At 70.9% G+C, this 49364-nt stretch carries 39 protein-coding genes; 21 read left to right on the plus strand and 18 right to left on the minus strand.

What is annotated here, in order from left to right; genetic code table 11:
- Together A3AG_RS0103430 and A3AG_RS0103435 are read left to right on the plus strand one after the other, a co-directional pair.
- Positions 1-1833, plus strand: a 1833-nt coding sequence (locus A3AG_RS0103430; RefSeq protein ID WP_018004062.1) for a DNA translocase FtsK, incomplete at its 5' end; no start/stop codon positions are given.
- 32 nt (positions 1834-1865) lie between these two features.
- Positions 1866-2207: a cupin domain-containing protein gene (locus tag A3AG_RS0103435; RefSeq protein WP_018004063.1), complete on the plus strand. Its 342-nt coding sequence runs from the start codon at positions 1866-1868 to the stop codon at positions 2205-2207.
- A gap of 12 nt (positions 2208-2219) precedes the next feature.
- Here A3AG_RS0103435 and A3AG_RS0103440 read toward each other — a convergent pair whose 3' ends face one another.
- Genes A3AG_RS0103440 through A3AG_RS0103455 form a run of 4 tightly spaced genes read right to left on the minus strand, consistent with a single transcriptional unit; the run spans position 2220 to position 5884 of the window.
- The gene (locus A3AG_RS0103440) at positions 2220-2816 is read right to left on the minus strand and encodes a peroxidase-related enzyme (protein ID WP_018004064.1); all 597 of its coding nucleotides are present in this window, start codon (positions 2814-2816) and stop codon (positions 2220-2222) included.
- A complete protein-coding gene (locus A3AG_RS0103445) occupies positions 2813-3343 on the minus strand; it encodes a CMD domain protein (protein ID WP_026163897.1) in 531 nt (176 codons plus the stop codon). The genes A3AG_RS0103440 and A3AG_RS0103445 overlap by 4 nt, the downstream gene beginning before the upstream one ends.
- A 35-nt stretch (positions 3344-3378) precedes the next feature.
- On the minus strand, positions 3379-4854 hold the full coding sequence (locus tag A3AG_RS0103450) for an FAD-dependent oxidoreductase (protein ID WP_018004066.1): 1476 nt from the start codon (positions 4852-4854) through the stop codon (positions 3379-3381).
- A complete protein-coding gene (locus A3AG_RS0103455) occupies positions 4847-5884 on the minus strand; it encodes a LysR family transcriptional regulator (RefSeq protein WP_018004067.1) in 1038 nt (345 codons plus the stop codon). Before A3AG_RS0103455 ends, A3AG_RS0103450 begins: the two co-directional genes overlap by 8 nt.
- A 222-nt stretch (positions 5885-6106) precedes the next feature.
- Here A3AG_RS0103455 and A3AG_RS0103460 point away from each other — a divergent pair, with 222 nt between their 5' ends.
- Positions 6107-7594 carry a glycine betaine ABC transporter substrate-binding protein gene (locus A3AG_RS0103460; protein ID WP_018004068.1) on the plus strand — a complete coding sequence of 496 codons (1488 nt, stop codon included), beginning with the start codon at positions 6107-6109 and terminating at the stop codon, positions 7592-7594.
- Here the strand turns inward: A3AG_RS0103460 and A3AG_RS0103465 are convergent.
- On the minus strand, positions 7591-9006 hold the full coding sequence (locus A3AG_RS0103465) for an aminotransferase-like domain-containing protein (protein WP_018004069.1): 1416 nt from the start codon (positions 9004-9006) through the stop codon (positions 7591-7593). The two genes, A3AG_RS0103460 and A3AG_RS0103465, sit on opposite strands and share 4 nt — an antisense overlap.
- Positions 9007-9189: 183 nt before the next feature.
- Between A3AG_RS0103465 and A3AG_RS0103470 the strand changes: the two genes are divergently transcribed.
- From A3AG_RS0103470 to A3AG_RS0103480, 3 genes are read left to right on the plus strand one after another with little or no spacing between them, the layout of a single operon-like run.
- Positions 9190-9375: a DUF2970 domain-containing protein gene (locus A3AG_RS0103470; RefSeq protein WP_018004070.1), complete on the plus strand. Its 186-nt coding sequence runs from the start codon at positions 9190-9192 to the stop codon at positions 9373-9375.
- A 13-nt stretch (positions 9376-9388) separates the two neighbouring features.
- Positions 9389-10750: a cytochrome c gene (locus A3AG_RS0103475; protein ID WP_026163899.1), complete on the plus strand. Its 1362-nt coding sequence runs from the start codon at positions 9389-9391 to the stop codon at positions 10748-10750.
- Between the two features lie 7 nt (positions 10751-10757).
- Positions 10758-12608, plus strand: coding sequence for an NAD(P)-binding protein (locus A3AG_RS0103480; RefSeq protein ID WP_018004072.1), 1851 nt, complete (start codon positions 10758-10760; stop codon positions 12606-12608).
- Between the two features lie 7 nt (positions 12609-12615).
- Here A3AG_RS0103480 and A3AG_RS0103485 read toward each other — a convergent pair whose 3' ends face one another.
- Both A3AG_RS0103485 and A3AG_RS0103490 read right to left on the minus strand, forming a co-directional pair.
- A complete protein-coding gene (locus A3AG_RS0103485; protein ID WP_026163900.1) occupies positions 12616-13518 on the minus strand; it encodes an acyltransferase in 903 nt (300 codons plus the stop codon).
- Between the two features lie 191 nt (positions 13519-13709).
- A complete protein-coding gene (locus A3AG_RS0103490; protein ID WP_018004074.1) occupies positions 13710-14666 on the minus strand; it encodes a SphA family protein in 957 nt (318 codons plus the stop codon).
- A gap of 236 nt (positions 14667-14902) precedes the next feature.
- Between A3AG_RS0103490 and A3AG_RS0103495 the strand changes: the two genes are divergently transcribed.
- The 13 genes from A3AG_RS0103495 to A3AG_RS0103555 all read left to right on the plus strand — a co-directional run bounded on the left by A3AG_RS0103495 (position 14903) and on the right by A3AG_RS0103555 (position 32512).
- The gene (locus tag A3AG_RS0103495; protein ID WP_018004075.1) at positions 14903-16051 is read left to right on the plus strand and encodes a BamA/TamA family outer membrane protein; all 1149 of its coding nucleotides are present in this window, start codon (positions 14903-14905) and stop codon (positions 16049-16051) included.
- A gap of 136 nt (positions 16052-16187) precedes the next feature.
- Entirely contained in the window at positions 16188-17420 is a 1233-nt protein-coding gene (locus tag A3AG_RS0103500; protein ID WP_026163902.1) for a formylglycine-generating enzyme family protein, read from the plus strand.
- 58 nt (positions 17421-17478) lie between these two features.
- Positions 17479-18561, plus strand: a complete 1083-nt coding sequence (locus A3AG_RS0103505) for an HAD family hydrolase (protein ID WP_018004077.1) — start codon at positions 17479-17481, stop codon at positions 18559-18561.
- Between the two features lie 54 nt (positions 18562-18615).
- Entirely contained in the window at positions 18616-20373 is a 1758-nt protein-coding gene (locus tag A3AG_RS0103510; protein WP_026163903.1) for an arylsulfatase, read from the plus strand.
- 69 nt (positions 20374-20442) lie between these two features.
- Positions 20443-23085 carry a fused MFS/spermidine synthase gene (locus A3AG_RS0103515; protein ID WP_018004079.1) on the plus strand — a complete coding sequence of 881 codons (2643 nt, stop codon included), beginning with the start codon at positions 20443-20445 and terminating at the stop codon, positions 23083-23085.
- Entirely contained in the window at positions 23082-24059 is a 978-nt protein-coding gene (locus tag A3AG_RS0103520; RefSeq protein WP_018004080.1) for an AAA family ATPase, read from the plus strand. The genes A3AG_RS0103515 and A3AG_RS0103520 overlap by 4 nt, the downstream gene beginning before the upstream one ends.
- Positions 24060-24078: 19 nt before the next feature.
- Positions 24079-25101 carry a DUF58 domain-containing protein gene (locus A3AG_RS0103525; RefSeq protein ID WP_018004081.1) on the plus strand — a complete coding sequence of 341 codons (1023 nt, stop codon included), beginning with the start codon at positions 24079-24081 and terminating at the stop codon, positions 25099-25101.
- Positions 25098-25613: a DUF4381 domain-containing protein gene (locus A3AG_RS0103530; RefSeq protein ID WP_018004082.1), complete on the plus strand. Its 516-nt coding sequence runs from the start codon at positions 25098-25100 to the stop codon at positions 25611-25613. Before A3AG_RS0103525 ends, A3AG_RS0103530 begins: the two co-directional genes overlap by 4 nt.
- On the plus strand, positions 25600-26676 hold the full coding sequence (locus tag A3AG_RS31300) for a VWA domain-containing protein (protein ID WP_018004083.1): 1077 nt from the start codon (positions 25600-25602) through the stop codon (positions 26674-26676). Before A3AG_RS0103530 ends, A3AG_RS31300 begins: the two co-directional genes overlap by 14 nt.
- On the plus strand, positions 26676-28337 hold the full coding sequence (locus tag A3AG_RS0103540) for a VWA domain-containing protein (RefSeq protein WP_018004084.1): 1662 nt from the start codon (positions 26676-26678) through the stop codon (positions 28335-28337). The genes A3AG_RS31300 and A3AG_RS0103540 overlap by 1 nt, the downstream gene beginning before the upstream one ends.
- Entirely contained in the window at positions 28334-29770 is a 1437-nt protein-coding gene (locus tag A3AG_RS0103545; RefSeq protein WP_018004085.1) for a BatD family protein, read from the plus strand. The genes A3AG_RS0103540 and A3AG_RS0103545 overlap by 4 nt, the downstream gene beginning before the upstream one ends.
- Before the next feature lie 53 nt (positions 29771-29823).
- Positions 29824-31521 carry an aspartate-alanine antiporter gene (gene aspT, locus A3AG_RS0103550; RefSeq protein WP_018004086.1) on the plus strand — a complete coding sequence of 566 codons (1698 nt, stop codon included), beginning with the start codon at positions 29824-29826 and terminating at the stop codon, positions 31519-31521.
- Between the two features lie 112 nt (positions 31522-31633).
- The gene (locus A3AG_RS0103555; RefSeq protein WP_018004087.1) at positions 31634-32512 is read left to right on the plus strand and encodes a class II glutamine amidotransferase; all 879 of its coding nucleotides are present in this window, start codon (positions 31634-31636) and stop codon (positions 32510-32512) included.
- A gap of 81 nt (positions 32513-32593) precedes the next feature.
- Here A3AG_RS0103555 and A3AG_RS0103560 read toward each other — a convergent pair whose 3' ends face one another.
- The 11 genes from A3AG_RS0103560 to A3AG_RS0103610 all read right to left on the minus strand — a co-directional run bounded on the left by A3AG_RS0103560 (position 32594) and on the right by A3AG_RS0103610 (position 46766).
- Entirely contained in the window at positions 32594-35005 is a 2412-nt protein-coding gene (locus tag A3AG_RS0103560; protein WP_026163905.1) for a spermidine synthase, read from the minus strand.
- A gap of 48 nt (positions 35006-35053) precedes the next feature.
- Complete coding sequence (locus tag A3AG_RS0103565) at positions 35054-35806, minus strand: protein-L-isoaspartate(D-aspartate) O-methyltransferase (RefSeq protein ID WP_026163906.1); 753 nt, start codon at positions 35804-35806, stop codon at positions 35054-35056.
- A 100-nt stretch (positions 35807-35906) separates the two neighbouring features.
- The gene (locus A3AG_RS0103570) at positions 35907-38687 is read right to left on the minus strand and encodes an Hsp70 family protein (protein ID WP_026163907.1); all 2781 of its coding nucleotides are present in this window, start codon (positions 38685-38687) and stop codon (positions 35907-35909) included.
- A 28-nt stretch (positions 38688-38715) separates the two neighbouring features.
- Positions 38716-40563: an Hsp70 family protein gene (locus A3AG_RS0103575; protein ID WP_018004091.1), complete on the minus strand. Its 1848-nt coding sequence runs from the start codon at positions 40561-40563 to the stop codon at positions 38716-38718.
- The gene (locus A3AG_RS0103580) at positions 40560-41138 is read right to left on the minus strand and encodes a DUF2760 domain-containing protein (protein WP_018004092.1); all 579 of its coding nucleotides are present in this window, start codon (positions 41136-41138) and stop codon (positions 40560-40562) included. The genes A3AG_RS0103575 and A3AG_RS0103580 overlap by 4 nt, the downstream gene beginning before the upstream one ends.
- A 37-nt stretch (positions 41139-41175) precedes the next feature.
- Positions 41176-43140 carry an RNA polymerase sigma factor RpoD gene (gene rpoD / locus A3AG_RS0103585; RefSeq protein WP_018004093.1) on the minus strand — a complete coding sequence of 655 codons (1965 nt, stop codon included), beginning with the start codon at positions 43138-43140 and terminating at the stop codon, positions 41176-41178.
- A 324-nt stretch (positions 43141-43464) separates the two neighbouring features.
- Positions 43465-43923, minus strand: coding sequence for an Lrp/AsnC family transcriptional regulator (locus A3AG_RS0103590; RefSeq protein ID WP_018004094.1), 459 nt, complete (start codon positions 43921-43923; stop codon positions 43465-43467).
- 56 nt (positions 43924-43979) lie between these two features.
- Complete coding sequence (locus A3AG_RS0103595; protein WP_018004095.1) at positions 43980-44543, minus strand: cysteine dioxygenase family protein; 564 nt, start codon at positions 44541-44543, stop codon at positions 43980-43982.
- Between the two features lie 193 nt (positions 44544-44736).
- Positions 44737-45501 carry a cell envelope integrity protein TolA gene (gene tolA, locus A3AG_RS0103600; protein WP_018004096.1) on the minus strand — a complete coding sequence of 255 codons (765 nt, stop codon included), beginning with the start codon at positions 45499-45501 and terminating at the stop codon, positions 44737-44739.
- Between the two features lie 127 nt (positions 45502-45628).
- Positions 45629-45997: a VOC family protein gene (locus A3AG_RS0103605; RefSeq protein WP_018004097.1), complete on the minus strand. Its 369-nt coding sequence runs from the start codon at positions 45995-45997 to the stop codon at positions 45629-45631.
- A gap of 73 nt (positions 45998-46070) precedes the next feature.
- Positions 46071-46766: a TetR/AcrR family transcriptional regulator gene (locus tag A3AG_RS0103610; protein ID WP_018004098.1), complete on the minus strand. Its 696-nt coding sequence runs from the start codon at positions 46764-46766 to the stop codon at positions 46071-46073.
- A gap of 347 nt (positions 46767-47113) precedes the next feature.
- Here A3AG_RS0103610 and A3AG_RS0103615 point away from each other — a divergent pair, with 347 nt between their 5' ends.
- Both A3AG_RS0103615 and A3AG_RS0103620 read left to right on the plus strand, forming a co-directional pair.
- Positions 47114-48838 carry an AMP-binding protein gene (locus A3AG_RS0103615; RefSeq protein WP_018004099.1) on the plus strand — a complete coding sequence of 575 codons (1725 nt, stop codon included), beginning with the start codon at positions 47114-47116 and terminating at the stop codon, positions 48836-48838.
- 55 nt (positions 48839-48893) lie between these two features.
- Positions 48894-49364, plus strand: a 471-nt coding sequence (locus A3AG_RS0103620; protein ID WP_026163909.1) for a carboxyl transferase domain-containing protein, incomplete at its 3' end; no start/stop codon positions are given.

Here is a 49364-nt window from a genome sequence, read left to right on the forward strand (position 1 = left end):
GCCGAAGCAGCCGAAGCAGCCGAAGCAGCCGAAGCAGCCGAAGCAGCCGAAGCAGCCGAAGCAGCCGAAGCAGCCGAAGCAGCCGAAGCAGCCGATGCAAACGATGCAACCGACGCAGCCGACGCAGCCGATGCCGTGGCCGATGCCGATGCCGTCGAACCTGCCGCATCCGCTGAAACCGACGCGCCCGTCGCAGCCGCGCCGGCCAGCCCGCCGCCCGCGCCGCCCGCCAAGCCCCGCATCGTCCTGCCCGCCGTGGTCGGCCGCACCGTGCCGCTGGCAGCCGCGACGCCGCCTGCCGCCGCCCCGGTGCCCGCACCGGTGGCGCCGCCGCAGCCGCGCCCCGTGGTCGACTACCGCCTGCCGCCGGCGGACTTGCTGGAGAGCGAAGTCGACAGCGCCGAGCAGGTCTCCGAAGAACGCCTGCGCGAAACCGGCGATCTGATCGCCCAGCGGCTGGCCGAGTTCAAGGTGCCGGTCGCCGTGGTCGGCGCCGGCGCCGGCCCGGTGATCACCCGCTTCGAGGTCGAGCCCGCCATGGGCGTGCGCGGCGCGCAGGTGGTGGGGCTGATGAAGGACCTGGCGCGCGCGCTGGGCGTGACTTCGATCCGCGTGGTCGAGACCATCCCCGGCAAGACCTGCATGGGGCTGGAGCTGCCCAACGCGCGCCGCCAGATGATCCGGCTGTCCGAGATTGTCCAGGCGGCCTCGTTCCAGGCGCATCATTCACGGCTGGTACTGGCGATGGGCAAGGACATCACCGGCAACCCCGTGGTGACTGACCTGGCGCGCGCGCCGCACCTGCTGGTGGCCGGCACCACCGGCTCGGGCAAGTCGGTGGCGGTCAACGCCATGATCCTGTCGATGCTGTACAAGGCCACGCCGGAAGACGTGCGCCTGATCATGATCGACCCCAAGATGCTCGAGCTGTCGGTCTACGAGGGCATTCCCCACCTGCTGGCGCCGGTGGTCACCGACATGAAGCAGGCCGCGCACGCGCTCAACTGGTGCGTCGGCGAAATGGAAAAGCGCTACAAGCTGATGTCGGCGCTGGGAGTGCGCAACCTGGCCGGCTACAACCAGAAGATCCGCGCCGCCGAGGCCGCGGGGCAGAAGGTGCCCAACCCGTTCTCGCTGACGCCGGACGCGCCCGAGCCGCTGTCGCGCCTGCCCATGATCGTGGTGGTGATCGACGAGCTCGCCGACCTGATGATGGTCGCCGGCAAGAAGATCGAGGAACTGATCGCGCGCCTGGCGCAGAAGGCGCGCGCCGCCGGCATCCACCTGATCCTGGCCACGCAGCGCCCCTCGGTCGACGTGATCACGGGCCTGATCAAGGCCAATATCCCCACGCGCGTTGCGTTCCAGGTCTCGTCCAAGATCGATTCGCGCACCATCCTCGACCAGATGGGCGCCGAGAGCCTGCTGGGCCAGGGCGACATGCTGTTCCTGCCACCGGGCACCGGCTATCCGCAACGCGTGCATGGCGCCTTTGTCGCCGACGATGAAGTGCACCGCGTGGTCGAGCACTGGAAGCAGTTCGGCGAGCCGGATTACGATGATGCCATTCTCGCCGGCGACCCGGCCGAAGCCGGCGGCGCCGACCTGTTCGGCGACGGCGGCGGCGACGGCGAGGCCGACCCGCTCTACGACGAGGCCGCCAGCTTCGTGCTGACCAGCCGCCGCGCCTCGATCTCGGCGGTGCAGCGGCAGCTGCGCATCGGCTACAACCGCGCGGCGCGGCTGATCGAGCAGATGGAAGTCGCCGGACTGGTCTCGCCGATGGGCCGCAACGGCGCGCGCGACGTGCTCGCGCCCGGGCCGGGCGACTGAGCGTGCCGCCACCACGGCCCGAAGGAGGCAGCATGCAGCCTGAACACGGAAACCTGCTCGCCGGTGTCCCGGCCGGCGCGGCGCAGGAAATCTTCGAGCCGCTGTTGCAACGCCCGGGCCTGCGCATCGAGCGCATCGTCTCCAACGGCCAGGCCAGCCCCGTGGGCTTCTGGTACGACAGCGCGGAGGCGGAGTGGGTGCTGCTGCTCAGCGGCAGTGCCGCGCTCGAGATCGAGGGGCAGCCCGGCGAGCATCGCATGGCGCCGGGCGACTGGCTGCACCTGCCGGCCCATTGCCGGCACCGCGTCGCCTGGACCGATGCCGGCCAGCCTACCGTCTGGCTGGCCGTGCATCACGCCGCGACAGGCGCTTGATGCCGCCTGAAGTTACGCGCCGGCTTGCTCCGGAAACACCGGCTCCCCAAGATTCAGCATCAGCCGGTTCGCCCACGCGAAGATCGCGATCGAGTGGATCAGGTCCAGGATCTCCGCGTCCGTCACGCCGGCCTCGCGCAGCGGCTTGAGCTGTTCGGCGGTGACGTCGGCCGGCCGCTCGGTCAGTTCGATCGAAAACTTCGCGATCGCCCGCTCCCGCGCCGTGGTGCCCGCCGTGCGCGGATCCTCGAATACTTGCCGGATCACATCGTTGCGCTTGGCCAGCTGTTCGAAGCGCTGGGCGTGGACCGAGGCGCAGTAGACGCAGCCGTTGATGCGCGACACCACCGTGGTCGACAGCTCGCGCTCGGCGCGCGGCATGCCGCCGGGCGCGTACATGATGGCGTTGAAGGCGGTCGAGCGCTGGCGCAGGATCTCGGGCTGGTGGACCAGGAAGCGGTAGTAGTCCTGCACCTTGGCCTTGGGGTGGCTTTCCTCGAGCACGGCGACCTGCTCGGGCGTGGCCTGGTCGAGCTCGACCACGTCGAGCCATGCCTTCCAGTCGAGCACTTCGTTGGTGAAGCCGTGGGATTTGATGATTTCGCTCATGCCTGGGCTCCGTTGTCGTTCAAGGCTTTCAGCGCGTCCAGGCCGGCGACCAGCCGCACCTGGTACGACAGGAAGGCGACCAGCTGCGCCAGCGTGACCACCGCCGGGGTGCTCAGGCCGGCGGCGGGCAGCGCCAGCAGCGCGGCTCGGTCGCCCTCGACCGGTTTTTCGATCAGCTTGCGGGTGAATTCCAGCATGGCGCGCAGGCGCGGCTCGGCCACGTCCGCGGGCGTGCCTTCGGCCGCGGCGCGCAGCTGGCCGGCATCGGCGCCAAGCTGCTCGAGCCGGCTCCGGTAGTGCGCGGCCAGCGCCGGCGACGGCGTCAGCCGGGCGGCGTACAGCGCCACCAGCAGCCGTTCCGCCAGCGACAGGCCCGGCAGTTCGGGGTCGAACAGGGCGTCGTAGCTGCCCTGGGTGGCGGCCACGACCTTGTCGCGCTGGTGCCGCAGGGCGTGGGTGGCGCTGCCCGGCGCAAGGCCGGTGAGCTGGTCGATCAGATCGACCGGGGTAGTCGGGGGCTGGGTCATCGGACGTTCTTGTCTGGGTTGGGTCGGGAGTGGATTCAGGCCTTGGCGGTGCGCAGCGCCGGCGGCGGCGCCGGCACCCATTCGTCGCCGAAGACCTCGGGCTCGGCATAGGCCTGCAGCGCGGCGTAGTGCAGCTCGATGTCTTCCTGGTACAGCCGCGCGGCAATGCCCTGGCCAAGCCGGCGTGCGCCGTCGCTGATCGCCGGGATGTCGCCGGAGACGGTGCCGTGCGACAGCGCCGCCGGATAGCAGAAGCAGTGGATGCGCGTCAGTCCCGGGCACGCGCCGGGCGTCTTTTCCTGGAATTCGAAGGCTTCGCCCAGATCGGGCGAATCGGACAGCTCGCGGTCTTCCTGGCCCGCGGGCGGCGCATGGCGGTCGCGCCAGAAGCGGATATGCGGGGCGAAGGCGGAGAACTCCGGGCGCGTTTCCAGCGCGATGCGGAAGCCCGTGGAGAAGATCAGGAAATCCAGTTCGAACTCGCCCCGCGGAGTGCGCACGAGCAGCACGTCGCCGCGCGCGTCGATCGCCTCCAGCGCGGCGCCGAGGTTGAAGTAGGCATTGGCATGGCGCGACACGCGCAGCGTGCTGCCGCGCGGCGGCGGCACCTGCTGGCTGTTGATGTAATGGCGCAGGCGCCATTTCCAGGCGTCGGGCAGGCCGTAGTGGCCGAAGGTCAGGCCCGGGTTGCCGGCGCCCTTGCTCTTGTTGACGCGCGGGATGTCGGCGCGGCGGATCAGCATCTCGACGCTGGCGGCGCCCGCTTCCAGCGCGGTCGCGGCGCTGTCCATGGCCGAGGCGCCGGCGCCGACCACGCCCACGCGCTTGCCGCGCAGCGCGGCGTAGTCCATCTGGTCCGACGAATGCGCCCACAGGTGGCGCGGCAGCGCGGCCGCGACCGGCGGCACGTAGGCGCCGCCGAGGCCGTCGCGGCCGGTGGCCAGCACCACGCGGCGCGCCAGCACCGTGAGCGGGCCGGCGGGGGCCTGCATCGACAGCGCCACCAGCCCGTCGGGGCGCGGCACGATCCGCTCGACATGGTGTTCGTTGCGGATATCCAGCGCCAGCACCTGGCGGAACCAGCGCAGGTAATCCATCCACTGCAGGCGCGGGATCTTGTCCAGTGCCTGCCACGCGGCCTCGCCGAACTGCGCCTCGAACCAGGCGCGGAAGGTCAGTGCCGGCAGGCCCAGCGCGGGGCCGGTCAGCTGCTTGGGCGAGCGCAGCGTCTCCATGCGCGCGGTGGTCGCCCACGGGCCTTCATAGCCCGCCGGGGCACGGTCGAAGGCGCGCACGCGCACGCCCAGGTGGGTCAGCGTGGCGCTCGCCGCGAGGCCGGCCATGCCGCCGCCGATCACGGCGACGTCGAGCACCTCCTGCCCGTCGACGCTGCGCGGCATGGTCCAGGCCCTGGCGGGCAGCTCGAGCCAGGACAGGTCCTGGCGCAGCCGGGCTTCGAGGGCGGCCAGGCCCGGCGGCGGGGAAGCGGTCGCAACGGTGGGATCAGTCATGGCTTGTCAGTCCGGAATCTTGGGTGGGGAGGTCGGCGGCATCGCCGGCATCGTCAGCGTTGCCGGCGTCGCCCGCATCACCGTAGAGCGATTGCAGCAGCGCGCCGTGCTCCGCCGGCTCGCGCCGCACCAGGTCGGGCAGCAGCGTGGCGGCCGCATCGGCCACCGCCTGCACCAGCCCCTGCACGGCGGCGCTGGCCGGGCGCGCCTGCGGCGTGATCACCCCGAAAAAGAAAGGAATATCGGCGTCGATGGGGCGCACCGCGATATCGGTCAGCGGCAGCCCGCGCGCGGTCACCGGCTCCAGCAGGGCGATGCCGAGCCCCGCGCGCACCAGCGTCAGCGCGCTGATCGAGGTGTTGGTGTCGATCACGCCGGCCGCCGGCACGCCGGCGCCGGCGAGCGCGCGATCGACGCGGCGGCGCAGCCGGTAGGGGTTGTGCATGGCGATCAGGCGGCGGCCGCGGCAGTCCTGCAAGGTGAGGGCGGGCAGCGCCGCGAGCGGGTCGTCGGCGCGCAGCGCCGCCACGCAGGCGGACTGGCCGATCCAGTGCACGGTCACGCCGCGGTGCTCCAGCGGCAGGCTGTTCAGGCCGATGTCGGCGGCGCCGGTCAGCACCGCGTGCACCACCTGTTCCGGCGACTGGCTCTGCACCGCCACGCGCTCGGGCGCACACAGGCCGCGCGCGAACGCCAGCGCCAGCGCCGGCGGCAGCAGGCCCGCGGCCAGCGCCGGGGTGGCGGCGATGCGCAGCGGCCGGCCATCGCCGCGCGCCAGTGCCGCGGCGCGCGTGCGGATCCGCTGCATGCCCGCCAGGGTCTGCTCGACTTCGTCGTAGAGCAGGAAGCCCTGCTCGGTCGGGCTGACGCGCGGGCCGCTGCGGGTGAACAGGGCAAAGCCGAGTTCCGCCTCCAGTTCCTGGATCAGCCGCGTGATCGCCGGCTGCGAGCGGCCGAGCAACCGCCCGGCGGCGGTGACGCTACCGGTGGTGACGACTGCGGCGAAGGCTTCCAGCTGCCGGATTTCCATGACGCTCGGGAGAGGGTGCGAGATGCGAACGGGTTGTATGCCAAAACTGGATTCTGACGCCTTCAACATGCAGATTGCAAATACTATTTCGGGATAAGTTCATGCGCCGCCTATGATGTAGCGATGCCGGGCGCACACCGGCGCCACATCGGGACGGACGTGTTGGCCGGTATTAATGGAAGTCACGCAAGAGAGAAACCGTGGCACCGGCTTAGGATCGCCATGGCCTGGGTGCTGGCTGCCGCACTGGCGGCGAGCCTGCCGGCTCGCGCGGCCGAGCCGCTGCGCGTCGGTTCCAAGCGCTTCACCGAGTCGTACATCCTCGGCGAACTGCTGAGCCAGGCCGCCGGGCCGCCCGGCACCGCGCAGCACCAGCCCGGCCTGGGCAATACCGCGATCGTGTTCGCGGCGCTGAAGGCCGGCAGCATCGATCTCTATGCCGACTACACCGGCACGCTGGCCGCCGAGATCCTCAAGCTGCCGCCGGGCGCCGGGCTCGAGCAGATCCGGCACGCGCTGGCGCCGATGGGACTGGGGGCGGCGATTCCGCTGGGATTCGAGAACACCTATGCGCTGGCGGTGTCCGACGCCCGTGCCGGCGCGTTGACGCAGCTGAGCGACCTCGCCGCGCAGCCAGGGCTACGCCTCGGGCTGTCGCATGAATTCCTGGGCCGCGCCGACGGCTGGCCCGGGCTGGCACGCCGCTACGGCTTGCCGCAGCGCCCGCTCGGGCTCGACCACGGCGTTGCCTACGAGGCCCTGGCGGCAGGGCAGGTCGATGCCATCGACATCTATTCCACCGATGCCAAGATCCGCAAGTACCGGCTGCGCGTGCTGGCGGACGACCGGCATTACTTCCCGCGCTACGACGCCGTGGTGGTCTACCGGCTTGACCTGCCGCAGCGCTTCCCGCAGGCCTGGCAGGCGCTGCAACGGCTGGCCGGGCGCGTCAGCGCCGACGACATGATTGCCATGAACGCGGCGGCGGAGCTCGATGGCCAGCCCTTTGCCGCGATCGCGCGGGCCTTCCTGGACGGCGGCGGAGCGCCGGCCACGCATGTCGCTGAGGCCCGGCGCGGCCGGCTGCTGGCGGCGCTGTTCGGCCCCGACACCGCGCGCCTGGCGCGGCGCCATGTCGGGCTGGTGGCGGGCGCGGTCGGTGCCGCCACGCTGGTGGGCGTGCCGCTGGGGATGCTGGCGGCGCGGCGGCGCCGCACCGGCCAGGCGGTGCTGGGCGCGGTCAGCGTGCTGCAGACGGTGCCGTCGCTGGCCTTGCTGGCGATGCTGATCCCGCTGCTGGGGCGCATCGGCGTATGGCCGGCCATGGTGGCGCTGTTTCTCTATGCGCTGCTGCCGATCGTGCGCAATACCGCCACCGGGCTGGAGCAGGTGCCGCAGGGCATGCGCGACGCGGCGCGAGCACTGGGCCTGCGCGGCGCGCAGGTGCTGCGCTACGTGGAGCTGCCGCTGGCCTTGCCGGTGCTGCTGGCCGGCGTCAAGACCGCGGCCATCATCAGCGTGGGCACGGCCACCATCGCGGCGTTCGTTGGCGCGGGCGGTTTCGGCGAGCGCATCGCCACCGGGCTGGCGCTGAACGACACCACGCTGCTGCTCGCCGGCGCGATCCCGGCCGCGGTGCTGGCGCTGCTGGTGCAGGCCGGGTTCGAGGCGCTGGAGTGGGCGCTGCGCCGCCGGCGCGACCGGCGCTAGCCGGACTGCTGCGCGATGAGGCGCCCGAGCGTGGCCACCGCGGCCTCGGCCTCGTCGTTCCACAGGTGGCCGTAGTTGAGCCGGATGCAGTTGCGATACCCCTGCCGCGCCGAGAAGATCGGCCCCGGCGCGATGCCGATGCCGGCTTCCAGTGCGGCATGGTGCAGGGCCAGCGCATCGAACCCCGCCGCGAATTCCACCCACAGGAAATACCCGCCCTCCGGCCGCGACACCCGCACCTCGGCCGGGAAATGCTGGCCGATCGCCTCGATCATGCGGCCCTGTTGCATCTCCAGCACGTGGCGCAGCTTGCGCAGGTGCTTGTCGTAGCCGCCATGCTGCAGGTATTCGGCCAGCGCCACCTGCGCGGGCACGCCGGCCGACAGCGTGGTCATCAGCTTGAGCCGCTGGATCGCCTCGCCAAAGCGGCCCGGCGCGACCCAGCCGATGCGGAATCCCGGCGCCAGGGTCTTGGAGAACGAGCTGCAATGCATCACCAGCCCCTGCGTATCGAAGGCCTTGGCCGGCAGCGGGCAGCGGTTGCCGAAGTAGAGCTCGCCATAGACGTCGTCCTCGATCAGCGGCACCTGGTGGCGCGCCAGCAAGGCCACCAGCGCTTTTTTCTTGTCCTCCGACATGCTGGCGCCGAGCGGATTCTGGAACTGCGTCATGAACCAGCACGCCCTGACCGGGTGGCGCGACAGCGCGGTGTCGAGCGCGCCCAGGTCGATGCCTTCGGCGGGGTCGACCGGGATCTCGACGGCCTTGAGGCGCAGCCGCTCCAGCGCCTGCAGCGAAGCATAGAAGCCCGGCGATTCGATCGCGACCACGTCGCCCGGCTGCGTCACCGCCATCAGGCACAGGTTCAGCGCCTCGAGCGCGCCGTTGGTGACGACCAGGTCCCCGGCCGGCTGCGGCGCGCCCGCGCCCAGGTAGCGCAGCGCGATCTGCCGGCGCAGCGCGGCATTGCCGGGCGGCAGGTCGTTGACCGAGTACCACGGGTCGAGCGCGCGGCCGGCGCGCGCCAGCGCCTTGCCCAGCCGCTCCCACGGGAACAGCTCGGGCGAAGGAAAGGCCGACCCGAACTGCACCAGCTCGCGGTCGCGCGCGCCTTCGAGCACGGCGAACACCAGCTTGGAGATGTCCACCGGCGTCGACACCTGCCGCGACGGGCGCGCCTGCGGCTGCGGCAGCTCGCGCCGCGCCGGCCCCGCCACGTAGTAGCCGGAGCGCTCGCGCGCCCGCACCAGCCCGCGCTCTTCCAGCCGGTAATAGGCCTGGAACGCGGTCGACGGGCTGACGCCGTACTGGGCCACGGTCTTGCGGATCGACGGCAGGCGCGTGCCCGGCGGCAGGCTGCCGTTGCGGATATCGGCGGCCAGGGTTTCGGCGAGGGCTTCGTACCGTTTCATGGTGGAATGGGCGGGACGGTGGGGTAGGGGTGCAGGTGGCGGCGGAGGTGACAGGATTATCCCCCGGGCGCATTCAACTGATACGTAATTTTTCCAGTTATCTGATGCTGGTATGGCTGGCGGCGACGGACCATAATCGGCCTCTCGTCCCGCTACCCGTTGCCAGTCGAGCCAGGAGATGCCATGAACCCGTTGAGGCTGTTGCGCACCGTGCTGTGGGGCTTCTTCGGCCTGCGCCAGGGCCGCGAGCACCAGCGCGACCTGGACAACCTGCGCCCGGTGCCGCTGATCGTGACCGGCGTGGCCGTCGCCGCCGGCCTGGTGGCGTGCCTGGTGCTGGCGGCCAACTGGGCCGTGTCGGCGGCATGACCTGACTCAATCCATGCGCTTTCCTTGTCACGGGCCCGGCCCCGCTTTGTCACGCGCTGTGCCCCGCGCTGTGCCCCGGGTGTTGCGCCGGGTGTTGCGCCGGCTGGCCGGCGTGGTACTGGCGCTGCTGCTGCCCGCGGGCCTGGCGCAGGCCGCCGGCGACGCGCAGCAGGTCGAGCGCGGCCGCTACCTGGCCCGCATCGCCAACTGCGCCGCCTGCCATACCAGCGCGGGCGGCAAGCCCTTTGCCGGCGGGCTGCCGATCCGCACCGCGGTCGGCACGCTGTATTCGACCAATATCACGCCGGATGCCGGCAGCGGCATCGGCGCCTACACCCTGGCCGAGTTCGACCGCGCCTTGCGCCACGGCGTGGCGCGCGACGGCAAGCGCCTGTATCCGGCGATGCCGTACCCGTCGTACGCGCGCCTGCGCAGCGACGACGTGGCGGCGTTGTACGCCTACCTGCGCGCCGAGGTGGCGCCGGTGGCGCAGCGCAATCCCGCGCCGCAGATGCGCTGGCCATTCGGCATGCGTGGCCTGCTGGCGCTGTGGAACGTGCTGTTTCTCGATGACGACCCGGTGCGCACCGACCCGGCGCGCGACGCGGCGTGGAACCGCGGCGCGTACCTGGTGCAGGCGGTGGCGCACTGCGGCGCCTGCCATACGCCGCGCGGCACGCTGTTCGCCGAGAAGGGCCTGGACCAGCGCAGCCGGCAGTTCCTGTCCGGCGCCAGCGTGGAAGGCTGGTCCGCCACCAACCTGACCGGCGACCAGCTCACCGGGCTGGGCGCCTGGTCGCGCGCGGACATCGCCGAGTTCCTGCGCACCGGGCGCAATGCGCACGCGACCTCGTTCGGCCCGATGTCGACCGTGGTCTCCACCGCCACCCAGTACATGAGCCCGGCCGATCTCGACGCGGTCGCCGCCTACCTCAAGTCCCTGCCCGGCGCGCGCGGCGAAAACAAGCCGTTCCGGCACGATCCCGCCACCGCGCAGCAGCTGCGGCAGGGCCGCTTCGACCTGCCCGGCGCGCGCCAGTACGCAGTGTTCTGCATGCCTTGCCATGGCGCCGACGGCAAGGGCTTCGCCCGCGTGTTCCCGCCGCTGGCCGGCAATCCCACGGTGGCCGATCCCGATCCGGCGTCGCTGGTCAACCTGCTGCTCGACGGCGCCGTGACCGCCCGGGTGGCGACCGCGCCGTCGGACTACCACATGCCCGGCTATGGCTGGACCCTGGACGACCAGGAACTGGCCAACGTGCTGACCTTTATCCGCGGCAGCTGGGGCAACCGCGCCGCGCCGGTGGCGGAGGCCGACGTGGCCGCGCGGCGCCGGGCCCTGGGCACGCCGCGCACAGCCGAGGCCCAACCATGAGCCGCCGATGACGATCACCCGACGAGACTTCCTCAATGGCACCGCGCTGGCCATTGCCGCGGGCCTGGCGCCGGCGCAGCTGCTGCACGCGCAGCCGCGCGCGGGCGCGCCGTCCGCTGCCTATCCGCCGGCGCTGACCGGCCTGCGCGGCAACCATGCCGGCACCTACACGCTGGCGCACAGCCTGGCACGCGAGGGCGCGAAGTATCCCGCGGTGCTGGCGCGCGAAGCCTTCGACCTGGTGGTGGTGGGCGGCGGCCTCAGCGGCCTGGCGGCGGCATGGTTCTACCGGCGCCGCTTCGGTGCCAACCGCCGCATCCTGATCCTCGACAACCACGACGATTTCGGTGGCCACGCCAAGCGCAACGAGTTCACGGTGCGCGGCAAGCGGCTGGTGACCTATGGCGGCAGCGCCGAGATGCCGGCAAGCGCGGCCGGCGACGGCGCGGTGCGCGAGCTGCTGGCCGGGCTCGGGCTCGATGCCGCGCAGCCGCCCGCGGCCGTGGCCGCGGACCCGTATGCCGCGCTCGGCATGGGCCGCGCGGTGTTCTTCGATGCCGAGCACTTCGGGCGCGACCAGTGGGTGGCGGGCGACCCCTTCGGCGAAGCGATCGATGCGCGCAGCGGCGCGCGCGCGGGCGGCCCCGATGCGGCGGCCTTGTCGCGCTTCCTCGACAGCGCGCCATTGCCCGCGGCGGACCGCGCCGCGCTGGCGCGGCTGGCCGCAGGCACCACCGATTACCTGCCGGCGCTGGCGGGCGCCGAACGCAGCGCGGCGCTGCGCACCCTGCGCTACGCCGCCTTCCTGCGCGACCAGGCCGGCATCGGCCTGGCCGGGCAGCGCTTCCTGCGCAGCCGCAGCCTCGATGCCTATGCGCTCGATGCCGACGGCATCTCGGTGGCCGACGCCATCGCCATCGGCCTGCCCGCCGGCGCCAACATGCCGGCGCCGGCGGGCAATGCGCGGCTGGGCAAGTCGCCCGCTTCGCGGCTGTGGTTCGCCGATGGCAATGCCTCGCTGGCGCGGCTGCTGGTGCAGAGCCTGATCCCGGGCGTGGCGCGCGTGGCCGCGCCGGCGCAGGTGGTGTCGGCCGCGTTCGACTACAGCCGTCTGGACCGCGAAGGCGACCCGGTGCGCCTGCGCCTGAACAGCACCGCGATCGCGGTCGAGCCCGACGGCCCGATCACGCGCGTCACCTATGGCTTCCGCGGCAATCTGCATCGGGTCGAGGCGCGCCACGTGGTGCTGGCCGGCTACAACATGATGATCCCGTACCTGCTGCCGTCGCTGCCGGCGCAGCAGAAGGCGGTCCTCCACAACGAGGCCAAGGCGCCGCTGGTCTATACCAAGGTGGCGCTCGACCACTGGCAGGCGTTTGCCGCGCTGCGCACGCGCCGCATCCATGCGCCGGCGCTGCCCTATACCGATCTCTGGCTGGAGCCGCCCGCGGGCCGGGAACCGTCAGACCCGGCGGTGCTGCACATGCTCTATGTGCCGACCGTGCCCGACAGCGGCATGCCCGCGCGCGAGCGCTTCCGCGCCGGCCGCGCCTTGCTGCTGGGCACGCCGTTCGACGCGATGGAACGCGACATCCGCGCGCAGCTCGACCGCATGCTCGGGCACCAGGGCTTTGCTTCGAAGGAGGTGATCCGCGGCATCACCATCAACCGCTGGGCGCACGGCTACAGCTACATGCCCGACAGCCTGGCCGGCGAAAACGTCGCGCCGGACGCGGCGTGGCCCGGGCTGGCCGGCGTCGGCAATATCAGCATCGCCAACAGCGACAACGCCGGCAGCCCTTCGCTGACGGCGGCGGTGGCGCAGGGCAGGCGCGCCATCGAGCGGCTGCCCGGCTAGCGGCGGCTCAGCCCTGGCGCGGCGGCGTCAGCGCCTCGATTTCAGCATCCTTGGCCTGCCACTGGCGTGCCAGCCAGTGGTGGAATTCGGTGCGGAAGGCCTTGTCGCTGCCGTAGTCGGCATCGCAGAAAGACGGCGGCACCGGCAGCTGGCGCATGCGCACCAGCACCGGGCCGGCACGCCCGCAGGCCAGGTCCCAGAAGCCCGGCGCGCCTTCCGGGTAGACGATGGTGACATCGATGAGCGAACGGAACTTGTTGCCCATCGCGTTCAGCGCCACCGCCAGGCCGCCGGCCTTGGGCTTGAGCAGGTGGCGGTAGGGCGAATCCTGCGCGGCGTGCTTGGCCGCGGTAAAGCGCGTGCCTTCGGCAAACACCATCACGCTGGTGGGCACCAGCGAGAACTTGGCGCAGGCGCGCCGGGCGGTCTCCTGGTCCTGGCGCCGCAAGGCCGGGTTGCGGCGCAGCTCGGTCTTGCCGTGCCGCTTCATGAACGGGAAGTCCAGCGCCCACCAGGCCAGGCCGATCACCGGCACATATATCAGCTGCTGCTTCAGGAAGAACTTCAGCAGCGGGATGCGCCGGTTCAGCGACCGCTGCAGCACGAAGATATCGGCCCACGACTGGTGGTTGCAATTGACCAGGTACCAGTCGGCATAGCGCAGCCCCTCGTTGCCGCGGATGTCCCAGGGCTCGCGCTGGATCCACGCGAACCAGCCGGTGTTGCCCGAGATCCAGGCGGTGGCGATGCCGTTGAGCAGCGGGTCGAGGCGGCGCCTGGCCGCGGCGAACGGCAGCGCCAGCTTCAGCAGCGCCAGCGGAAACAGCAGCGCGCACCAGAACAGCGTGCTGGCGACCAGCAGGGTCCAGCTGACGATGCCGGTGACAAAGGCGAAGCGGCCGCGCGGCACCGGAGCCCGGCGGCGTGGCACGGCAGGGGCTGCGGAAATGGGCTGGCTGGCGTCGGGGGAAGCGGAGGAAGCTGAGGAAGAAGAGGGCAACGTCGTCATGGGCGCCAGTTTGCAGGCAGGAAAGAAATTGGAGCTTGCGCTTGATCAACGCGGACGGTGGCTCACGGGTATTTTAAGGGCGCGCGAGGCCGTCAAAACACCAGTGTCGCCGTGCCCATGAAGGTGTTGGTACTCTTCAGCCGGTTCTTGCTTGCCACCGACGGAACCCAGCGCAGGCCCAGCGACAGCAGGCTCCGGGCGCCGACCTTGGTGTCGTAGGTGACGATCGGCCCCACCGCCCAGTCGTGTCCGCGGAAGCCGTTCAGGCGGTCCGCCAGCGGGCCGCTGTCGTCGCCCAGCTGTTGCGTGGTGCCGGCGATCAGGCCCACGCCGGCGCCGTTGGCAAAGCGCTTGAGCAGCATCGTGTCGAGCGTGAACAGCGGCGCGTTCTGGTAGTCGGTGGCGTGGTTGCGGGTGTAGAACTGGATCCCGGCAACCGCATCGAACTCGAGCCCGTGTTCGGGGAACAGCCTGGTGTAGGCCACCTGCGGAATGAAGGTCCAGTTGTTGAGGCTGGGATTGGCCAGGGCGTTGGCATCGTACTTGCCGGTCGGCGCCCACACGTTCAGGCTCAGCGCCACGTGTTCGGTCTTGGAAAAATGGTAGCCGGCGATGACCGGCGCAAACGCGATGTCGAACAGGTTCGAGGCGGTGTCCTGGGTGCTGAGGCCGCGGCCGCCGACAGCAAGGTTGGCCGTGACCCTGGTCCACACATAGGGCAGCGTAAAGCTGGAGGCGAAGTTCCAGGCGCCGGTGTCGGTGTCCCACACTTTCATTACCGTGGCCAGGGTGAAGGCGATCTTGCCGTCGATGCCGGCCGAGGCCTTGCCCGCGATCGGCACGGTGCGGCTGCCGCCGATCGAGCCGTCGAGGTAGATCTCGCCGACGTTGACGATCAGCGCCGGCTCGGGCGACACGATCCCCGCGTTGGGGACCACGCTGGTGCCGGTGACGGGACGCCCGAGCGCGCCTTCGGTGGCGTGGGCACCGGCGCAGGCCAGCAGCAGCGGTGCAGTCAGGGCAAGCCGTTGTGCGAGGGTCGTGGTCATGGGCATCGGCATGTAGGGCAGACCGGGCAGGGCACGCGGCCTGCGCCCGCCGCAATGAGACATCGCGATGAAAGCGGGCGCGGCCGCCGGTTTTTTCGACATTGCATACTAGCAGCAATCCCCCGCGTCACGGTTGGCGTGAAAACACGCAAAAACTTTCATCACGGCATCGCAAAGTTTTACTTCCCAGCGCCGAAGCCGGTCAGCGATGATGCTTGCCGATGATTCGTCCCGCCATGACAAAACGCATTGCCGCGCTGATGGGCGCACTGGTCGTGTGCTGGTGCGGCGCCGCACGGGCGCAGGCCGAGGCGGCCGGCGCCAAGAAGCCGTTGTCGTTCTTCGATCCGCAAGACGGCGCGCTGGACATGAGCGACTTCCTGCTCAACCACAGCGGCGCGCTGCCGGTGCCCACCATCATCACCGAGCCCGCGGTCGGCTACGGCGCGGGCCTCGGGCTGATGTTCTTCTCGCAATCGATGGCCGATGCCGCCGCCAGCGCCAGGGCCAGCGGCAAGGGCCCGGCGCCGCCCAACATCACCGGCGTCGGCGGCGCCTATACCGAGAATGGCACCTGGGGCGCCGGCGCCGCGCATTTCCACACCTGGGACGGCGACCGCTACCGCTATCTCGGCGCGCTGGCCAAGGTCGATGCCAACCTCGACTACTACGGCTTGCGCAACCAGCCGCGCGCTTACGAGCTGCGCGGGGTGTTCCTGGTGCAGCAACTGCTGGTGCGCATCGCCGACACCCGCTGGTACGCGGGCCCGCGCTATGTGTACTTCGATTCGACCGCGACCTTCAAGGCGGGCGATGCCGGCGAGCTTGGCAGCTTCGACCAGACCCAGCGTATCGGCAAGGCCGGGCTGGTGATCGACTACGACTCGCGCGACAACATCTTCTACCCCAGCCGCGGCAGCTATGCCGAACTCGAGGCGCAGTTCGCGCGCGGCGGCTTCGGCAGTACCCAGTCGTTCAACATGTATAACGCGCGCGGCTTTACCTGGCTGCCCCTGGCGCGCACCGTGATCCTGGGCCTGCGCGCCGATACGCGCTTTTCCAGCGGCGACGTGCCCTTCTATGCGCAGCCCTACATCGACCTGCGCGGCGTGCAGAAGGGGCGCTACCAGGACCGCAACGCGCTCGCGGCGGAAATGGAGTTGCGCTGGGACATGACCCCGCGCTGGTCGCTGCTGGGCTTCACCGGGGTCGGCAAGGCCTATGGGCGCTGGCACGATTTTTCCGATGCTACGACTGTCTACAGCGTCGGCGCGGGCTTTCGCTACATGATCGCGCGCAAGCTGGGGGTGTCGATCGGCCTGGATGTCGCGCACAGCAAGGGCCAGAACGCGTTCTATATCCAGGTCGGCAGCGCCTGGCGCTGAAGCGACAGCGGAATGCGAAAAAAACTTAATTCACTGCTGCCTGAAATCATAAAAAGCTGACTTCTGATTGCCGAATCCATCTGAGATCATTGTTTTCGCTGAATCGGCGCGATGTTTTGCATACAGAGACAATGGCATGAGCGGACCACGTGATAGCGGCAATCCCGGCGCAGGCCCGGCGGCCCTGGTGGCCGGACGGCGCGGCGGCAGGCGGGCCTGGCTGCTGGCGGGCCTGCTCGGCGCAGGGCTCGCGGCCGGCCTGGGCGGCAGCTACTGGTATCTGAAGGGACGGACCGCGGCCGCGCCCGCGATGGTTATCGGCGACGGCAAGAACGGTCCCGCCGGCATGGTGCGCGTGCCCGGCGGCGAATTCCTGATGGGCAGCGACAGCAAGATGGCGCAGCCCAATGAAAAGCCGGCGCACAAGGTGCGCGTGCATGCGTTCTGGATGGACCAGCACCACGTCACCAACGCGCAATTCCGCAGGTTCGTCGAAGCCACCGGCTATGTCACCACCGCCGAGCGTGCGCCCGACTGGGAGACGCTGCGCATGCAGCTGCCGCCCGGCACGCCGCGCCCGCCCGACAGCGCCATGGTCGCGGGCGGCATGGTCTTCGTCGGCACGCCGCGGCCGGTGCCGCTGCAGGATTATTCGCGCTGGTGGCGCTATGTGCCCGGCGCCGACTGGCGCCATCCGACCGGCCCCGGCAGCTCGATCGAGGGCAAGGACAACCACCCGGTGGTGCAGGTTTCGTACGAGGACGCGCAGGCCTATGCCAGGTGGGCCGGCAAGCGGCTGCCGACCGAGGCGGAATGGGAGTTCGCCGCGCGCGGCGGACTGGAGCAGGCGACCTATGCCTGGGGCGAGCAGTTTGCCCCCGACGGCAGGCAGATGGCCAATGTCTGGCAAGGGCAGCAGAACCAGCCGTTTCCGGTGGTCAGCCCCAAGGCCGGCGGCGCGCTGGGCACCAGCCCGGTCGGCACCTTTCCGCCCAACGGCTACGGCCTTGCCGACATGACCGGCAATGCCTGGCAATGGGTCGCGGACTGGTACCGCGCCGACCAGTTCCGGCGCGAAGCCGGCAAGGCGCAGCCGATCGAGAACCCGGTGGGCCCGCTGGCATCGTGGGACCCGTCCGAACCGGGAGTGCCGGTCAACGCGCCCAAGCGCGTCACGCGCGGCGGCTCGTTCCTGTGCAACGAGGATTTCTGCCTGAGCTACCGCCCCAGCGCACGGCGCGGCACCGATCCTTTCAACAGCATGTCGCACCTCGGCTTCCGCCTGGTGATGGACGAAGACCGCTGGGCGCAAATGCAGCGGCGGCCGCCGGTGGCGATGGCCGGCCACGCCGGCCCCGCAGCGCGCTGACGACGCGCGCGGTCGAGGTTTCCTTCCCGCAGCGCAACCCGCGACAGGAGCGAGCAACATGACCATGGCAGCGCCTACCGCAATCCTTGCCAGCCACACGCGCAACGCCATCGCCGCGCTGGCGCTGGCCGGCCTGGCGCTGGCCGGCTGCGCGACCACCGCCACCACGCCGGCTTTGCAGGATGCGGTCGGGCAGTCGGTTCAGTCGGTGCAGGGCGCGGCAACGGCGCTGCCGTCGTGGCGCGACGGTACGGCCCGGCAGGCGCTGCTGAAATTCGTCGCCGACGTGACGCGCCCGGGCTCGCCCGGCTTCGTGCCGCCCGAGGATCGCGTGGCTGTGTTCGACAACGACGGCACGCTGTGGAGCGAGCAGCCGCTGTACTTCCAGTTCTTCTTCCTGCTCGACCAGGTCCGCGCCGCGGCGCCGCGGCACCCGGAGTGGCGTGGCAACCCGGCCTTCAAGGCACTGATGGCCAACGACATGCAGGCGCTGATGCGCAACGAGAAGCCGCTGTTGGCGCTGATCGCCAGCGCCAACAGCGGCATGACCGTCGACGAGTACGACCGCACCATCCGCGCCTGGCTGGCAAAGTCCCGGCACCCCAAACTCAACCGGCCGTACACCGAGCTGGTGTACCAGCCGCAGCTGGAGCTGCTGTCCTATCTGCGCGCCAACGGCTTCAAGACCTATATCGTCTCGGGCGGCACCATCGATTTCATGCGGCCGTGGAGCCAGGCCATCTACGGCATCCCGCCCGAACAGGTGATCGGCTCCTCGCAAGCGGTGCGCTACCAGGTGCGCGACGGCAAGCCGGTGCTGGTGCGCGACCCCAAGCTGGACTTCATCGATGACGGGCCGGGCAAGCCGGCCGGCATCTACCGCCATATCGGCCGCCGGCCCATCCTCGCCGTGGGCAATTCCGACGGCGACCTGCAGATGCTGGAGTACACCACGGGCGGCGACGGCCCGCGCCTGGCCGTGCTGGTGCATCACGACGATGCCGAGCGCGAGTTCGCCTATGACCGCCAGTCCCAGGTGGGCAAGCTCGACAAGGCCCTGGACGCGGCCCGCGCCAGGGGCTGGACGGTGGTCAGCATGAAGCGGGACTGGCAGCAGGTCTATCCGGCCGGCAAGCCATGACCGCACGTATCAGCGGCAAACCGACCGTAACGGGTCAATGAACGGAGGCGGGACATGCACAGAGTTGACGAACGCATAGTCAGAGGGCGGAGTTCCAGGCTGGCGCTGCTGGCCGTGGCCGCCGTGGTGGTGGCGGTGAGCGGCTGCGACAAGAAGGAAGCCCCGCCCAAGGCGCAGCAGCCGGCGGCGCAGGCGCCTGCCGCGGCGCCGCCAACGGGCACGGCCGCTCCGGTACCGGCCCCGGAGAATCCCCCGGTGGCGACCAGCGCCCCGGTTCCCGCGGCTTCGGCGCCGGCGCTGGCGGCGCCGGCCGCGTCCGGCAAGAAGCCGAACATCCTGGTGATCTTTGGCGACGACATCGGCCAGACCAACATCAGCGCCTACAGCCATGGCGTGGTGGGCTACCGCACTCCGAATATCGACCGCATCGCCCAGGAGGGCATGCTGTTCACCGACTACTACGGCGAGAACAGCTGCACCGCCGGCCGCTCCACCTTCATCACCGGTGAAGTCGGGCTGCGCACGGGCCTGCTGAAGGTCGGCATCCCGGGCGCGCCGGTCGGGCTGCAGGCGCAGAACGTGACCATTGCCCAGGCGCTCAAGCCGCTGGGCTATGCCACCGGCCAGTTCGGCAAGAACCACCTGGGCGACCGCAACGAGTACCTGCCCACCGCGCACGGCTTCGACGAGTTTTTCGGCAACCTCTATCACCTGAACGCGGAAGAGGAGCCCGAGCGTCCGTACTACCCGAAGAACGACGAGGCCTGGGTCAAGGCCAACGCGCCGCGCGGCGTGATCCACTCGTTCGCCGACGGCAAGGTCCAGGATACCGGCCCGCTGAACCGCAAGCGCATGGAGACCATCGACGACGAGACCACGGCGGCGGCGATCGGCTTCATGGACAAGCAGGTGAAGGCCGACAAGCCGTTCTTCGTGTGGATGAACACCACGCGCATGCACGTGTTCACCCACGTGCGCGAGTCGATGCGGGGGCAGAGCGGCATGCCGGGCAACGAGTACGCCGACGGCATGATCGAGCACGACGGCCACGTCGGCAAGCTGCTCAAGGCGCTCGACGACCTGAAGGTGGCCGACAACACCATCGTGATCTACAGCACCGACAACGGCCCCAACCAGTTCAGCTGGCCCGATGCCGCGACCACGCCGTTCCGCAGCGAAAAGGACACCAACTGGGAAGGCGCGTTCCGGGTGCCGGCGATCATCCGCTGGCCAGGCCGCATCAAGCCCAGCACGGTGTCCACCACGATGATCTCCGGCCTCGACTGGTTCCCGACGCTGCTGGCCGCGGCCGGCGATACCGATATCAAGGAGCGCCTGCTCAAGGGCACCAGTATCGGCGGCAAATCGTTCAAGGTGCATCTGGACGGCTACAACTTCCTGCCCTACCTGACCGGGCAGACCAACACCGGGCCGCGCCAGGACTTCTTCTACTTCAACGATGACGGCCAGCTGGTGGCGATGCGCCACAACGACTGGAAGTTCGTGTTCTGCGAGCAGCGCCAGCCGGGCGGCTTCCAGGTCTGGGCCAACCCGTTCACCTGCCTGCGCGTGCCCAAGGCGTTCAACCTGCGCATGGACCCCTATGAGCGGGCTGATACGGTTTCGGACCAGTACTATGACTGGACCGCGAAGAACGCCTACATGATCAGTTATGCGTCCTCGCGCGTGGCACCGTTCCTGCAGTCGTTCAAGGACTACCCGCCCAGCCAGCGGCCGGCGAGCTTCACCATCGACCAGATGACCGAGGCGGTGATGTCGTCGATTGACCGGGGCGCGGCCGGCGGCAAGTAGCCTCCAGCGTGACCGGCCAGCCGGCTTCCACTGCAAAGGCCGGCTGGCCCATTCCACAGGGATCGCACCATGGTAGAAGCGCGCGCCGGCGCAGGTTCCGGCAAGGATAAGGTGCGGCATGCGACGGCCACCAGCGGGCAGGGCGCCCGGGCCGTCGCGCAGGCGGGGCAGGACAAGCTGGCGTGGCATGACGCCGCGCTGGTGCCTGCCCTGCTGCTTTTTGCCTCGGGCACCGCGGGGTTGATTTTCCAGGTGCTGTGGATACGGCAGCTCGCGCTGGTGGTGGGCGTCGAGGTGCATGCCGTCACCACCGCCGTGAGCGCGTTCTTCGGCGGCCTGGCGCTGGGCGGCTGGATCTTCGGCCGCCGCGCCGACCGCCATGGCAATCCGCTGCGGCTGTATGCCTGGCTGGAAGTCGCGGTGCTGGTGCTGGGCATCGGCGCGACGCTGGCCCTGGCGCGGGCTGCCGCGCCGTTCGCCTGGCTCGAGGGCCGGGTCGGCCTGCTGGCTTGGGCGTTGCCGTTCGTGCTGGTGATCCTGCCGGCAGCCGCGATGGGCGGCACGCTGCCGGTGCTGATGCGCGTGCTGGGGGCGCGCCCGGGCCGCGTCGGCACGCACGGCGGACGGCTCTACGCCGCCAATACCGCCGGCGCGATCGCCGGCACGCTGCTGGCCGGCTTTGTGCTGGTGCCCGGGCTTGGCGTCCTCGGCAGCGCCATCGCGGCGGGCGTGCTCAACGGCGTCGCGGCACTGGCAGCGTGGCGGCTGGCGCGGCGGGCAGCGAGTCCGTCCGCTACCGCCAGCGCCCACGCGGCGCAAGCTGCCGCCGGCGATGTCGCCAACGGCCGGCTCGCGCTGGTGCTGTATGCCGCCGCCGGCGGCATCGCGCTCGGCTACGAGGTGGTCTGGTCGCAGGCCATCGTGCAGTTCCTCAGCACGCGCACCTTCGCCTTCACCGTGGTGCTGGCCACCTACCTGGCCGGGCTGGCCATCGGCAGCGCGCTGGCCGCGCGCCATGCCGACCGCGTGCGCGACCCGTGGGGCGCCTTCGGCCTGCTGGTGGCGGCGGCCGGGCTGGTGGCATTGCTGGAATTCGTGCTGCTGGGCGAATGGCTGCTGCGCGCACAGGGCAGCCTGTCGGCGTGGGTGCAGGGCCTGACCGCCAGCCCGCTGCTGGCGGCCTGCGCGCGCTTTGCGCTGGCGGCGCTGACGGTGGTGTTCGTGCCGACGCTGCTGCTGGGCGCGGCGTTCCCGTTCGTGCTGCGCGTCAGTGTCGACAGCCGGCGCATCGGCGCGGGCGTGGGCAGCGTGATCGCGCTCAACACGCTCGGCGGCATTGCCGGCACGGCGCTGGCCGGCTTCGTGCTGGTGCCGTACCTGGGACTGGTGCGTACGCTGTCGTTGCTGGCGGTCGGCGCGGCGGTGATCGGCGTGGTCGCGGTGGCGCTGGGCAGCGGGGTGCGGCCGGCGGCGCGCTGGGCGGTGCCGATGCTGGGCGTGCTGGCGGTGATCGCCGCCGCGCTGGCGCCGCCGGACCGCCTCGCCACGCTGCTGGCGCGGGCGCGCGGCGGCGAACTGGTGTTCTACGAGGAAGGGCGCGGCGCCACCGTGGCGGTGGTCGAGCAGGCCTCGGCCACTAACCGCTTCCGCCGCCTCTATATCCAGGGCGTGTCCAATTCCGGCGATGCCATGACCTCGCAGCGCTATATGCGGCTGCAGGCGCTGCTGCCGTTGATCGTGCACAACGGCACGCCGAAGTCGGCGCTGGTGATCGGGCTGGGCACCGGCATCACGGCGGGCGCGACGCTGGCGTGGCCGGGGCTGGAGCGGCGCGTGGTGGCGGAGCTGCTGCCGCCGGTGGCGCGCGCGGTGCCCAGCTTCAAGGGGAATTTCGGCGTCGCCACCGACCCGCGCGTGGAGATCCGCCTGCGCGACGGACGCCGTGAACTGCTGCAGAGCCCGCAGCGCTACGACCTGGTCACGCTGGAGCCGCCGCCGCCATCGGCCGCCGGCGTGGCCAACCTGTATTCGACCGACTTCTACCGGCTCGCGGCAACGCGGCTGCAGCCCGGCGGGCTGGTGGCGCAATGGCTGCCGCTGCCGACGCAGAACGACGCCGATACGCGCATGCTGGTGCGCAGCTTCCTCGACGTGTTCCCGCACGCCACGCTGTGGACCACCGAGCTGCACGAGATGCTGCTGGTGGGTTCGATGTCGCCGCTGGCGCTGGATGTGGCGCAGGTCCGCACGCGCTTTGCGCAGCCCGAGGTCGCCGCGGCGCTGCAGGCGGTGGGGGTGCGCTCGGCGGCGGCGCTGCTGGCTACCTGGGTCACCGACCGCGCCGGGCTGGACTGGTATGCGGCCGATGCGCCGGCCGTGACCGACGACCGCCCGCGCATCGAATACGCCGGCTGGGTGCGTCCCGACGCCTTCCCGGAATCGCTGTCCCGGCTGCTGTCGCTGCAAAGCGAACCGCCGCTGGCGGGCGCCGACGATGCCTTCTGGCGCGAGCTGCGCCACGAGCGCGACATCCTGCATACCTTCTACCGCGCCGGCCTCGACGCCTACCGGGGCAACCGCGAGGCCTGGGCCAGCCATATCACGCAGGCCATGCGCGCCGATCCCGACAATCCCTACTATGCGTGGTTCGTCGGCGGCCAGGCCCGCCGCGTCCCGGCCGCACCAGGGAACGCCCCAAGGAACGCCCCATGAGCAGCACACGCGACGAGGTCCTGGCCCTGCAGCAGCGCATGGGCGAATCGATCGTGGGCCAGCAGCGCATGATCGAGCGCCTGCTGCTGGGCCTGCTGGCGGACGGCCACCTGCTGGTCGAAGGTCTGCCGGGGCTGGCCAAGACCCGCGCCATCAAGATGCTGGCACGCAACCTCGATGCGCGGCTGTCGCGCATCCAGTTCACCCCGGACCTGCTGCCGGCCGACATCACCGGGTCGGAGATCTACTTCACCGAAGCCGGCAAGGGCGAGTTCCGCTTCCAGGCCGGCCCGGTGTTCGCCAACCTGGTGCTGGCCGACGAGGTCAACCGCTCGCCGGCCAAGGTCCAGGCGGCGCTGCTGGAGGCGATGGAAGAGCGCCAGGTCACCGTCGGCGGCACCACCCACAAGCTCGAGCCGCTGTTCCTGGTGATGGCCACGCAGAACCCGATCGAGCAGGAGGGCACCTACCCGCTGCCCGAGGCGCAGATGGACCGCTTCCTGATGCATGTCAGCGTGGGATATCCCGAAGCGCAGGCCGAGGCCGACATCGTCAGGCTGGCGCGCGCGGAAGAGGCCGGCGGCGCGGCGGCTGGCACCAGCGCGCCGGTGCGGCTCGCGCCCGAGGCCATCTTCGCCGCGCGCGGGGCCATCCATGACGTCCATGTCAGCGAGGCGGTGGAGCGCTACATCGTCGCGCTGGTGCAGGCCACGCGCGCGCCCAGGCTTGTCGACGACGACCTCGACAAATGGATCCAGGTGGGCGTGAGCCCGCGCGGCTCGATCGGGCTCGACAAGGTGGCGCGCGCGCATGCATGGCTGCACGGGCGCGACTTCGTCACGCCCGAGGATGTGCAGGCCGTGGTCGGCGATGTGTTCCGCCACCGGCTGATCCTGTCGTACGAGGCGCATGCCGCCGGCGTCGGCGCCGACGCCGTGATCGAGCGCCTGGTGCAGCAGGTGGCGGTGGCCTGAACCAGCGCGAGGGCTTCCCATGCGACTGCCATTCCGCGCCATCGCCCGCGCCGCCCCGGCGGCGGCGCACGCGCCGTCTTCGCAGGCGGTGGCCGGTGTCAGCGTGGATGCCGCGGCGCTGGCCCGGCTGGAGGTGGCCGCGCGCGATTTCCATTTCCTGCCGCGCCAGCCGGTGCACAGCGTGCTGGCCGGGCGCCATGCCTCGCGCGTGCGCGGGCGCGGGCTGACCTTCGAGGAATTGCGCCTGTACCTGCCCGGCGACGATCTCCGCAGCATGGACTGGCGCGTGACCGCGCGCACCGGCCAGCCCCATGTGCGCGTCTACACCGAGGAGAAGGACCGTCCGGTGCTGCTGGTGGTGGACCAGCGCATCAACATGTTCTTCGGCAGCCGGCGCGCGATGAAATCGGTCAGCGCGGCCGAGGCGGCGGCGCTGGCCGCATGGCGCGTGCTCGCCGAAGGCGACCGCGTCGGCGGCGTGGTGCTGGGCGACGAGCGCATCGAAGCGTTTGCACCGCGCCGCAGCCGCGACGCCGTGCAGCAGCTGCTGGGCGGCATCGCGCGCTTCAACCAGGCCCTGCGCGCCGACGCGCCGGCGCGCCGCGCCGCGGGGCAGCTGAACGCGGCGCTGGAGCGCACGGCGCGCATGGCGCGCCACGATTGCCTCGTCATCGTCATCAGCGATTTCGACGGCCATGACACCCGCACCCGCGACCTGATGCTGGCGCTGGCGACGCACAACGACGTGCTGACCATCCTGGTCCACGACCCCTTCCTCGGCGCGCTGCCGGGCTCGGGGCAGCTGGTGGTCAGCGACGGCGAGCTGCAGGTCGAGCTGGGCTTCGGCCACGCCGCCACGCGGCGCGGCATCGCCGAGTTTGCCGATGCCCGCGCCAGGTCGCTGCTGGACTGGCACCATGCCATGGGCGTGCCGCTGCTGCCGCTGTCCGCCGCCGAGGAGACCGCGCCGCAATTGCGGCGGCTGCTGGGCCGGCCGCTGCAGCAGGCACCGGTGCGGCAACGCGCGGGGGCGGCGCGATGAGCCTCACGCACAGCGCCGCCCCGGCGACCCTGGCCACGCTGGCCGACCTCGCCGTGCCGCCGCCGCCGTCGTGGATGCCGCAGACCATCGGCTGGCCGCTCGCCGCCGGCGCGCTGCTGCTGGCGCTGGCCTGGGCCGGCTGGCGCGGCTGGCGGCGCTACCGTGCCAACCGCTACCGGCGCGAGGCGCTGGCGGCGCTGGCGGCGCTGCCGCAGGATCCGGACCCCGCGCACCGCGCCGCGGCCTTGCGCGCGATGGCGGCGCTGCTCAAGCGCACCGCGCTGGCGGCGTGGCCGCGCGCGCAGGTGGCCAGCCTGGCCGGCGGCGGCTGGGCCGACTTCCTGCAGGCGCATGCGGGGCGGGCCCAGGATGTCGCGCCGCAGCTGGCCGCGCTGGTGCACGACGCCGAGTACCGCGGCGACGCCGCGCTGGCGCAATGGCCCGACACCCAGGTGCGCGCCGTGGCCGCGGCATGCCGGCGCTGGATCGCGGAGCACCATGTACCAGTTTGAATATCCCTGGCTGTTCGCGCTGCTGCCGCTGCCCTTGCTGCTGTGGTGGTGGCTGCCGCCGTATCGCGAGGAAAGCCCGTCGGTGCGGCTGCCGTTCTTTGGCGAGGTGGCCAGTGCCGCCGGGCTGACGCCGGCCGCCGGCGCCGTGGTGCCGCGCCGCAACCGGCTGCAATGGGTGCTGGCGCCGCTGGCATGGGTGCTGGTGGTGACCGCGCTGGCGCGGCCGCAGTACCTCGAGGCGCCGGTGCAGAAGGTGCAGCCGGCGCGTGACCTGCTGCTGGCGCTGGACCTGTCGCAGTCGATGGACACGCGCGACTTCCGCGCGCCGTCCGGCGCGCTGATCCCGCGCGTGCAGGCGGTGCGGCAGGTGGTCAGCGACTTCGTGGCGCGGCGTCCGGGCGACCGCATCGGCCTGGTCGTGTTCGGTGACGCGCCGTACCCGCTGGCACCGTTCACGCTGGACCACCAGCTGGTGCAGGCGCTGCTGGCCTACCTGCTGCCCGGCATGGCCGGACCGAGCACGGCGCTGGGCGATGCCATCGGCCTCGGCATCAAGCTGTTCGGGCACAGCGCAGCGCCGGAGCGCGTGATGATCGTGCTGACCGACGGCAACGACACCGCCAGCCGGATGCCGCCCGAGCGCGCCGGCGGCATCGCGCGCGAGCGCAAGGTGGTGGTGCATACCATCGGCATCGGCGACCCCAATGCCGCGGGCGAGGAGAAGGTCGACCTCGGGGTGCTTCAGCGGCTGGCGGCGCAGACCGGCGGGCGCTATTTCTTCGGCGCCGACCAGGCCGGCCTGGCGGGCATCTACGCGACCCTCGACCGGATCACGCCGCATGACCAGAAGACGCTGTCGTGGCGGCCGCGGCGTGAGCTGTTCATGTGGCCGCTGGGCGCGGCGCTGGCGCTGGTGCTGGCGTACCAGCTGCTGATGTTCGGCTATTCGGCGTGGGTTGCGCGGCCCCGGCCGTCCCGAGCCGGCGTGGCGGAAGCGACGGAAGCGACGGAGGCGGTGAACCCGCCGGGCGCGATGGCCGATGCCGCCGGGAGCGGGCGCTGATGCCGGCCTGGCTCGACCCGCTCGCCCACTTCCATTTTTTGCGCCCGTGGTGGCTGCTGGGGCTGCTGCCGGCCGCGCTGCTGGTGTGGGCGGTGCGGCGCCGCGGCGACGTGCGGCGGCGCTGGCGCGAGACCATCGCGCCGCACCTGCTCGACGCGCTGATGCTCGGCGAACGCCGCCGCCTGGCGCTGCGCCCGGTGCACCTGACCGCGCTGCTGCTGGCGCTGGGCGCGGTGGCGCTGGCGGGCCCGAGCTGGCGCCAGGAGCGCCCGCCGTTCCTCGACGACAAGGCACCGCTGGCGATCGCCGTGGACCTGTCGCCGAGCATGGACGCGGTCGATGTCACGCCGACGCGGCTGGAGCGCGCCAAGCTCAAGATCAAGGCGCTCCTGGCGCGCCGCGACGGCGGCCGCACCGCCATCTATGCCTATGCCGGCTCGACCCACCTGGTGCTGCCGCTGACCGACGACGCCAGCCTGCTGCAGACCTTTGCCGATGCGCTGCAGACACGCATCATGCCGGTGCCCGGGCGCGACATGGCGCAGGCGCTGCGCGTGATCGACGCCGACCTGAAGCGCGAGCCGGTGCCCGGCACCGTCCTGTTCCTGACCGACGGCGTCGACCCTGCCGCCGCGGCGGCGTTCCGCGCCCAGGCCGGCAGCGGCCGCAGCCAGCCGGTGGTGCTGGCGCTGGGCACCGCGCAAGGCGGGCCGCTGCGCGACGCCGCCGGCGGCTTGGTCGAGCAGGACGGCGCGCGCGTGTTTGCGCGGCTCGATGTGACAGCGCTGGAGCGCTTCGGCGATGACAGCGGCGTGCCGGTGGCGACTTTCACGCCGGACAGCGACGACGACGTGGCCTGGGTGCAGCGCCACGTGCAGTCGCACCTCGAACAGATGCAGGCCGGCGACCGTACCCGCTGGAAGGACGAGGGCTGGTGGCTGGTGCCGCCGCTCGCGCTGCTGGCGATGCTGTGGTTCCGCAAGGGCTGGACCGTGCGCTGGAGCGCCGGCCTGCTGCTGGCGCTGGCGCTTGCCGCGCCGCCCGAGGCGCGCGCGCAGTCATCCGCGCCAGCCACGCAATCGAGCGCGGTACGCCCATGGCGCTTTGCCGACCTGTGGCTGACGCACGACCAGCAAGGCCGGCGCGCCTTCGAGCAGGGGGATTTTGCGCGTGCCGCGACGCTGTTCGACGACCCGATGTGGCGCGGCATCGCCCAGTATCGCGCCGGCCAGTACGCGCAGGCGGTGCAGAGCTTTGCGCGGGTCGATTCCGCGCAGGCCGACTACAACCAGGGCAATGCGCTGGCGCGGCAGGGCCAGTACCGGCAGGCCGCCGCGCGCTACCGCCAGGCGCTGAAGCGACAGCCGCAGTGGCCAGAGGCAGCCGCCAACCTGGCGCTGATGGAAAAGCTGCTGGCGCAGCAGTTGCCGAAGGAAAAGCCGGATCCCGATGACGGCGAGGAGCCGCCCGACCTGCCGCCGGACCAGTTCAAGTATGACGCCGCGAAGCCGTCGGCACCGGGCGGCAAGTCGCTGCAGGTGGTGCTGACGCAGGACGCCGAGATGTGGATGCGCGCGATCCAGACCACGCCAACCGACCTGCTGCAGCGCAAGTTCGCGCTGCAGCACGGGCAGGTGGTGCCTGCACAGGGGGCGCGATGAGGCGCCGCGCCATCCCGCCTCGCCCGTGGCTGCGCCGCGCCGCGCCGCTGGTGCTGCCGCTGGTGCTGATGCTGGCGGCGTGGCTGTGGCCCGGGCTGGCGCGGGCTGCTGGCGCACCCGCCGGGCCCATCGTGCGTGTCGACGTGGGCGCGCGCCAGCCGGTGCTGGTGGGCCAGCAGGTCGGCATCGACATCACCATCCTCGCGCCCAACTATTTCCTGTCGGCACCGGAGTTCCCGCCGCTCGCGGTGCCGGGCGCGGTGGTCACCTTGCCCGATGCGCGCGCGGTGAATTCCACCGAGACCATCGACGGCGTGGCCTATGCGGGCATTCGCAAGACCTATGCCTTCACCGCCGAGCAGGAGGGCGAGTTCCGGCTGCCGGCCGCGACCCTCCGCGTGACCTACGCCGGCGACGACGGCGCGCCGCGCGAGGGCAGCGTCACCTTGCCCGTCACCACCATCCGGGCCGGCACGGGAGGCACGAGCGCCGCGGCGGCGGGCGCCGCCTCCGGCCGGCGGCTGCTGCCGGTGGCGCGGCTGAGCGTGACGCAGACGCTGGACCATGAGCCGGATCGCGGCGTGGTCCGTCTGCATGCGGGCGATGCGCTGGTGCGCACCGTCACCACCTTTGCGCCGCAGACCCAGGCGATGATGATCGTGCCGCCGCATGCCGGGTCGCCGCGCGGGGTGCGCATGTTCCGCGCGGATGCGCGGCTGTCCGACCGGGCCCGGGACCAGCCCCAGGACCAGGCTCAAGAGACGCCGGGACCGGGCGGCACGCGCGTGGATACGCTGACCTATGTCTTCGAGCGGCCCGGCACGTATACGCTGCCCGCGGTCACGGTGGACTGGGTCGATCCCGCCACGGGGCGGCCGGCCAGTTCCGAAGCACCGGCGGTGAAGGTCGAGGTGGCCGCCGCGCGCGCCGCCGGGGCGCTGGCGCCGGGCGGGCCGTCGGCCGGCGCGCTGCCGGGCGAGCGCGGCCTGCCGTGGCGCGCGCTGCTGTGGGGCGCAGGGGCGCTGCTCGTCGCCGCCATGCTGGCGCTGCTGTGGCGGCGGCTGCGGCCGCGCCTGGCGCGCCTGCGACAACGCCGCGCCGAGCGCCGTCGCGCCCGCGCCGAGAGCGCCGACGCACGGCTGGCGGCGACGCTGCGGGCCTGCCGCGCGGGCGACGCGGCCGCCGCCAGCCAGGCGCTGGGCGCCTGGACCCGCGTCGCCCACGCCACCACGCCCGCGGCCTGGGCCGAAGCCGCCGGCGATGCCGCGCTGGCCGACGCCGTCACCGGCCTGCAGCGCCACCTCTACGGGGCGGCGCCGGTGCCGTCCGCCTGGGACGGCAACCCGCTCGCGCAGGCGCTGGGCCGCCACGCCAGGCCCGCGCCGCGGCGCCCGCGCCAGGCCGCGCCGGCGCTGCCACCGCTCAATCCCTGATCCCGCGGTTTCTACGAAGCTCCGCCAACCTCCACCCACCCAACCCGCGCCCCATGACCTGTACCGTTGAGCTCTTTGCCGCCAACCCGTTGCTGGTGCTGTTCATCACCGTCGGACTCGGCTACTTCGTCGGCAAGGCGCGGGTCGGACCGATCCGGCTGGGGGGCGTGTGCGGCACGCTGATCGTCGCGCTGTTCATGGGACAGACCGGCTGCCAGATGCATGGCGAGCTGAAGGACCTGGCCTTTGCCCTGTTCATCTTCGCCATGGGCTATTCGGGCGGGCCACAGTTCTTTGCCAACCTGAACCGCTCGAGCCTGCGCTATATGGTGCTGCCGCTGGTGGAGGCGGTGGTGGTGCTGGCGATCGCGCTCGCCGCGGCGGCCTGGCTGGGCTTCGATCCGGGCACCGCCGCGGGGCTGGCCGCCGGCGCGGCGACCGAGTCGGCGGTGGTGGGCACCGCCGCCGAAGCGCTCAAGCACCTGGGCCTGGATGCCGCCACCGTGGGCCGCTACGAGGCCAATATCGCCACCGCGTATACGCTGACCTACCTGGTCGGGCTGATCAGCATCGTGTTCTTCACCAGCCAGATCGCGCCGGCGCTGCTCGGCATCGACCTGCGCCAGGCCGCGCGCGCGGTCGCGGCGCGCATGGAGGCGGCCTCCGACGAGGACGTGGCCACCCAGCCGGCGCTGCCGCGGCTGATCGGGCGCGCCTACTCGGTGCACCAGGCCGCCGGCATGACGGTGAGCCAGCTGCAGCACCAGGTCGGCGGCCGGGCCTCGGTGGTCAAGGTGCTGCGCGGCGGGGCCAGCATCGAGCTGGGCGAAGACGACGCCGTGCAGGCCGGCGATATCCTGGCCATGGTCGGCATCCGCAGCAACCTGCTGCAGGCGGCCACGCTGATCGGCCCCGAAGTGCTGCTGCCCGAGGCGCACACCGAGGCCATCCAGCTGGTGGAAAAACGGGTGGTGGTGAACAAGCGCCGTGTCAACGGCAAGACCCTGGGCGAGCTGGCGCGCCTGGCCGGCGCGCGGCGGCTGCGCGAGGTCTGGGTGCTGGAAGTGCGGCGCTCGGGCCTGTCGCTGCCGATCACGCGCTCGACGCCGCTGCAGCTGGGCGACGTGATTACCATGGTCGGGCTCGAGCCGTCGCTGTCCGAGGCCATCGCGGGCATCGGCGTGGAGGCCAGGGCCTCCGAAGTCACCGACCTGGTGTTCCTGTGCGTGGGCATCCTGGCCGGCCTGCTGGTCGGCACGCTGAGCGTGAGCCCGGGCGGCATGCATCTCTCGCTGGGCAGCGGCGGCGGGGCGCTGCTGAGCGGGCTGGTGTTCGGCTGGGCGCAGTCGCGCAAGCCGTCGCTCGGCACCTTTCCCGCGTCCGCGGTGCAGATCCTGAAGGACCTGGGGCTGGCGGTGTTCGTCGCCTGCGTCGGGCTGTCGGCCGGGCCGGATGCGATCGCGCTGATCCGCGAGCACGGCGCGGTGCTGCCGCTGATCGGGCTGGCGGTGTCGCTGGTCCCGGCGTGCCTGTCGCTGTGGATCGGGCACAAGCTGCTGCGCATCGAGGGCCCGCTGCTGGTCGGCGCGATTGCCGGGCAGCATGTCAGCACCCCGGCGATCAGCGCCATCCTGGCCGCCAGCCAGAGTTCGGTGCCGCTGCTGGGCTACACCATCACCTATGCCATCGCCAACGTGCTGCTGCCGGTGCTGGGTCCGATCATCATCTCGCTGGCCTACCGCTTCACCTGAGCACCGGGTGCCTGACGGATCATTTCTTTGCCGTTCGCGCCGCGCCGTCCTACAACTGGAGTGTGGGGCGGAGGGCACCGCGCCGCACCCGCACAGGACAAGGAGGAGCACTATGTGCCGCTGGCTGGCTTATTCGGGCAAATCCGTTGCATTGGAAACGGTGCTGTTCCAGCCGGAACACTCGCTGATCGACCAGAGCCTGAATTCCCGGCTCGGCCATACCACCACCAACGGCGACGGCTTCGGCGTGGGCTGGTACGGGCGCCATGCCGAGGTGCCGTTCCGCTATCGCTGCCTGCACCCGGCGTGGAGCGACACCAACCTGCGCGAGACCGCCCGCGCGGTGCGCGCGCCGATGTTCGTCGCGCACGTGCGCGCCGCCACCGGCACGCCGACGCAGGAAACCAACTGCCATCCGTTCCGCTTCGGCCGCTGGCTGTTCGTCCACAACGGCCTGATCCGCGACTATCCGCTGGTGCGGCGCGACCTGATGATGGCGGTGGCGCCGCATCTGTTCCGCTGGATCGAGGGCTCGACCGATTCCGAGGTGATGTTCTTCCTGGCGCTGACCTTCGGCCTGGAGCGCGACCCGGTCGGCGCGCTGGAGCAGATGGCCGGGCTGATCGAGGACGTCGGCCGGCGCCACGACGTGCAGTTTCCCCTCAACATGACGGTGTGCGTGACCGACGGCCGGCAGATCGTGGCGGTGCGCTATTCGAGCGAGACCAACTCGCGTTCGCTGTTCCACAGCACCTCGTTCCGGCAGCTGCGCGAACTCTATCCGGACGACCCGCGCATCGCCGCCGCCGGCGACGATGCCTTCCTGGTGCTGTCGGAGCCGCTGATCGACGTGCAGGGCGTGTGGGAGGAAATTCCCGAAGGCACCATCCTGGTGGCGCGCGGCGGCGAGATCGACCGCCACCGCTTCGTGCCGCGGCTGCCGAGCGAGCCGGCATTGCACGCGGCCCAGGGCGACGCGGCCGCGGGCTGACGCCGCGCGTTCATCGGCACCGCGCGGCACGCGCTCATCGGCACCGCGCGGCACCGCGCACTCATCGGCACCACGCAAGCCTCAGGGGCACGCCAGCGCGGCGGCGGCATACAGCAGCAGCGCCACCAGCACCACCAGGGTAAAGCCGGCGTGGATCGCCAGCAGCGTGGCCAGCACCGCCGCCACCACCGAGGCGCAGGCGTTGATGCCCCAGGCCCATGGCACCAGCTTGTCGTCGCGCGCGGCGAGCGCGGACAGCGCCAGCGGGAACGGCATCCCCATCAGGAAGGCCAGCGGCGCGATCAGCGCCACCGCAATGGCGACCCGGGCGGGATCCGGCCAGGCAATCAGCAGCGGGAACACCTGGGGCAGCGCTGCCAGGTAGAGCAGCGATACGGCACACACACCGGCGATCGCCAGCGCCACCTGGCGCCGGCCGCGCCCGGGGCCGGCGCGCGCGGGCAGGCGCGGGGCAAAGCGGCTGCCCAGCCCGGCAAAGCACAGGAACGCGCACAGCACCACCGCCACGGCATAGAGCGGGTGGCTCAGGAACAGGATGAATTTCTGGATAAAGGCGATCTCGACGAACATGAAGCCAAGGCCGACCGCGACGAAGTAGAAGCCGGTGCGCGCCGCCGGCACCAGCGGCACCGCCGCGCGCCGCCGCAGCACGCGCAGCGGCACGCCGATCAGCAGCAGCGCCGCGGCCGTGGCCTGCAGCAGCGTCGCCACCAGCACCGGATAGCCCCAGTCCAGCAAGGGCAGCCCGCCCTGCGCCTTCAGCGCGATCAGCTCCGGCAGCGTGCGCCACTTGAAGAAGTGGAAGAAGTAGGGCCGGTCGTCGGTGGCGGGCCGCACGTCGAACTTGTAGCGCGCCAGGAAAAGCTCGCGCTCGGGGCCGAGCAGCGCCTGCGCGGCGGCGAAGAAGTCCGGCTGGTCGAGCACGTTGTAGCGGTTGGCCGCGCCGGGCCGGATGCCGGGATGGTATTCGACGTCGAACGAGCGCGCGCGGCTGAACTCGAGCAGCGCGCCGATTTCCGCGGGCTGGAAGTCGCCGTGCTTGACCACCAGCGTCGCCGTCTTCCAGCCGCGCACCAGCACCAGCCGGCGCGACGGATCGGGCACGCCCGCGCGCGCCATCGCCGCCACGGCGGTGGCGAACAGCTTGGGGATGTCGCGCGGCGGCAGCGAGACCCAGCGCGTGATCGCCAGCAGGCCGCCGGGCCGCAGGTGGCGCAGGTAGGCCTCGAACGCTTCCACGGTATAGAGGTAGCTTTCGGAGAGCGCATACAGGCCCGCCGACGAGGTGCTGAAGGAATCCAGCAGCGCCACCTGGATCAGGTCGTAGCGCTGCCGGCTGGCCGCCAGGAAGCCGCGCGCCTCGCCCACATGCACCTGCACGCCCGCCGCGCTGTACGGCTTGCCCGAGAACGCGCCGAAGCGCTCCTGCACCAGCCCGATCACCTGCGGGTTCAGCTCGACGGCGTCGACCGCGCTGGCGCCGTGGTAGAGCGCCTGCAGCACGTCGGCGCCGGCACCGCTGCCCAGCACCAGCACGCGCGGCGCCCGCAGCAGGTGATACGGCAGCGCCGAAGTCAGGTCGCCCAGGTAGGCCAGCGGCTCGCGCCGGCCGTCATGGCGATTGAGCGCGCTCAGGCCGTCGCCGTCGGTAAACACGGCGAGCTGCGGCGGCGGTTCCGCGGTGGCATTCAGGCTGAGGCCGGGCGCATGGCGCAGCGGGATCGACGGACTCTCGACCACCGTGATCAGCCCCAGCGGACTCGAGCGCTGCGCTACCACGCGCGCGTCGCCGATGCGCAGCAGCTGGCTCAATTCCTTGTACTCCGAGGGCCGCAACGCCAGCCAGCTGCCCGGGATGGCCGCCGGTACGGCCGCCGCCGCCAGCAGCAGCGCCGGCAGCCAGGGACGATGCCAGCGGCATTCCATGCACGCCAGCGCCGCGGCCGCCATGCCGGCCATGCCGACCAGGCGCAGGGCGTCGACGGGGGTCAGCAGGAACAGCGCGGCGATGATGCCGAGGCAGCCCAGCCCGGCACCGAGGATATCGAAGCTGTAGAGACGGGGCACCTGCGCGGGGAAGCAGGCGAAACTCAGGCATACACTGGTGGCCGCGCACAGGAACGGCACGAACAGCAGCAGGTAGATCCCCAGCAGGCGCAGCGGCTGCGAGGGCTCCCACAGGATCTCCAGCGGGTTGAACCCGACCCGCTGCGCAAGCCCGAAACAGGCCAGCGCACCGAGGCCGAACAGCAGCGCGCCGCCGGCAAAGACCGGCACGAAATGCCTGGCCAGCGCCGGCCGCGCCAGGGCCACCAGTGCCCCCGCGGCGCCGTAGCCCAGCAGCGCCACGCTGATCATCATGTAGGCGAAGTGATGCCACAGGATGATGGAAAGCAGCCGCATCAGCAGGATTTCATAGCCGAGCGCGGCGCCGGAGAGCAAGGCCAGGGCAAACAGCGGCGGGCGTGGTATCGCGTTCAGCGGGTTCATCGCGTAAGGTGTCCCGCCGGGTGCCGCGCCTCAGTGCTTGCCGACCAGCGGCACGAAGCGCACCGGCAGGATCTGCCGGGTGCTGACGCTGCCGTCCGGGGACTTTTCCACCAGCAGCAGGTACTGCGTCAGGAACTGCGCGCCCACCGGGATCACCATGCGCCCGCCCGGTTTCAGCTGCCGGATCAGCGGCGGCGGCACGTGGCTGGCCGCCGCGGTGACGACGATGGCGTCATAGGGGGCATGCTCGTCCCAGCCGTAATAGCCGTCGCCCACCTTGCACGCCACCTGCCGGTAGGCCAGCCGCTGCAGGCGGTCGCAGGCCTGGCGCCCGAGCGGCTCGATGATCTCGATGGTGTAGACCGCACGCGCCAGCTGGCTCAGTACCGCGGCCTGGTAGCCCGAGCCGGTGCCGATCTCGAGCACGCTGTCGCCCGGCTGCACCCGCAGCAGGTCGGTCATCAGCGCCACGATATACGGCTGCGAAATGGTCTGGCCATGGCCGATCGGCAGCGGCCGGTTCTCGTAGGCGTGCGGCTTCTGCGGGTCCGGCACGAATTCATGGCGCGGCACCTGGCGCATCACCGACAGGACGCCCGGCGCGATGCCGTGGCTGCGGTTCGGGACGCCGGCGCCCGCGTCGATGGCCGCGATCTCGCTGACCATCTCCGTGCGCTGCTTCAGCCGGGCATCGTCGGCCGCGCGGCACAGGCCGACCGAGGCCATGGCCGCCATGGCAACGGCGAGCAAAGCGAAGCAGGGATGGCGGGTGGACGGCTGCACGACGGGACCCCAGGAAGCCTACCGTCATCGTAGGTCATCGGCTCCGCCGGCGCCCGCAAGTGGCAAACAAGGCGCATGCCGCTGCCCGGGCCCGGCAAGGCTATCCTGCGATCAGCTTGAGGCCGGCGGGCAGCGCCTCGCCGAACACCCGTCCTTCGTCGGCGGCATCGAGTGCCACCACCTCGCGCACCATGGCAATCCAGCCCGGCGGCGCGCTGGCGGCTTCCAGCCGGCGCACCACGTGCGCGCGATGCTCGTCCGGCAGGTCGCGGGTGCGGTCGCCGGTCATGCGCGCGATCTGCACCGCGGCAAAGGCGGCGGGCTCGACCTTTTTCCAGTCGAGCGCCAGGATCGCGTCCAGCCACTGGCCGGCGGTGTCGGCCGGCACCACGCTGTGGGCGCTGCCGTAGAACGGCATGCGCGCGCCGATGCGGCCCACCGCCCACCAGCCCTGGTTGTTCTCGGACGGCTTGCGCAGCCGGGTCAGCAGCCAGCCGGCCAGCTCGGTCTTGGCGTCGACAGGCAGGCGCTCGAGCGAACCGGCCAGCCGCACCATGTCGGCATAGCCGCCCCGGGTGGGGCCGGCCGGCTTCTTGAAGTGCGCGCTGCCGGGCGGCTGCAGGTAGAAGGCCATGTCTTCCAGCAGGCGCAGCTGCGCGCTTTCATCCAGCCCGCCGGCGGCGCGTCGCCATAAGGTCCACCATTCCGACCAGTTCTGGCTTTCGTTGACGTACTGGATGCCCTGGTCGTACTGCGACCACAGCTGCGCGACGCGCCATTCGTCGAGCGGGTAGCCAAAGCCGGGGCGCACGCAATAGCCCGCCAGGTTCAGCCACAGGCGCTCATGGTCGGCGGTGCGGCGGCGCCGCCTGGCGCGCTCCCACAAGGCGCCGAACAGCTCGCGCAGCAGCGCGCTGTCCCACTGCTCGCGCGCGCCCAGGATCTGCTCCAGCTGCGCGCGCAGGCGCTTAACCTCCTTCGGCCCGACCTCCTGCGAACGCGCGCCGAAGGTGCGGTCGATCAACTCCAGGGCCTGCGGCAGGGACGGGTGGGCCGTTGGCGCCGCGGGCGCCACGGCGGCGTCGTTGCCGCGCAGCTGGAACTCCAGGCGCCAGCGCTGCGCGGCATCGCCGGTATTGATGCAGTGGACTTCTAGCGTGCCGACCTCGGTCAGCGACGTGGTGATCTGGACCGGCGTTTCGCGCGGGCCGCCGGTGCCGCGCGTCGGCACCACGGTGGCGATCGGCGGCAGGCGCACGAAGTCGCCGCCGGACAGGTCGGTCAGCGCGCCGGGCTGGTAGGGCGTCTCGGCTACCGACGACACCAGGTGGAACTGCACCGGGTGGCCCAGCCGCAAGGCGAAGGTGCGGTCGCTGAGATGGATCTCGTGGCCTTCCTCGGTGCCGCGCGGCAGCAGGCAGATGGCTTGCCGGCCGGCGGCGTCATCGTCGAGCACCAGGAAATAGCTGCGCGCCGAGCCGCCGCCGATGCGTGGTGCCTGGCCGGCGCGTGCGCGCGCATACGCGACCGCGCCGCGGGCCACGGCAATGTCGGGGTCGGGGTTGTGCAGCACCTGCAGCGGCGCGCCGCGCCAGTCGCCCAGGGTCTCGGCGATGCGGTCCGCCAGCGCCTGCGCGCGGAACACGCCACCGTTGAGCAGCAGGGTGTCGGGCACCGGCAGCGCAAAGTCCGGCGCGGCTTCCATGCCGAGCGCGGCGCGGGCCTGCGCCGCGTGCTGGCCGAGGAAGGCGGCAACGTGGCGGGTCACGCCCGGGTCGGCGGCATAGGGCAGGCCGAACTCGACGATGGCGCCGCGCGCGCGCCGCGGCCGCTCGCTGGCCGGCACCCTGGGGAAGAAGCCGTCGACCACCAGCTGCTCGACTTCCTGCCGCGTCACCTGCACCGAGCGCGCGCCGCCGACCAGCCGGGCGCCCGCGCCGAGCAGCGTCACGTTGACGGCATCGGGCGCGTCCGCGCCCAGCAGTTGTTCCTTGGCGGCGCGGCAGCGCGCCACCAGCTGCGACAGGCTCGCGGCCGACAGGCGCGGCTGCGCCGGCGCGCCGTCGCCCAGGCGCGCTTCGACCTGGTGCGCCAGCCCCAGGTCCATGTTGTCGCCGCCGAGCATCAGGTGGTTGCCCACCCCGATGCGTGTCAGCTGCGGCTGCCCGTCCTGCATCGCCACGCGGATCAGCGTGAGGTCGGTGGTGCCGCCGCCGACGTCGCAGATCAGCACCAGCCGGGTTTGCGCCAGGTCCTGGTCCAGCGTGTGGCGATGGTGGAACAGCCAGTCGTAGAGCGCGGCCTGCGGCTCTTCCAGCAGCCGCAGAGCGGGCAGCCCGGCCAGGCGCGCGGCTTCGAGCGTCAGCGCGCGCGCGCCCTCGTCGAACGACGCCGGCACGGTCAGCACCACGTCCTGCTGTTCGAGCGGCGCATCGGGGAAGCGGTGGTTCCAGGCGGCGCAGACGTAGCCGAGATAGCTCGCGCTGGCGACCACCGGCGAGATCTTGTCGAGATCCTCCTCGCCGCCCCAGGGCAGGATCGGCGCGGTGCGGTCGACCGAGGCGTGCGACAGCCAGCTCTTGGCGCTGGCCACCAGCCGGCCCGGCACCTGTGCGCCCAGCGTCGCCGCCAGGCGGCCAAACACGGTGCGGCGCGCGGCCGCGCTGGCGGCCGACTGCCACGGCAGCTGCAGGTCATCGCCATTGAGCTCGCCCGGTGCCGCGTGGTAGCGCACCGACGGCAGCAGGGGGCGGGCCGCGACCTCGCCCGGCGCGACCAGCTGGTCGATGTCGAACACGCGGATTTCGTCGGAGCCGGCCCTGGCGTAGGCCACCACCGTGTTGCTGGTGCCAAGGTCGATGCCGACGCTGTACTGCTTCATCGACTGCTTCATCGCCGCTGCTGCGGCTTCAGGCATCGGCGTTGCCGCGCACGTCGAACTGCACCTTCCAGCGCTCGCCGCTGGCGCGCGGCACCGCCTCGAGCTCCAGCGTGCCGGCCTCGGTCACGCGCGCATGCAGCCTGACCGGCACCACTTCGCCGGCGGTGCGGCCTTCGGCGGGCAGTGTCGCCTGGATTTCTTCCAGCTCCTGCAGTTCCTCCGGCCCCCAGAAGTCCAGCAAGGTGCCGACCTGGTCCTGGCGCCGCACCGAAGAGCCGAAGAAGCGGAAGTGCACCGGTTCGCCCACCACCAGGCCGAACTCCTGCGGCGGCAGCTCGGCCTCGGTGCCTTCTTCCATGCCGAACGGTGCCACGCACAGCGCCTGGATCGGCGGCTCGAAGCCCGGCACGGCGGGCATCGACGATTCCACCGCGACGTAGTAGGCGCGCGCGGTGCCGCCGCGGATGCGCACGCCCTTGCCGCGCCGCACGTAGCCGTAATAGGCGGCGCCGCGCGCCACCGCCAGGTCCAGCTCGGCGCCGTCGAGCAGCCGCGCCGGCGCCGCGCCCTCGGCGGCGAGCCAGCCGTTGAGCGTCTGCAGGATGCGCTCGACCAGCAGGCCCGACTTGAATACGCCGCCGTTGAACAGCACGGCGGTGGGGCGCAGGAAGCTGGCGCCTTCCGGCTGCGTGGCCTGCAGGCCATCGATCTCGGCCAGCGCGCCCGCTTGCCGGCCCAGGAACGCCGCCAGGTGGCGCGTGATGGCCGCGTCCTGCGCGTAGGGCAGGCCCAGCTGCGTCAGGCCGGCACGGGCCCGGGTAACCGGGCGCGCCGCGGCGTCGACTTGCGGAAAGAACCCTTCGAGAATGGTCTGGGTCAGTTCGGTGCGGGTCAGCTCGGTGCGGATCGAGCCGCCGATCAGCTTCGAACCGCGGCTGGGCACGACCAGCGGCACGCTGTCGGTGGCCGGGTCGGTCAGCAGCGTTTCCTTGGCGGCGCGGCAGGCGTAGGTCAGCGCGCGCAGCTGCCACGGATCGGCCTGCGTGCCCTGCGCCGCCAGCTTGCGCGCGACCACGTGCGCCAGCGCCAGGTCCATGTTGTCGCCGCCCAGCAGGATGTGGTCGCCGACCGCGATGCGGTGCAGCTCCAGGTTGCCGTCGCGCTCGATCACGGCGATCAGCGACAGGTCGGTGGTGCCGCCGCCGACATCGACCACCAGGATGATGTCGCCGACCTTGACCTGCTTGCGCCACTGGCCGGCGCTCTTCTGGATCCAGCTGTAGAGCGCGGCCTGCGGCTCTTCGAGCAGCGTCATGCGGGCATAGCCGGCCGCCGCGGCGGCTTCAGCGGTCAGCTCGCGCGCGGCAGGGTCGAACGAGGCGGGGATCGTCACGGTGACGTCCTGCTCGCCGAACGGCGCGTCGGGATGGGCCTGGTCCCACGCTTCGCGCAGGTGCGTCAGGTAGCGCACCGAAGCCTCCAGCGGCGACACGCGCGGCACTTCGGGCGGCGCGTCGGCGGGCAGGATCGCCGCGCGGCGGTCGACGCCGGCATGGCACAGCCAGCTCTTGGCGCTGGACACCAGCCGGATCGGCGTGCCGGCGCCACGGCTGCGCGCCATCTCGCCGACCGCGAAGTCGCGCGCGGCGCTCCACGGCAGGTTCAGGTCGCCCGGCGCCAGTTCGCTTTCGTGCGGCAGGTACAGGAACGAGGGCAGCAGGTCGAGGTCCTCGACCGCGCCGGGCGCGGTCAGCTGCGTGATCGGCAGCACGCGCTGGCTGGTGTTCTCGCCATCGCTGGCGGCCAGGTCGACGTAGGAAACCGCGCTGTGGGTGGTGCCAAGGTCGATGCCGATGGCATAGCGGGCCTCGCTCATAGCTCCACCTCGGCGGGGGCGATCACGCTGGCGTCGTGGCGCTCGGCCAGGCGCGGCAGGCGCACTTCCTCGACCTTCCAGCCGCGATGGCTGATGGCGCCATGGAACGGCGCGCTGCCCACCACGTTGCCGGTCAGGCGGATCGCGCTGGCGTCGAAGCCGTCGGCCAGCGTCACGCGGCTGCCCTCGGCTTCCTCGCGCACCGGGCGGATGGTGAAATGCTCGCGCAGCACCGCGCGGCAGCCATCGTGCACCAGGCGCGCGGCGGCGCCGATCTCGGCGTCGGCATAGCGCGTGATGTCTTCCTCGACGAAGTCGACGAAGCGGGCGTCGCGCTGGAGCAAGCCGAGCAGTTGCAGCGCGGCCACCGGGCTGGCTTCCTTCAGCGCGGGCGCGGGCTCCGCAACCGGCGCCGGGGCGGGTGCCGTCACCGGGGCCGGGGTCGCCGGCGCGGCGGGCTCGCCCGCGCGCAGGCGCTGGATGCCGGCGGGCAGCTCGCGGTTGCCCAGGATGGCGAAGAACGTGCCCATGGCAAGCGAGAGCCTGCCAAAGAAAGAGAGGTTCGGGTCAGGCATGGATAACACTCCTCTGTGCGCGGAGGCGGAGGACCGCTCAGGCGTCGCGCAGATAGGTGATCAACTGGTCCGCGCGGCTGGGATGCCGCAGCTTCTTCATCGCCTTGCTTTCGATCTGGCGGATGCGCTCGCGCGTGACATCGAACTGCTTGCCGACTTCTTCCAGCGTGTAGTCGGTCGACATGTCGATGCCGAAGCGCATGCGCAGCACCTTGGCCTCGCGCGGCGACAGCTCGTCGAGCATCTCGCGCACCACCGCGCGCAGGCCGGCCTGCAGGGCGGCGTCGGCGGGCGTGGCGGTGTCCGAGTCGGCGATCATGTCGCCCAGGCTGGTGTCGCCGTCCTCGCCCACCGGGGTCTCCATCGACACCGGCTCCTTGGCGATCTTCATGATCGAGCGCACCTTGTCCTCGGTCATGTCGAGGCGCTCGGCCAGTACCGCCGGATCGGGTTCCTTGCCGGTCTGCTGCATGATTTCGCGCGACAGGCGGTTGAGCTTGTTGATCTGCTCGATCATGTGCACCGGCACGCGGATGGTGCGGGCCTGGTCGGCGATGGCGCGCGTGACCGCCTGGCGCACCCACCAGGTGGCGTAGGTAGAGAATTTCCAGCCGCGGCGGTATTCGAACTTGTCGACCGCCTTCATCAGGCCGATATTGCCTTCCTGGATCAGGTCCAGGAACTGCATGCCGCGGTTGGTGTATTTCTTGGCAATCGAGATCACCAGGCGCAGGTTGGCCTGCGTCATCTCGTGCTTGGCCTGGCGCATCTGGCGCTCGGCGGCGAGCATCTTGCGGTTGACCGACTTCAGCTCGGCCAGCGACAGCGCGGCGCGGGCCTGGATGTCGATCAGCTTCTGCTGGTGCGCTTCCAGGTCCGGCAGCGCACGCGCGACCGCGGCGCTGTAGGGGCGCCCTTCGGCCGCCAGGCCCTGGCCCCAGGCCAGGTTGGTCTCGTTGCCGGGGAAGCGCGCGATGACGTCGTCGCGCTCCATGCCGCAGCGCTCGACCAGCAGCTGCACCACCTGGCGCTCGATCGCGCGCACCTCGTCGACCATGCCCTGGACGTTGGCGCACAGGCGCTCGATGGTGCGGGCGGTAAAGCGGATCGTGCGCAACTCTTCGCGCACCGCGTCGCGCGCGGCGGCAAAGGCCGGGGCGGTTGCGCGGCCGGCTTCGCTTTCGGCGCGCATGCGCTCGAACTGCTCGGCGACGCGCGCGAAGCGCTTCATGCATTCATCGCGCAGCCGCGCCAGGTCGGCTTCGGCGCTTTGCTGGCCGCTGCTGCCTTCATCGGCGCTGTCGTCGTCGTCTTCGTCGGACTCGTCGGCGCTGTCGAGGCTGCTGTCGTCGGCGTCATCCGCGGCGGCGGCGGCCGGCTCGGCGATGGTCTCGTCGCTGAGGCCGTCGACCACGTCGTCGATGCCGATCTCGTTGGCCGCGACCTTCTCCGACAGCTCCAGGATCGTGGCGACGGTGAACGGGCATGCCGAGATCGCGTGGACCATGTTGTTGAGGCCGTCCTCGATGCGCTTGGCGATCTCGACTTCCTGCTTGCGCGTGAGCAGCGTGGCCGAGCTCATTTCGCGCATGTACATGCGCACCGGGTCGGTGGTGCGGCCGAACTCGGAATCGACCGTGGCCAGCGCGACCTCGGCTTCCTCTTCGGCCTGCTCGTCGGAGGCCACCACCGGGCCGTCGCTGAGCAGCAGGGTTTCGGCATCCGGTGTCTGCTCGTAGATCTTCACGCCCATCTCGGCGAAGGTGCCGACGATGCTTTCCATCGCGGCCGTATCCGTGAAGTTCTCGGGCAGGTGGTCGCTGATGTCCGCGTGGGTCAGGTAGCCGCGCTGCCTGCCCAGCTGGATCAGCGCGCGCAGCTGCTGGCTGCGCGCGGCGGCTTCGGCCGACGGATCAGTGGGGGCCGCGGCCGGGCTGGCCTGACCGTTGTCCTTGACTGCTGCTCGTGTTTTGGCTGCCGTTCGTTGTGCGCCACTTGTCATTGACTGCTGTTTCCTTCGTGCATCGCGTTTCGACGGCAGTGCGCACGAGGGCGCGCGTGATTCCAACCTGCTGTCAAGGCTCGCGTGGGGTTCGGCGGGGGCGGATAACCGTCCGCCGCGGCCGTTTGAATAGGGGCCGCATATTCTACAGCCATTGCTGCGTCGCAGCAGGTTCCGGGCCCGGAATGCGTGGCGGCTAGTCTGCCGGAATGCGTGGTATTTGCAACAGGATGCGCCGAAAAGCGCGGCGCAAGCCGCTGCCGTGGCGGGAATTGCCAGCGCCGGCGGGCGCGGCCGCGGCGCTACGGTCGGCCAAGTGTCGCCTCAGGCATAGTCCAGCGGCAACGCGGTGGTGTACTTGATCTGCTCCATCGCGAAGCTGGAGCTGACATCGGCCAGCTCGGCGCCCTGGATCAGCTTCTTGTAGACGCGGTCGTAGGCGGCGATATCTGGCACCACCACGCGCAGCAGGTAGTCGGTGTCGCCCGCCATGCGATAGAACTCGGTCACTTCCGGGATCGACGACACCAGTCCGTGAAACTGCTTGAGCCATTTCACGTTGTGCTGGCTGGTGCGGACGGAGACGAACACGGTGACGCCGGCATTGAGTTTGCCGGCGTCGAGCAGCGCCACGCGCTTGCGGATCAGGCCGGCTTCTTCAAGCTTCTGGATGCGGCGCCAGCACGGCGTCGAACTCAGGCCGACCCGTTCGCCGATTTCCGCCACCGGCAAGGTGGCGTCTTCCTGCAGCAGGGCAAGGATCTGTTTGTCGTAGCGGTCCATGGTGCGTGGCGGTCAGAGGGGCAGGGCGCGCCCGCACCAGGCGCGGAGCGGGGCGGTCAGGCGTCGGCGGGCACCAGCAGGTTCACGCCGGTCGCAATATGGTCGCGGCTGACGCCGTAGAGATGCAGGGAAACCGCGATCTCGTCGCTGGTGTTGCCGAGCGCGTGGATATGCTGCAGGCCGCCCGGCACGCTGAAGGTATCGCCCGCGCCGCGCGTCACGGTGTTGGCATGGCGCGCGTGCCGGCTGGCGGGATCCCACCGGTAGTGCTGCTCGGTCAGCGTGCCGCGCAGCACCCGATAGGCGCACCAGGTGCGGTGGCCATGCACCGGGCTGGCCTGGCCCGGGCGCCAGACCAGCACCATGGCCGAAAAGCGTTCCAGCGGATCGCCGTAGACCAGGTGCCGGGTATAGGTGTCGGCGGCGCCCAGCAAGGCGCCCGGCGGCAACGCCGCCAGCAGCGTGTCGGTGTCGGGCAGGTGCTGCGCGATGTGGCTGGCGACCAGGCGCGCGCTGTCGCTGAAGATGTCGGCGAGGTCGAGCGCCAGCCGGTCGAGCGGGGCGCCGGCCGGGCCGGCGGCGGGCGGGGATGGGGCAGTCACAGGGGAAGCGGTCGTCATGGCGGGTTCCGTCGGCTTGTTCTTGTCTATCCATGATATGGAGCGGCGGGAGCACAGGCATGCGATTTGTCCTTCCAGTCGGGCTGGAATTGTAATGCTATTCCTTAAAAGCAGGATTTTTTGGAATTTTGTCCTTTCTGGAGGTGCGATCACGCGCCCCCGGGGGATATGGGCACGCGCGGGCGGCGCGGACTCAGCCGCCCTCGTCCTTGGGCCAGAAGGTGATCAGGATGTTGGACGGCGCCACGCCGTTGCTGTCGCGCGGCAGCGGGTCCGAGCGCTGCACCGCGCGCAGCACCGCGTTGTCCCAGCCGGCATTGCCGCTGGATTTGGCGAGCCGCGTCGACAGCAGCGAGCCGTCGGGCGCCATGTGCACGGCCACCACCGCGGCCGGATTGCCGGCGACGTCCTCGTTGAAGATGATGTTGGGCTTGACCCGCTGGCGCACGCGCTCGGCATAGCCCGAGGACGGCCTGGCCGACGATCCGGAACCGGCCCCGGTATTGGCGCTGGCGCCGGCACCGCCCGCCTGCGCGCGCAGGCGCGCCAGTTCGGCCTGGCGCTCGGCATTGCTGGCCTGGCGCTGCGCATCCGTGGCCTTGCGTTGCGCCTCCTTGCGCGCCTCGTCGGCGCGGGCCTGGCTTTCGCGCTGCCGCTGCTGTCCGGCCTCACGTTCGGCCTGCCTGGCCTTGCGCTGCTTCTCCTGCAGCGAGATATCGGCCTCTTCTTCCTCGACGGGCGGTGGTGTCGGCGCCGGCTTGACGGCGGGCTCGGGCGTGATGGCCTCGGGGACGGGCTCCCACAACTCCGCCGCAACCCCGGTGGGCACGGCATTGCGCCAGCGCACGCCGTAGTACAGCAGGGCCCCCAGCAGCAGGTGCATGAGCAGGGCCAGCAGGAAGCAGGTCAGCGTGCGCCGCTCGCGCACGGGCTGGTAGGGATAGGCGGCGGTCTGCATGGTCCTTGGATGCGGCGGAAACCAGGCCATTTCATTCTATGAGGCGCAACCGCATCAACCAAGTGCAGGACGGTACAGGCGGCGCCTGCCCGTGTCCGGCCAGAGACGCGGCAGCGCCGCGCCGGCTTCAGCCCCTGGTGAAGATCTCGAGGAAGTGCTTGCTGGGATCCTCGAAATAGATCCGGCGGCCACCGTCATCGGTATTGACCTCGCCGGGGCGGCGCCGGTAGGGGTCGGCCCAGAAAGGCAGCTGGTGCGCGCGCACGCGGGCAAAACCGTGGTCGAACTCGGCGTCGCTGACCAGGAAGGCATAGTGCTGCATGGCGATCTCGCCTTGCGCGTCCATGAAATCGAGGGTCACGCCGTTGTCGAGCGCGACGCCGAGGAACGGCCCGAACGGCTCGGCCGGCGGGCGGCCCAGGACTTCGCACAGGAAGTCCGCCGACGCCTGCTTGTCGCGAGAGAAGACGATGGTGTGGTTGAGCTGGACGGCCATGTCGCAATCTCCGTGCTGGAAAGACACCGCCTCCAGCGTACAAGGATTTTGCGCGCCGCGCCCGGCGCTCCGGTCAGGCGCCGTCCAGCTTGCGCAGCGCCGCGCCGACTTCGCCATGGAAGGCGCGCAGCGCCTCCAGCTCGAGATTCGCCGGCTGCAGCGCGGGCCACAGCAGCGCCACCATGCCCGCGGCGGTCTGGTCGATATCGACCTCGCGCTCGCGCGCGATGGCATCCCACAGGATATGCTCCATCGGCCCCAGGATGGCGGAGCGCAACAGGCTCAGCGGCAGGTCGGCGCGAATCTCGCCACGTTCGCGGCCGCGCGCCAGCAGCTCCATCAGCGGCGCCGTATAGCGGCGCTGCAGCGGCACGAACTCCTGCCCCAGGTCGGGCCCCTTGGCCCGCCCTTCCGACAGCACCAGCGCGCACAGCCCGGTGCCCTGGATCAGGAACAGGCGCAGGTGCGTCTTCACGTAGAACGCAAGCTGGGCCCTGGTGCTCTGGTCGCGCGGCATGCCGCGCTCGACCGCGTCGATGATCTCGTCATACCAGTCCTCGATGACCCGCACGCACAGCTTGCGCTTGCTTTGGAAGTACGTGAACACCGTGGCCTCGGACACGCCCAGGCGCTGGGCAATCTCGGTGGTGGTGGTCTTGTCGTAGCCCAGTTCGGCGAACACCTCGCGGCTGACGCGCAGGATGTCGCGAATGCGTTGTTCCGCCCTGGCGCCGGACGGGATCCGGCGGGTGGCGGCGTTGTCTTCCATGGTGGCGGTTCCCGGCAGGCGAAAGCGCGAATGATAGGCCGCCTCCCCGATCGGGGGGGGGCGGAGTCGCGGCAGCGCGGAACCAGACGGTGGCCGCGCGCTGCCGTCACATCGTACTCCATTCTGGCCCGAAGTTGAGTAAGCCTCAAATTAATGTTGAATTTTCCGGGCAGCCCGTATACCTTTTCGTCATTCCGATGTGACGAGACCGGAAGTCGAACGACCATCCGGCAGCACTGACAGCAGCTTCACGGGGTTAACCCGGACTGGGCAAATCACCCCGGCGATATTCGTGACCTTGAGTTGCGCTCAACTCAAGTCGAAACCGACGCGCTTTGGAGACAACGATGAAGATGCAGGGAGAACCGCTTCCCACCATTCGGCCGACCGGCGGGCTGTCGCATGTCCGTGGCGACACCAGCATTGCGCTGTCCGAGCAGACCGTGCCGGCGCTGCTGGCGCAGACCGTGGCAGCGTTCCCGGAACGCGAGGCCGTGGTCTTTCGCGAGCAGGGCGTGCGCTGGAACTGGCGCGAGTTTGCCGAAGCCATCGACGCGCTGGCAGCCGGGCTGCATGCGATTGGCCTCGCCCGGGGCGACCGCGTCGGCATCTGGGCGCCGAACCGCGTGGAGTGGCTGGTGACGCAGTTCGCCACCGCCCGGCTGGGGCTGGTGCTGGTCAATATCAATCCGGCCTACCGGCTGGCGGAGCTGGAATACGCGCTGAACAAGGTCGGCGTCAAGGCCATCGTCGCCGCCGAGGCCTTCAAGACCTCGCGCTACCTCGACATGCTGCAGGCGCTGGCGCCGGAGTTGGCCACCAGCGCGCCGGGCGCGCTGCAGGCCGCGCGCCTGCCGTCGCTGCGCTGGGTGATCCGCATGGGCGAGGGCGAGACCCCCGGCATGATCCGCTATGCGGATTTGCTGGAGCGCGGCGCCGGCGTGGCGCGCGCGGAGCTCGACCGCGTCACGGCGCAGCTCGACCGCCATGATGCGATCAATGTGCAGTTCACCAGCGGCACCACCGGCGCGCCCAAGGGCGCCACGCTGACGCATCGCAATATCGTCAACAACGCGCGCTTTATCGCCATGGCGATGCGCTTCTCCGAGCGGGACAAGCTGTGCATCCCGGTGCCGTTCTACCACTGCTTCGGCATGGTGCTGTCGGTGCTGGCGTGCGTGTCGACCGGCGCCGCGATGGTGTTCCCGGGCGAGGCCTTCGAACCCGAGGCCACCATGCGCGCGGTCAGCGAAGAGCGCTGCACCGCGCTGCACGGCGTGCCGACGATGTTTATCGCGCAGCTGGACCACCCGCGCTTTGCCGAATACGACTTCTCTTCGCTGCGCACCGGCATCATGGCGGGCTCGCCATGCCCGATCGAGACCATGAAGCGCGTGGTGGCGCAGATGCACATGTCCGAGGTGACCATTGCCTACGGCATGACCGAGACCAGCCCGGTGTCGTTCCAGAGCAGCACCACCGATCCGCTCGACAAGCGCACCACTACCGTGGGCCGGGTCCAGCCGCACCTGGAAGTCAAGATCGTCGATGCCAGCGGTGCCATCGTGCCGGTGGGCGAGAAAGGCGAGCTGTGCACGCGCGGCTATTCGGTGATGCTCGGCTACTGGGACGACGAGGCCCGCACCGCCGAAGCCATCCGCGACGGCTGGATGCACACCGGTGACCTCGCCACCCTCGACGAGGAGGGTTATTGCAATATCGTCGGCCGCGTCAAGGACATGCTGATCCGCGGCGGCGAGAACATCTATCCGCGCGAGATCGAGGAATTCCTGTTCCGCCATCCGAAGGTCCAGGCGGTGCAGGTGTTCGGCGTGCCCGATCCCAGGTATGGCGAGGAGGTGTGCGCGTGGATCGTGCTGAAGCCGGGCGAGAGCGCCACCGAAGACGAGATCCGCGCGTTCTGCCGCGACCAGATCGCGCACTACAAGATTCCGCGCTACATCCGTTTCGTCGAAGAGATGCCGCTGACCGTGACCGGCAAGGTGCAGAAGTTCGTGATGCGGGACCAGATGGTGCGTGAACTGAACCTCGATGAATCCAGGACCGCCTGAGCGTCCGCCTGAGCTATCACCCTAAACAACCGATAACCGACTGCCCGAGGCCCCTATGGCGGTAATTGAAACCAAGCTGAACGCCCGCTCCGAGTCGTTCAGGACCAATGCGCAGGCAATGCAGGATCTGGTTGCCGACCTGCAGCAAAAGATCGCGAAGCTGGCCGAAGGCGGCGGCGCGGCCGCGCGCGACAAGCACCTGGCACGCGGCAAGCTGCTGCCGCGCGAGCGCGTGCAGCAGCTGCTCGACCCCGGCACGCCGTTCCTGGAGCTGTCGCAGCTGGCCGCGTACGACATGTACGACGATGCCGCGCCCGGCGCCGGCATCATCACCGGCATCGGCCGCGTCGCCGGCCAGGAATGCGTGATCGTCTGCAACGACGCCACCGTCAAGGGCGGCACGTATTACCCGATGACGGTCAAGAAGCATGTGCGCGCGCAGGAGATCGCCGAGGAAAACCACCTGCCGTGCATCTACCTGGTCGACTCGGGCGGCGCCAACCTGCCCAACCAGGACGAGGTCTTC

The sequence above is a fragment of the Cupriavidus neocaledonicus genome (assembly GCF_000372525.1).
GTDB lineage: Bacteria > Pseudomonadota > Gammaproteobacteria > Burkholderiales > Burkholderiaceae > Cupriavidus > Cupriavidus neocaledonicus.

Bases quoted from the DNA above. Each gene is read 5' to 3' on its own strand.
- A3AG_RS0103435 (WP_018004063.1), top strand. From the start codon at position 1,866: ATGCAGCCTGAACACGGAAACCTGCTCGCCGGTGTCCCGGCCGGCGCG.
- A3AG_RS0103440 (WP_018004064.1), bottom strand. From the start codon at position 2,816: ATGAGCGAAATCATCAAATCCCACGGCTTCACCAACGAAGTGCTCGAC.
- A3AG_RS0103445 (WP_026163897.1), bottom strand. From the start codon at position 3,343: ATGACCCAGCCCCCGACTACCCCGGTCGATCTGATCGACCAGCTCACC.
- A3AG_RS0103450 (WP_018004066.1), bottom strand. From the start codon at position 4,854: ATGACTGATCCCACCGTTGCGACCGCTTCCCCGCCGCCGGGCCTGGCC.
- A3AG_RS0103455 (WP_018004067.1), bottom strand. From the start codon at position 5,884: ATGGAAATCCGGCAGCTGGAAGCCTTCGCCGCAGTCGTCACCACCGGT.
- A3AG_RS0103460 (WP_018004068.1), top strand. From the start codon at position 6,107: ATGGCCTGGGTGCTGGCTGCCGCACTGGCGGCGAGCCTGCCGGCTCGC.
- A3AG_RS0103465 (WP_018004069.1), bottom strand. From the start codon at position 9,006: ATGAAACGGTACGAAGCCCTCGCCGAAACCCTGGCCGCCGATATCCGC.
- A3AG_RS0103470 (WP_018004070.1), top strand. From the start codon at position 9,190: ATGAACCCGTTGAGGCTGTTGCGCACCGTGCTGTGGGGCTTCTTCGGC.
- A3AG_RS0103475 (WP_026163899.1), top strand. From the start codon at position 9,389: ATGCGCTTTCCTTGTCACGGGCCCGGCCCCGCTTTGTCACGCGCTGTG.
- A3AG_RS0103480 (WP_018004072.1), top strand. From the start codon at position 10,758: ATGACGATCACCCGACGAGACTTCCTCAATGGCACCGCGCTGGCCATT.
- A3AG_RS0103490 (WP_018004074.1), bottom strand. From the start codon at position 14,666: ATGACCACGACCCTCGCACAACGGCTTGCCCTGACTGCACCGCTGCTG.
- A3AG_RS0103495 (WP_018004075.1), top strand. From the start codon at position 14,903: ATGACAAAACGCATTGCCGCGCTGATGGGCGCACTGGTCGTGTGCTGG.
- A3AG_RS0103500 (WP_026163902.1), top strand. From the start codon at position 16,188: ATGAGCGGACCACGTGATAGCGGCAATCCCGGCGCAGGCCCGGCGGCC.
- A3AG_RS0103505 (WP_018004077.1), top strand. From the start codon at position 17,479: ATGACCATGGCAGCGCCTACCGCAATCCTTGCCAGCCACACGCGCAAC.
- A3AG_RS0103510 (WP_026163903.1), top strand. From the start codon at position 18,616: ATGCACAGAGTTGACGAACGCATAGTCAGAGGGCGGAGTTCCAGGCTG.
- A3AG_RS0103515 (WP_018004079.1), top strand. From the start codon at position 20,443: ATGGTAGAAGCGCGCGCCGGCGCAGGTTCCGGCAAGGATAAGGTGCGG.
- A3AG_RS0103520 (WP_018004080.1), top strand. From the start codon at position 23,082: ATGAGCAGCACACGCGACGAGGTCCTGGCCCTGCAGCAGCGCATGGGC.
- A3AG_RS0103525 (WP_018004081.1), top strand. From the start codon at position 24,079: ATGCGACTGCCATTCCGCGCCATCGCCCGCGCCGCCCCGGCGGCGGCG.
- A3AG_RS0103530 (WP_018004082.1), top strand. From the start codon at position 25,098: ATGAGCCTCACGCACAGCGCCGCCCCGGCGACCCTGGCCACGCTGGCC.
- A3AG_RS31300 (WP_018004083.1), top strand. From the start codon at position 25,600: ATGTACCAGTTTGAATATCCCTGGCTGTTCGCGCTGCTGCCGCTGCCC.
- A3AG_RS0103540 (WP_018004084.1), top strand. From the start codon at position 26,676: ATGCCGGCCTGGCTCGACCCGCTCGCCCACTTCCATTTTTTGCGCCCG.
- A3AG_RS0103545 (WP_018004085.1), top strand. From the start codon at position 28,334: ATGAGGCGCCGCGCCATCCCGCCTCGCCCGTGGCTGCGCCGCGCCGCG.
- aspT (WP_018004086.1), top strand. From the start codon at position 29,824: ATGACCTGTACCGTTGAGCTCTTTGCCGCCAACCCGTTGCTGGTGCTG.
- A3AG_RS0103555 (WP_018004087.1), top strand. From the start codon at position 31,634: ATGTGCCGCTGGCTGGCTTATTCGGGCAAATCCGTTGCATTGGAAACG.
- A3AG_RS0103570 (WP_026163907.1), bottom strand. From the start codon at position 38,687: ATGAAGCAGTACAGCGTCGGCATCGACCTTGGCACCAGCAACACGGTG.
- A3AG_RS0103575 (WP_018004091.1), bottom strand. From the start codon at position 40,563: ATGAGCGAGGCCCGCTATGCCATCGGCATCGACCTTGGCACCACCCAC.
- A3AG_RS0103580 (WP_018004092.1), bottom strand. From the start codon at position 41,138: ATGCCTGACCCGAACCTCTCTTTCTTTGGCAGGCTCTCGCTTGCCATG.
- rpoD (WP_018004093.1), bottom strand. From the start codon at position 43,140: ATGACAAGTGGCGCACAACGAACGGCAGCCAAAACACGAGCAGCAGTC.
- A3AG_RS0103590 (WP_018004094.1), bottom strand. From the start codon at position 43,923: ATGGACCGCTACGACAAACAGATCCTTGCCCTGCTGCAGGAAGACGCC.
- A3AG_RS0103595 (WP_018004095.1), bottom strand. From the start codon at position 44,543: ATGACGACCGCTTCCCCTGTGACTGCCCCATCCCCGCCCGCCGCCGGC.
- tolA (WP_018004096.1), bottom strand. From the start codon at position 45,501: ATGCAGACCGCCGCCTATCCCTACCAGCCCGTGCGCGAGCGGCGCACG.
- A3AG_RS0103605 (WP_018004097.1), bottom strand. From the start codon at position 45,997: ATGGCCGTCCAGCTCAACCACACCATCGTCTTCTCTCGCGACAAGCAG.
- A3AG_RS0103610 (WP_018004098.1), bottom strand. From the start codon at position 46,766: ATGGAAGACAACGCCGCCACCCGCCGGATCCCGTCCGGCGCCAGGGCG.
- A3AG_RS0103615 (WP_018004099.1), top strand. From the start codon at position 47,114: ATGAAGATGCAGGGAGAACCGCTTCCCACCATTCGGCCGACCGGCGGG.